At 55.3% G+C, this 57,513-nt stretch carries 54 protein-coding genes (1 of these 54 only partly in view); 28 read left to right on the forward strand and 26 right to left on the reverse strand.

Features of this window, described 5'->3' with window-relative positions:
* Positions 1-81: 81 nt before the first annotated feature.
* The 4 genes from RBB63_RS15775 to gpmA form a co-directional block, all read right to left on the reverse strand.
* Positions 82-552: a hypothetical protein gene (locus tag RBB63_RS15775; RefSeq protein WP_309385931.1), complete on the reverse strand. Its 471-nt coding sequence runs from the start codon at positions 550-552 to the stop codon at positions 82-84.
* A gap of 63 nt (positions 553-615) precedes the next feature.
* Positions 616-2,031 (reverse strand): tetratricopeptide repeat protein, encoded by a 1,416-nt coding sequence (locus RBB63_RS15780; protein ID WP_309385932.1) that lies wholly within the window; start codon positions 2,029-2,031, stop codon positions 616-618.
* 74 nt (positions 2,032-2,105) lie between these two features.
* Positions 2,106-2,627: a hypothetical protein gene (locus RBB63_RS15785; protein WP_309385933.1), complete on the reverse strand. Its 522-nt coding sequence runs from the start codon at positions 2,625-2,627 to the stop codon at positions 2,106-2,108.
* Between the two features lie 97 nt (positions 2,628-2,724).
* Complete coding sequence (gene gpmA / locus RBB63_RS15790) at positions 2,725-3,471, reverse strand: 2,3-diphosphoglycerate-dependent phosphoglycerate mutase (RefSeq protein ID WP_309385934.1); 747 nt, start codon at positions 3,469-3,471, stop codon at positions 2,725-2,727.
* 868 nt (positions 3,472-4,339) lie between these two features.
* Here gpmA and RBB63_RS15795 point away from each other — a divergent pair.
* Positions 4,340-4,732, forward strand: coding sequence for a hypothetical protein (locus RBB63_RS15795; RefSeq protein WP_309385935.1), 393 nt, complete (start codon positions 4,340-4,342; stop codon positions 4,730-4,732).
* 483 nt (positions 4,733-5,215) lie between these two features.
* On the opposite strand, the gene RBB63_RS15800 is transcribed toward RBB63_RS15795, so the two are convergent.
* From RBB63_RS15800 to RBB63_RS15850, 11 genes are all read right to left on the reverse strand, one after another.
* Complete coding sequence (locus RBB63_RS15800) at positions 5,216-5,899, reverse strand: YceH family protein (protein ID WP_309385936.1); 684 nt, start codon at positions 5,897-5,899, stop codon at positions 5,216-5,218.
* 104 nt (positions 5,900-6,003) lie between these two features.
* On the reverse strand, positions 6,004-6,162 hold the full coding sequence (locus tag RBB63_RS15805) for a small basic protein (protein ID WP_309385937.1): 159 nt from the start codon (positions 6,160-6,162) through the stop codon (positions 6,004-6,006).
* A 94-nt stretch (positions 6,163-6,256) separates the two neighbouring features.
* A complete protein-coding gene (locus RBB63_RS15810; protein WP_309385938.1) occupies positions 6,257-7,774 on the reverse strand; it encodes a YhjD/YihY/BrkB family envelope integrity protein in 1,518 nt (505 codons plus the stop codon).
* Between the two features lie 15 nt (positions 7,775-7,789).
* Positions 7,790-8,551, reverse strand: a complete 762-nt coding sequence (locus tag RBB63_RS15815) for a hypothetical protein (RefSeq protein WP_309385939.1) — start codon at positions 8,549-8,551, stop codon at positions 7,790-7,792.
* Between the two features lie 135 nt (positions 8,552-8,686).
* Positions 8,687-9,517 (reverse strand): NAD(+)/NADH kinase, encoded by an 831-nt coding sequence (locus tag RBB63_RS15820; RefSeq protein ID WP_309385940.1) that lies wholly within the window; start codon positions 9,515-9,517, stop codon positions 8,687-8,689.
* A gap of 98 nt (positions 9,518-9,615) precedes the next feature.
* Entirely contained in the window at positions 9,616-10,845 is a 1,230-nt protein-coding gene (locus RBB63_RS15825; protein WP_309385941.1) for an argininosuccinate synthase, read from the reverse strand.
* A gap of 117 nt (positions 10,846-10,962) precedes the next feature.
* The gene (locus RBB63_RS15830; protein ID WP_309385942.1) at positions 10,963-11,805 is read right to left on the reverse strand and encodes an EcsC family protein; all 843 of its coding nucleotides are present in this window, start codon (positions 11,803-11,805) and stop codon (positions 10,963-10,965) included.
* Between the two features lie 56 nt (positions 11,806-11,861).
* On the reverse strand, positions 11,862-12,794 hold the full coding sequence (locus RBB63_RS15835) for an ArsR/SmtB family transcription factor (protein WP_309385943.1): 933 nt from the start codon (positions 12,792-12,794) through the stop codon (positions 11,862-11,864).
* A gap of 30 nt (positions 12,795-12,824) precedes the next feature.
* Positions 12,825-13,670, reverse strand: coding sequence for a hypothetical protein (locus RBB63_RS15840; protein WP_309385944.1), 846 nt, complete (start codon positions 13,668-13,670; stop codon positions 12,825-12,827).
* 2 nt (positions 13,671-13,672) lie between these two features.
* The gene (locus RBB63_RS15845) at positions 13,673-15,106 is read right to left on the reverse strand and encodes an MBOAT family O-acyltransferase (protein WP_309385945.1); all 1,434 of its coding nucleotides are present in this window, start codon (positions 15,104-15,106) and stop codon (positions 13,673-13,675) included.
* 86 nt (positions 15,107-15,192) lie between these two features.
* Positions 15,193-17,055, reverse strand: a complete 1,863-nt coding sequence (locus RBB63_RS15850) for a GreA/GreB family elongation factor (protein ID WP_309385946.1) — start codon at positions 17,053-17,055, stop codon at positions 15,193-15,195.
* 21 nt (positions 17,056-17,076) lie between these two features.
* Here RBB63_RS15850 and RBB63_RS15855 point away from each other — a divergent pair, with 21 nt between their 5' ends.
* The 3 genes from RBB63_RS15855 to lipA all read left to right on the forward strand — a co-directional run bounded on the left by RBB63_RS15855 (position 17,077) and on the right by lipA (position 20,841).
* Positions 17,077-18,540 (forward strand): RsmB/NOP family class I SAM-dependent RNA methyltransferase, encoded by a 1,464-nt coding sequence (locus RBB63_RS15855; RefSeq protein ID WP_309385947.1) that lies wholly within the window; start codon positions 17,077-17,079, stop codon positions 18,538-18,540.
* Positions 18,541-19,098: 558 nt separating this feature from the next.
* Positions 19,099-19,662: a chloramphenicol phosphotransferase CPT family protein gene (locus tag RBB63_RS15860; RefSeq protein ID WP_309385948.1), complete on the forward strand. Its 564-nt coding sequence runs from the start codon at positions 19,099-19,101 to the stop codon at positions 19,660-19,662.
* A 276-nt stretch (positions 19,663-19,938) separates the two neighbouring features.
* Positions 19,939-20,841 (forward strand): lipoyl synthase, encoded by a 903-nt coding sequence (gene lipA / locus RBB63_RS15865; protein WP_309385949.1) that lies wholly within the window; start codon positions 19,939-19,941, stop codon positions 20,839-20,841.
* Positions 20,842-21,068: 227 nt separating this feature from the next.
* Here the strand turns inward: lipA and RBB63_RS15870 are convergent, their stop codons facing one another.
* Positions 21,069-21,743 (reverse strand): hypothetical protein, encoded by a 675-nt coding sequence (locus tag RBB63_RS15870; RefSeq protein ID WP_309385950.1) that lies wholly within the window; start codon positions 21,741-21,743, stop codon positions 21,069-21,071.
* Between the two features lie 510 nt (positions 21,744-22,253).
* Here RBB63_RS15870 and rpsO point away from each other — a divergent pair.
* From rpsO to RBB63_RS15900, 6 genes are all read left to right on the forward strand, one after another.
* Entirely contained in the window at positions 22,254-22,526 is a 273-nt protein-coding gene (rpsO, locus tag RBB63_RS15875) for a 30S ribosomal protein S15 (protein WP_309385951.1), read from the forward strand.
* A 146-nt stretch (positions 22,527-22,672) separates the two neighbouring features.
* Positions 22,673-22,921 carry a hypothetical protein gene (locus RBB63_RS15880; protein WP_309385952.1) on the forward strand — a complete coding sequence of 83 codons (249 nt, stop codon included), beginning with the start codon at positions 22,673-22,675 and terminating at the stop codon, positions 22,919-22,921.
* A gap of 60 nt (positions 22,922-22,981) precedes the next feature.
* On the forward strand, positions 22,982-25,309 hold the full coding sequence (locus tag RBB63_RS15885) for a polyribonucleotide nucleotidyltransferase (RefSeq protein WP_309385953.1): 2,328 nt from the start codon (positions 22,982-22,984) through the stop codon (positions 25,307-25,309).
* A gap of 219 nt (positions 25,310-25,528) precedes the next feature.
* Entirely contained in the window at positions 25,529-26,125 is a 597-nt protein-coding gene (locus tag RBB63_RS15890; RefSeq protein WP_309385954.1) for a hypothetical protein, read from the forward strand.
* Positions 26,109-26,267, forward strand: a complete 159-nt coding sequence (locus RBB63_RS15895) for a hypothetical protein (protein ID WP_309385955.1) — start codon at positions 26,109-26,111, stop codon at positions 26,265-26,267. Before RBB63_RS15890 ends, RBB63_RS15895 begins: the two co-directional genes overlap by 17 nt.
* Before the next feature lie 19 nt (positions 26,268-26,286).
* The gene (locus RBB63_RS15900; RefSeq protein ID WP_309385956.1) at positions 26,287-27,585 is read left to right on the forward strand and encodes a hypothetical protein; all 1,299 of its coding nucleotides are present in this window, start codon (positions 26,287-26,289) and stop codon (positions 27,583-27,585) included.
* A gap of 4 nt (positions 27,586-27,589) precedes the next feature.
* Here RBB63_RS15900 and RBB63_RS15905 read toward each other — a convergent pair whose 3' ends face one another.
* A complete protein-coding gene (locus RBB63_RS15905) occupies positions 27,590-28,474 on the reverse strand; it encodes a ribokinase (RefSeq protein WP_309385957.1) in 885 nt (294 codons plus the stop codon).
* A 150-nt stretch (positions 28,475-28,624) separates the two neighbouring features.
* Here RBB63_RS15905 and RBB63_RS15910 point away from each other — a divergent pair, with 150 nt between their 5' ends.
* Positions 28,625-30,508, forward strand: a complete 1,884-nt coding sequence (locus RBB63_RS15910; RefSeq protein WP_309385958.1) for an FAD-dependent oxidoreductase — start codon at positions 28,625-28,627, stop codon at positions 30,506-30,508.
* Between the two features lie 29 nt (positions 30,509-30,537).
* On the opposite strand, the gene RBB63_RS15915 is transcribed toward RBB63_RS15910, so the two are convergent.
* Together RBB63_RS15915 and RBB63_RS15920 are read right to left on the reverse strand one after the other, a co-directional pair.
* On the reverse strand, positions 30,538-31,449 hold the full coding sequence (locus RBB63_RS15915; protein WP_309385959.1) for a hypothetical protein: 912 nt from the start codon (positions 31,447-31,449) through the stop codon (positions 30,538-30,540).
* A gap of 260 nt (positions 31,450-31,709) precedes the next feature.
* Positions 31,710-33,320 (reverse strand): putative Na+/H+ antiporter, encoded by a 1,611-nt coding sequence (locus tag RBB63_RS15920; RefSeq protein WP_309385960.1) that lies wholly within the window; start codon positions 33,318-33,320, stop codon positions 31,710-31,712.
* A 260-nt stretch (positions 33,321-33,580) separates the two neighbouring features.
* Between RBB63_RS15920 and RBB63_RS15925 the strand changes: the two genes are divergently transcribed.
* The 4 genes from RBB63_RS15925 to RBB63_RS15940 are packed head-to-tail and all read left to right on the forward strand — an operon-like array spanning position 33,581 to position 37,648.
* Entirely contained in the window at positions 33,581-34,099 is a 519-nt protein-coding gene (locus RBB63_RS15925; RefSeq protein WP_309385961.1) for a PulJ/GspJ family protein, read from the forward strand.
* An 11-nt stretch (positions 34,100-34,110) separates the two neighbouring features.
* Complete coding sequence (locus RBB63_RS15930) at positions 34,111-34,797, forward strand: prepilin-type N-terminal cleavage/methylation domain-containing protein (protein WP_309385962.1); 687 nt, start codon at positions 34,111-34,113, stop codon at positions 34,795-34,797.
* Between the two features lie 4 nt (positions 34,798-34,801).
* On the forward strand, positions 34,802-37,036 hold the full coding sequence (locus RBB63_RS15935) for a hypothetical protein (RefSeq protein WP_309385963.1): 2,235 nt from the start codon (positions 34,802-34,804) through the stop codon (positions 37,034-37,036).
* Positions 37,037-37,648 (forward strand): hypothetical protein, encoded by a 612-nt coding sequence (locus RBB63_RS15940; RefSeq protein WP_309385964.1) that lies wholly within the window; start codon positions 37,037-37,039, stop codon positions 37,646-37,648. It abuts the gene before it with no gap.
* A gap of 5 nt (positions 37,649-37,653) precedes the next feature.
* On the opposite strand, the gene RBB63_RS15945 is transcribed toward RBB63_RS15940, so the two are convergent.
* Positions 37,654-39,123, reverse strand: a complete 1,470-nt coding sequence (locus tag RBB63_RS15945; RefSeq protein ID WP_309385965.1) for a phytoene desaturase family protein — start codon at positions 39,121-39,123, stop codon at positions 37,654-37,656.
* 3 nt (positions 39,124-39,126) lie between these two features.
* Positions 39,127-39,987 carry a YicC/YloC family endoribonuclease gene (locus tag RBB63_RS15950; protein WP_309385966.1) on the reverse strand — a complete coding sequence of 287 codons (861 nt, stop codon included), beginning with the start codon at positions 39,985-39,987 and terminating at the stop codon, positions 39,127-39,129.
* 90 nt (positions 39,988-40,077) lie between these two features.
* Here RBB63_RS15950 and RBB63_RS15955 point away from each other — a divergent pair, with 90 nt between their 5' ends.
* Positions 40,078-40,422 carry a hypothetical protein gene (locus tag RBB63_RS15955; RefSeq protein ID WP_309385967.1) on the forward strand — a complete coding sequence of 115 codons (345 nt, stop codon included), beginning with the start codon at positions 40,078-40,080 and terminating at the stop codon, positions 40,420-40,422.
* A gap of 80 nt (positions 40,423-40,502) precedes the next feature.
* Positions 40,503-40,901, forward strand: coding sequence for a tellurite resistance TerB family protein (locus RBB63_RS15960; RefSeq protein ID WP_309385968.1), 399 nt, complete (start codon positions 40,503-40,505; stop codon positions 40,899-40,901).
* Here RBB63_RS15960 and RBB63_RS15965 read toward each other — a convergent pair.
* Positions 40,898-41,548 carry a phosphopantothenoylcysteine decarboxylase domain-containing protein gene (locus RBB63_RS15965; RefSeq protein WP_309385969.1) on the reverse strand — a complete coding sequence of 217 codons (651 nt, stop codon included), beginning with the start codon at positions 41,546-41,548 and terminating at the stop codon, positions 40,898-40,900. The two genes, RBB63_RS15960 and RBB63_RS15965, sit on opposite strands and share 4 nt — an antisense overlap.
* Positions 41,549-41,633: 85 nt before the next feature.
* Here RBB63_RS15965 and RBB63_RS15970 point away from each other — a divergent pair, with 85 nt between their 5' ends.
* Entirely contained in the window at positions 41,634-42,362 is a 729-nt protein-coding gene (locus tag RBB63_RS15970; RefSeq protein WP_309385970.1) for a VC0807 family protein, read from the forward strand.
* A 566-nt stretch (positions 42,363-42,928) separates the two neighbouring features.
* Here RBB63_RS15970 and RBB63_RS15975 read toward each other — a convergent pair.
* Positions 42,929-43,567, reverse strand: a complete 639-nt coding sequence (locus RBB63_RS15975) for a DUF1801 domain-containing protein (protein ID WP_309385971.1) — start codon at positions 43,565-43,567, stop codon at positions 42,929-42,931.
* Between the two features lie 107 nt (positions 43,568-43,674).
* On the reverse strand, positions 43,675-45,336 hold the full coding sequence (lysS, locus tag RBB63_RS15980) for a lysine--tRNA ligase (protein ID WP_309385972.1): 1,662 nt from the start codon (positions 45,334-45,336) through the stop codon (positions 43,675-43,677).
* 401 nt (positions 45,337-45,737) lie between these two features.
* Between lysS and RBB63_RS15985 the strand changes: the two genes are divergently transcribed.
* The 5 genes from RBB63_RS15985 (at position 45,738) to RBB63_RS16005 (ending at position 50,691) form a co-directional block, all read left to right on the forward strand.
* Positions 45,738-46,664 carry a hypothetical protein gene (locus tag RBB63_RS15985; protein ID WP_309385973.1) on the forward strand — a complete coding sequence of 309 codons (927 nt, stop codon included), beginning with the start codon at positions 45,738-45,740 and terminating at the stop codon, positions 46,662-46,664.
* 3 nt (positions 46,665-46,667) lie between these two features.
* Complete coding sequence (locus RBB63_RS15990; RefSeq protein ID WP_309385974.1) at positions 46,668-47,594, forward strand: PEP-CTERM sorting domain-containing protein; 927 nt, start codon at positions 46,668-46,670, stop codon at positions 47,592-47,594.
* A 322-nt stretch (positions 47,595-47,916) separates the two neighbouring features.
* Positions 47,917-48,843, forward strand: coding sequence for a PEP-CTERM sorting domain-containing protein (locus RBB63_RS15995; RefSeq protein WP_309385975.1), 927 nt, complete (start codon positions 47,917-47,919; stop codon positions 48,841-48,843).
* A 64-nt stretch (positions 48,844-48,907) separates the two neighbouring features.
* Positions 48,908-49,798, forward strand: coding sequence for a PEP-CTERM sorting domain-containing protein (locus RBB63_RS16000; RefSeq protein ID WP_309385976.1), 891 nt, complete (start codon positions 48,908-48,910; stop codon positions 49,796-49,798).
* Positions 49,795-50,691, forward strand: a complete 897-nt coding sequence (locus RBB63_RS16005; protein ID WP_309385977.1) for a hypothetical protein — start codon at positions 49,795-49,797, stop codon at positions 50,689-50,691. Before RBB63_RS16000 ends, RBB63_RS16005 begins: the two co-directional genes overlap by 4 nt.
* Here the strand turns inward: RBB63_RS16005 and RBB63_RS16010 are convergent.
* Positions 50,688-52,229, reverse strand: a complete 1,542-nt coding sequence (locus tag RBB63_RS16010; RefSeq protein WP_309385978.1) for a class I adenylate-forming enzyme family protein — start codon at positions 52,227-52,229, stop codon at positions 50,688-50,690. The genes RBB63_RS16005 and RBB63_RS16010 overlap by 4 nt on opposite strands.
* Before the next feature lie 184 nt (positions 52,230-52,413).
* Between RBB63_RS16010 and RBB63_RS16015 the strand changes: the two genes are divergently transcribed.
* The gene (locus tag RBB63_RS16015; protein WP_309385979.1) at positions 52,414-53,325 is read left to right on the forward strand and encodes a PEP-CTERM sorting domain-containing protein; all 912 of its coding nucleotides are present in this window, start codon (positions 52,414-52,416) and stop codon (positions 53,323-53,325) included.
* 9 nt (positions 53,326-53,334) lie between these two features.
* Here RBB63_RS16015 and RBB63_RS16020 read toward each other — a convergent pair whose 3' ends face one another.
* Complete coding sequence (locus RBB63_RS16020; protein WP_309385980.1) at positions 53,335-54,720, reverse strand: DNA recombination protein RmuC; 1,386 nt, start codon at positions 54,718-54,720, stop codon at positions 53,335-53,337.
* Positions 54,721-54,784: 64 nt separating this feature from the next.
* On the opposite strand from RBB63_RS16020, the gene RBB63_RS16025 reads away from it, so the two are divergent.
* The 4 genes from RBB63_RS16025 to RBB63_RS16040 all read left to right on the forward strand — a co-directional run.
* Entirely contained in the window at positions 54,785-55,759 is a 975-nt protein-coding gene (locus RBB63_RS16025) for a sugar ABC transporter substrate-binding protein (RefSeq protein ID WP_309385981.1), read from the forward strand.
* A 207-nt stretch (positions 55,760-55,966) separates the two neighbouring features.
* Complete coding sequence (locus tag RBB63_RS16030; RefSeq protein ID WP_309385982.1) at positions 55,967-56,707, forward strand: MotA/TolQ/ExbB proton channel family protein; 741 nt, start codon at positions 55,967-55,969, stop codon at positions 56,705-56,707.
* Positions 56,708-57,256, forward strand: a complete 549-nt coding sequence (locus RBB63_RS16035) for an ExbD/TolR family protein (RefSeq protein ID WP_309385983.1) — start codon at positions 56,708-56,710, stop codon at positions 57,254-57,256. It begins immediately after the preceding gene.
* Positions 57,256-57,513 carry the 5' portion of an ExbD/TolR family protein gene (locus RBB63_RS16040; protein ID WP_309385984.1) on the forward strand. 165 nt of this gene lie beyond the right edge of the window, so the window shows 258 of its 423 coding nt (coding positions 1-258); it begins with the start codon at positions 57,256-57,258; its stop codon lies off the right edge, out of view. The genes RBB63_RS16035 and RBB63_RS16040 overlap by 1 nt, the downstream gene beginning before the upstream one ends.

Raw genomic sequence — 57,513 nt, forward strand, 5'->3', positions numbered from 1 at the left:
TGCGACCTTTCATTTTGACCGTTCAGGCCCCGGATGGCTTTTTCCCATCAGCTTCGTTATCTTTCGGTCGAAAGGCTCTCCCTAGTCGATGATCTCATTGAGGAAGCCGCCGGTCATGGTCCCGTATTTTAATTCCAAGTAATTTTCAATGCGAGTAACCGCATCCTGACCATAAATGGCTTTCACGTCGGCAAACATCTCCGAACGCAACTTTTGGCACTCGGCGTCCACGGTGGGGGGGAAAGTGCGACCTTCAAATCGATCCCCCGCCAAGTCTTGCACGCGCGTGGCGATCGGGCGCAACTCATTCGTGATTTGGACGAGCTTCTGATCGTTCGGATAAAATGCAGCCAGGTAGCCCAGAGTCTCAACGACGGGCACGCGGTAATGGATATTCAGCGTGACGCGTTCAGGAGCAGTCCAACGGTTTTCAGCAGTCTCAATACGGTCCAAGCGGCGACGTTCGAGGAAGCCCCCGGAAGGCGGAGCAAAGAGTTGACTGGAAACAACGGTGAAAAGTCCTGCGAGGACCAAGCGGCTAGCATTTGTCATGGCGTCACTACACGCAGCCCCATGTGCCGCGTCAAGCCAGATGCCACAAGTTTCAACCGGAGCCTAGGCGTTCTTTTGCGTGTAGAAGGCGTTGATCTTCTCTGCGACGTCGCGGTAACCGATATCGTTGGAGTAAATGATCTTGTACTCCGCGATGGCCTTATCCAGATCACCATTCTCCTCATGCGCGCGCGCCAGCGAGTAAATGACTTCCTTCTTGGTGTCGTCCATCAGCGCGAGTTCCTTCTTGGCTTCTTCGAACTGAACGATGGCCATGTCGTAAATGCCCTTAGCGGCCATTGAACGGCCCAGCATCATAATCGCCTTCACACGCACCTTCGGGTTGCGAGTCGCCTTCTGGAATTCGCCCATGGCCTTGTCGTAATCCCCATCTTGGTAAAGCAGATTACCAAGCTCGAAGCGAGCGGCGTAATCGTTCGGATACTTTTCCACGATGCGCAAAGCGTTATCGAGCTTGAACTTGTGCTCCTGAGCCTTGAGGTCTTCCAGCTTGGACTGAACTTCGGCGTTCCCGGGCTCGGCTTCCAACTGCTCTTCCAGCGCTTCGATTTCGCTGCGCTTGATCGAAAGATTCATGTCGATCTCCATGCGCTCAAGCGTCGGGTCACTGGAGCCAGCAGGCGTTTTCCGGGCTTTGACCACATACTCCAGCGCCTTGCCGAACTGGCCGATCGTGCGATAAGCATTGATGATTTCGCGATAGAGCGTGAGGTTGTCCGGCTCGGCTTCCAATAACTTGATGTTCTTGGCAACGAGCTTTTCCACGGTCTCTTCGTCGTTGACGACACGTGCTTGCTGCTCGAGTTCGATGGCCTTCTCTTCGTCGGCCAGCTTGTCGCGGAAACCGCCCTCTTCTTCCCACTTGCCTCGCTCCATGGACTCGGCGACTGATGCGCGGCGAACCATCTCCTGGGCGTCTTCGTTGGCGGGATTTTGCTGTAAAATTCGGTCACCAAGCATGATGGCTTCCTTCGGCCGCTTGGCGAGGATCAACGCGTTGGCGAGCATGATCTGGTGCTCCTCGGTCTTGTCGACTTCAACCAGCTTCTCAAAGGCAAACACCGCTGTCTCGAAGAGGCCAACGTTTTCCGCCGCCTGACCAAGCAGGCGATGCCCCACGGGTAGCCCAGGGTTGTCGGTGATCGATTTTTCCGCCTGCGCCATCACGGACAGCGGATCGGACTCCAAATTCTTCTTGGCCTTCTGGGCAAAAGGAGCGCTGGTGACCTTGCCGAGGAATTTACTCATGCCACTCGTCTTACCTCCCTTGGCCCGCTCCTGGGCTTGGCGGAGGAGCTTGCGCACATCCAAACAGCCGGGGTGCCGCTCAAGGATGTTCATGCAAACCGTGACCACAATCGACGGATTTTTGGTCAAGTTCTTGCGAGCGCCTTCGATCTGCTTACGCAGGCGTGGATCAAGTTGATTGATCGATTCTTCGGTAAGGGTGTCGGTCATATGAAATAGGTAGAAAGTTCTAACGTATGCTTATCACATAGGGCGTCAACTTTCAAACTCCGCCTACGCCCTAATTATTTTGTTACACTGCCACTATCAGGAGTTTCCGGTATTTCTTCGGTAGGTTCCTCCGGAATAATGTCGAGCTGATTGGGGGATTTTCCCACGCTCATGCCCATATTGGAAATGACTTGCACCGCGCGATCATCCCAAAATTCGACCATGTGCAAATCCTTCGCATGCGTGCATTCGACGTAGTCCAGACCATTGGCGTCGAGCCAGGCGCGAACTTGGGCGGCGCCCTCCTCATTGTAAGCGCGAGGGGTTAACACTTTGACCTTGATGCGTTTATACTTCACCCAGTCTTTGACGCGAGCCTTCATGTCCGGGATAACCGGGCCGATCTCGCCCGCCAAACCCGCTTCCGAACGCTCGGCCAGAACGCCATCAAGCCCCACTCCCAGCCAGGACTGCGTGTCGCGCTCATCCCGCGAGTAAACGCGCTCGTCTTCCTCATCCTCCTCACCCTGAACCTCTTTTTCCGGAGTTTCGGGCTTGGGATCGCGCTTAAATAGCTGGGCGAGCTTGGAAATCATACAATCAAGGTATCAGTTCGATGCCGGGCGTCAACCCGTGGAAAACAAAGCGACGGACGCCATTGGACGCCCGTCGCCGATTAAAAATTGAAAACCTTTACTTGGCCTTGCCTTGGTTGGCGACGGCTTCCATCGCGGCTTTGACAGCTTCGGGGTCGCCCAGGTAGTAGAACTTCTGGGTTTCGAAGTTTTCATCGAGCTCGAAGACCAGCGGCATGCCCGTGGGAATGTTGACACCGATGATGTCATCGTCGGACACCTTGGCAAGGTGCTTGTAAAGGGCGCGGAGGCTGTTGCCGTGCGCGGCGATGACCACGCTCTTGCCGGCGGCGACCTGTGGCTTGATCTCGACTTCCCAATAAGGCAGGAAGCGCTCAACGGTGTCCTTCAGGCATTCGGTGCCGGGTTTGTCGTCCTTCGGCAGGCCGTCGTACTGCGGCTCGTTGATCGGGTGGCGCTCGTCGGACTCTTCCAGGGGGGGGGGCGGAATGTCGTAGCTGCGACGCCAGATCTTGACCTGGTCTTCGCCGTGCTTGGCGGCGGTCTCAGCCTTGTCGAGCCCCTGCAGGGCGCCGTAGTGACGCTCGTTCAGGCGCCAGTGCTTGATCACGGGAATGTAATTGAGGCCCATTTCCTCCAGGGCGAGGCTGAGCGTGCGGATCGCGCGGGTGAGCACCGACGTGTAGGCCACGTCGAACTTGAAGCCCTCCTTCTTGAGGACTTCGCCAGCGGCGCGCGCCTGCTTTTCGCCTTCAGCCGTCAGGTTGACGTCCGTCCAGCCCGTGAAGCGGTTTTCCAGATTCCATTGGCTCTCGCCATGGCGCAGCAAAACAATCTTATACATGTCTTGGTCTTGTGTTGTGGTGAATTAGGAACGGCCACATTGGCGGGGAACCGCCGAAGGTTAAAGAGTAAAGTTCGGGCAAGCTGAACAGCCCGCCACCAGTAGCATTAATAATGTGCGCAATCACCCAATATTCAGCACCTCTGCGCTTGCCCCGCCAGCGCAATTCTGCCACAATTACGCTAGTGAAAAGTCGAGCATCCAGAGGCAAATAAGGCAGCCTCAGTATCGCCGACTGTGCGACCAAGCGTCGCCGACTGTAACTCGAAGTGTCGCCGACACTTATCCGGAGCATCGCCGACGCTTCGGCCAAAGCCTACTAAGGGTTTACTCACAACCACGTGCTTGTTTGCATCTAAGCCCTGAGCAGGGTTGCGGCAGAACCACGGGGTGGGGTTTGGCCAAAACACAGCTGTGCTAGACTCAAACTCTCAGCAAGCCTCTCATCGCCACGTCATGATATCTAGCAATCAATCATCCTTAAAATTTGAATGATATCTAATTAGAAATTCTCCGGGCAAAAAGGCTACCTCTCCTTAGCTTAAAACATCATACAGTATCATCTTAAAATCAACTAATAGCTTGTTCGGTCAGTATTCCCTTCCTTAGCAATTCTTCGTACCCTTGCGTCTTCGCGTGAGATTATTACGCATGAGTGGTTCACGCGAAGGCGCGAAGACGCAAAGCCACTCCAACACAAAAAAAGTATTCCCATCACACTGCAGAATTGCCATCCACCTGAAACCCACCTAATAAGATTCCCACTCCACGACCATGCAACCGCAACCAGCAACCGAACCTGTCGAGATAGCTGCCCCCTCATTCCACGCCTTTCAGCGCTCCATGACGGCCAGCTACTCTTAGCGTTGTGCAAAACGAGATGAGACAATCAACAACAGCTTCCTCATGGTGTGTCATTGCGCAAATTCGCGAAGAGACTCCTTTCGGCGAGGAAGGGAAAGAAACAAAGATCGGTTCCAAGCACTTCAAACCCAACGCCAAGGTCTACATCGTAGACTGGCATCCGGGGATGTGTAAAACCGTCACCGTGGTCGGACATCACAGAAGATCCAACAAACTAATTACTATCGATATTCACGTGAAGTATTTGACCGACTTAGAATCAAAGGTCGCTTACAAACCATACGTATTAGAAAGAATTGCAGAAAGAAAGATGATGGGCACTGAAGTCATGTACGAAGAGCAAGCAGAGGATATAAGAAATACTGTCGAGACTTGGATACATGAAGAAACGGACTAAGCACAACCAAAGTGCTTTGGGCAATTCGCTACACTCGCTCCGCGACTTCCTCTCACTCCTGAGCTCATCATTCACCCACCAAGGCCATTGAACAGCTGCAACAGTGAATGCTCCTGATGCATTTCGCTTCCACAAGGCCTTGATCGTGGCGTAACGTGCCTGAGTCATGACTCAGGAATCCCTTATCAATCCCGGCATGAAGCGCTGGGATTTTTTGAAACTTGGCCCCGCTGCGGTGTCGGCTTCCATTAGCCTCAGCGCGCCGGCGTCGAGGCGGATGGCAAAGGTGGAGCCCGGTGGGGCTTAGTTTTGCCTCTCAGTTTAGCTGCAAGATGGAACAAGCCAGCCAGGGACAGCAGGCTCCACCTCTGAGTCAACGATGAGATCGACGGAGGCAACTCAGGGCCTGTCTGGAGACTGCCGCCCTACCTTGCGGCGCTACTGAAACTGCGGATCAAGATCGTCGCTGAGCGGAACGGTTGGCTATTCGAATTGTTGGCGGAAGGCGGCGAATTGGGATTCGAGCTCGGCAATGCGGGCCGTGAGGGCTTCGACTTCGGCGCGGAGGAGTTCTGTTTCCTCTGAAACTGCGGGAGCGGACTCAGGAGCGCTACCTGGCGATTGAAAACCTGCGCTGGCTGGCGCCGGCTCCAGAGCGGCAGATTCCGAGATCGGCGCCAGGGTGTGCGCGTAGCGGGATTCCTTGCGGCCCGACTCGCGAGGCAGCATGCGGGCCAAAGGGCCGTCTTCAAATTCAACCAGGCGGTCCAGCGTGTTCTCAACCTGCTCCAGCGAACCAAACCCATACATACGGTCACTGCGAGTGCGGAGCTCACCGACCGTTTGCGGGCCGCGCAAAAGGAGCAGTGCGAGGATGGTCATTTCATCCGGCCGAAGGTTGAGGCGCTCGGTGACGTCGTGGCGGTATTTCGTGACACGCGCGCCGCTCTGGCGCACGTAGTAAACCAGCCCCCGGTCGCGGAGGGCTTCCAGCGCCAGGGTCACCTCATCTTCATCGTAATCAACGACAGGATCGCGGCTAGTCTTCTGATTGCAGGCCAGGCGCAGGGCGTTGAGTGAAAGCGGGTATTGCTCGGGCGTGGTGCGCTCTTTTTCGATGAGGCAGCCAAGCACGCGAATTTCTTCAGGACTAAAATCGGGTTCCATACTGCTCATTCGAATGCAATCGCAGGCAGCCTGACAAGCCACAACAGAACGAGGCCCTTGCAATGTCTGCAAAGGGCCTCGTAGAGGGGGAGGATAGGAAATCCTTAGTCGACCGACTTGGTCTTGCGCAGACCAGTCACGCGATCACCTTCTTCCCACTCGCCGCGGGACTTCAGGATGTCGACACGTTCAAAACGCTTGAGAACGCTGCGCTTCTTGAGCGCAGCTGCGGCGCCTTTCTTAAAACTTGGATGCTGAGACATGATTCTCTAAAGTTGGAATTTGAAAAAACGGCTGATATTTGCGTTTACAGCCCTGCTGGCAAGGAAAAAATCGGCATATTTATCCGTAGATAATTCAGGAAACCTGCCGTTTTGGCGTGGGCTCCGGATCGTGATCCCGAATAAAATCTTTGAGCGAGGCGCGGCCCGGGTGATTCTCGGGCAAGTCGAGCAACAGTTCGCGATAGCGCTGGACGATTGGGTCGGCGTCAATCAGCAAGCGCAGCGCCTCGTTGTTCCCCTTGAGTTCGAGCCGGTCCTTGAAGGCTGACAGCGTTATGGAATCCACCGGACGCGCCGGCTGATAGCGCAGGGTGTCATCGCCGCTTTCCGGCTCAACGATGGTCAGCAGACCAATCTCAGTCAGGGTGCTGATCGTGTGATTCAGCGTGTTAATCGGCACGCGGAGGCGCTCGCTGAGTTCATCCACCGAGAGTGGACGCTCGCAGTTTTCAAAACGCCGGGCAATGATCGTAAACGCCGCGATCGCAAGCAGCTCCTGGGTGCGTTTGCTGTTGTTCTCCCAGGCGCGCTGATGCGTGAGTCGGTTGGCGTTCTGAATGGCGTAAGTTATCTGCCCTCCCAAGAGCAGGAACATCCAAAAAACGAAGAGACCAAAAAGCAGCACTGGCAGGATGCCCACGGCCCCAAAAAGGCTCTTTTGCCGGACCACAAAGCCAATGTAGAAGAACCCGACTGACTGATTTAAATACAGCAAACTCGCCACCGCCAGGGAGCCCAGCATCGACGGCCCCCAATTCACCGTGGCGTTCGGCATGAAGCGGATGAAGCACGCCAGCAGCAACACCGTGATGATGAAGATGAACAGCGGCGTCATCGCCAAAAAGGAGTCGTGGAACAGATTGCCGAAAGGCACGTTTTCGAACGCCGAGGCGATCTTGCTGTAAACGCCGAAGCTAATGACCGCCACGCCCACGACCGCCCCCAGCGAGATGATTGCCCAGTAGAAGACGAATTGCTGAATCAGGGTCCTGCCCTGCTTCACGCCCCAGATCGTGTTGAAGGTTTTCTCAATCGTCGAAAGCAATTGAATGCTAATGAAAATCAGCACGAGCGAACCGACGATACCCACTGTGCTGGAGCGGGAGTTCTCCACCAGCAAATCGATTACCCCCTCCAAGTCCTGCTCGGTTTCCTGTTCTTGAAGCGTTTCACTCTCGGCGACTTCCCCGGGCTTGGCGTCGTCATCGGGCACCACCTGCTGGGAGTCCTCAACCTGCTTGGCCGACGGCACCACGAAGTAAACGGCCTCCGTCAAAGAGTCTGCAATGCGATCCCGCCCCCCCTCTGGCATGACGAAACCGGAAACCATGATTGCAATCGCGATCAACGGGCCGAGCGCAATCAGCGTATAATAGCTCAGGGCCGCAGCTTGGCTGGGAATGCGGTTGTTGAGGATGCCGTCCCAAGTCAGGGCGAACACTCGCAAAAAAGCAAAGAACTTGGCGCGGTTGGAACGGTCGTCAAGGTGCCCGGTGTGCCAGATTTCATCACGCACAAGGCCAGGCAACGCGTTGACTTCATCCTGTGCGCGACGCCACCAAGGTTGCGACTTGGACTTTTCATTGTCCATAATTGGTGCGTTAAGCTACCCCAAAACCGTCATTACCGCAACTGCGCCCATGCCCATAATGCCAAGCACCGCGCAGGCAATCATCACGTAAAGATTGAGGGTGATGGTCGATAACCACGCGCAGAATGATCCGACCACGACCGCAATCATCATGGTTGAGTCTCCCCAGGACCAAAAGATATAGCCGAAGTAGCCCAGCCCCAGCATCATGCGGAATCGAATAAGCGGAAAGGCGTCCGTAACGGATAAAATGCAACACAGCGTCAGAAACAGGTCGGCAATGCCCACCAACAACATCGGATGCTCCAACAGCAGCGAGTATTCGCCCTCATCCTGAATCGCGGTGATGATGCTTACGTTGGGCCAGATGTCGGTGATCGCGGCCAAAAGCATGATCACCGCCAATACGGGCAAACAGATCGCAGCGGCGCGCTCTGCTTCACGATATTTCTTCTTCAGGTGGCGGGTTTCGTCGGTATTGCCTTCGGCGGCGGCGAGCATTTCGTCCACCTTCATTGCCGGCAGCAGCTCGTCGTCGTAATTGAGCGAGGATTCGTCGACTTCCTTTGGGCGGAGCCCGAGAGGCTTGGCAGTGGGGTTAACGGCTTCGCGAATTTCCGGGCATTCCATCAGGGGCAGCCAATCCTCGCGATCTTCGTCGTAATAGAGCGTTTCTTCGCTCGCCTTTCCGGCGTCGATCAGGTCCGCGATCCGGCCTGGATCATACGGCCCTTTCGCTTCGTCCGAGCCAGGTTCCTGAATGTAATATTCACCCATGTTTGCGGGAGGATTTTTGAGAAATTGTGTTTTTGGGCAAGCTTAAAGGAAGTTGAAGGCAAGAGTTTTTGCGAAGTAAAGAGTCCGTAAATCCTTGGCAGATAATGCCTTTTTAATGCCGAATAACCTCACTCCCTAAGGCTGCTCCCCCATGTCACCACCCCAGCGCAGTTTTTGGCGCAGGATGCTGAAGTAAGAATAACCAATGGGCAGCAGCAGAGGCAGTTCGCGGCGGGAGATGTAGATTTTCAGCGGAAAACATTCATTGCCGTCGAAGCGCTGGGCGCCATCAAGCGTCACTTGCGTCCGGGCGCTTTCCAAGACCTCGACGTGCAGCACGCTATCGCGGGTGAGCACCAGGCTGCGATTACTCAGGCTGTGGGGGCAAATCGGCGTCATCACAAGCACCTCGGCGCCCGGCATGATGATCGGCCCGCCAGCTGAGAGGTTATACGCCGTAGAACCAGTCGGTGTGCTGAAAATAAGACCGTCGCTGTAGTATTCCGTGACCAGTGTGTCCTCACACCACACCTGCAGACCAATTAGGCGGCTGCCTTCGGCGCTCTTGATCACGGCATCGTTCAAGGCCAACGAATGCTGGCCATCCGCCGTGACACAATGCAGGACCGAGCGCTTCTGGATGTCAAATTGGCCCTGCAACACGGCCTGGAAATGCTCGCGAATGGTGTCCGGCGAGTAAGTCGCCAGGAAGCCGAGTTTCCCCTGGTTGACCCCAAACACCGGCACGCCGGAGCGCATAGACTCTGGCGCCGCCGATAAAATGGTGCCATCGCCGCCCAACACGCAGCAGGCGTCCGCCCCATCGAGGTAGCCCTCGCTGATCGGGTAATCGCTGCTGCGCACGGACTCCACGCCATGCTCGCGGCACACACCCTCCAGGAAATCAGCCAACTCGCCCGCGAGCGGCTTCTCTCCATTGACGATGAATGCGATGCGCTTGAGCATGGGATGAAATTATGAATGCAGAATTATGATTGATGAAAGGGCAAACCTTTGCGGGTGCTTTGTTTCATACGTCATAATTCATACTTCATAACGATCAACTAGTCGCGCAAGCGACTCAGCTGCTTGACGGCGCGGGCGCGCAAGCGCAAACCTTGTAGGCGGATGAAACCGCTGGCGTCGTCTGGATTGTAGTCGCTGGCAACGCCTTCCATCGAGGCCACGTGCTCGTCGTAAAGGGAGATGTCGCTCTTGCGGCCGACGGTCGTGATGCTGCCCTTGTAAAGCTTGAGGCGCGCCACGCCGGACACGTGCTTTTGGCTGTCGTCGAAGAAGGCTTGGAGGGCTTCACGCTCAGGCGCATACCAGAAGCCATTGTAAACGAGCTCAGCATACTTCGGCACGAGGCTGTCGCGCAGGTGCATCAGCTCGCGGTCCATGGTGATGGTTTCCACCTGGCGGTGGCCATGCATGAGGATCGTGCCGCCCGGGGTTTCATAAACGCCGCGGCTCTTCATGCCGACGAAACGGTTTTCCACGATGTCGACACGGCCAACGCCATGCTTGCCCGCGAGCTTATTGAGCTTCTTGAGGACAGCAGCGGGGTTCAACGCCTCGCCATTAACAGCCACGCAGTCGCCGCGCTCGAAGGTCAGCTCGACATATTCGGGCTCGTCCGGTGCGTCTTCGGGATCAACGGTCAGCTTATACATCGACTTGTTGTCGGCCACGGTTGGGTCGAACCAAGTGTCTTCCAAAATGCCCGCTTCGTAGGAAATATGCAGGAGGTTGCGGTCCATCGAATAAGGCTTCGACGCGCTGGCCTCGACATTGACGCCGTTTTCGCGGCACCAGTTGATCATCTCGGTGCGGCCCGGGAAGGCCTTGCGGAAAACATCCATGCGCCACGGAGAAATGATCTTCAGCTCGGGCGCCAGGGCGGCAAAAGTCAGCTCAAAGCGGACCTGGTCGTTACCCTTGCCAGTCGCGCCGTGAGCCACGGCGTCACAGCCTTCCTTCTGCGCAATTTCAATCTGCGCCTTGGCGATGAGCGGGCGCGCAATCGAGGTCCCGAGGTAATACTGGCTCTCGTAAATCGCGTTGGCGCGCATCATCGGGTAGATGAAGTCGCTGGCAAATTCTTCGACGAGGTCGAGCGTGTAGTGCTTGGAAGCGCCAGTCGCGATGGCCTTTTCTTCCAGGCCTTCCAGCTCCTCTTCCTGACCAACATCGGCCGCGTAGGTGACGATTTCCGCGTCGTAATGATTCTTGAGCCAGCGAACGAGCACCGACGTGTCCAGACCTCCTGAGTATGCGAGAGCGATTTTCATAATATTGAAATCACGGACTTAAACGCGAGACGCCCTCGCCGCCAAGGATAAAGCGTTGGCGCTTCAAAAGGGATTGTGGGTCAGCAACGGCCAGACAACCCCAAATTCCAGTCGTGTTTATTCGGCTTCAGGCAAGGATTTGACGTCTTTCGCGCCTAGCTTGAGATACTCCGCCTGCACGAGCTCCTGGCTAAACTTGCGCTCCAAGCGCCGCATGATGAAGTGGCCCAGCGCCATTTCCTGATAATAACCCGTGAAGTAAGTATTCACGATTGCGCCGCCGACGGCGCCGATTGCGGGCACCATCACCGCAGCCGCCTTTTCCGTGACCGTGATGCTGAAGCGCTCCGCCACCTTCGCAATGAACCGAGTGAGCGACGGCGAAGCGGCATCGAGCACGCCATTTTGCGCCGCATATTGAGCCGCCTCGCTGACTCTCTGAGCAAGCAGACCGCGGATGGCGATGTAACTCGCATCGGAACCTTCCGATTTCGTCTTGTTGCCCAGCGCAAACACCTCAATGCACGCCAAACGCGCCTCGGCGCTGTTTAAATCTTCGCCCTGACTACGCGCCACATCCGCAATCGAGCGTAGCATTATCGTGGTCGATATCGGCAGCTCGACCGGCAGTGAAGCCCAACCAAACGCGCCCCCCACCCCGCCAGTCGTCGCGGTGGCCAGCTTGTGGATTAAATTTTTCGCGGTGGCGACACGGTCTTTTTCCAGAGTCTTCAGGGCGACTTCCAGCGCTGCGCGCAACGCCTTATCCGTCGCGCCGACAATGACGCCGTGCGCCTTCTCGGGCAGTAACTCGAGCCCTTTCTCAATGGGTGAACCGAGCAGGTTCACTAACTGATTCGCAAAGCTCGTTCGCTCAAGAATACGGTGCGCCATGCGCAGATCGGCAAGGTCCTGATCGCTCCAGACAGGCGTTTCAACAGTAGCAGGCGGCTTATCCATGTGGTCAAAAGGGACATTGGCGAAGCAGGCTTTGTTCCCGGCTGCTCCTGGCCGAGCTACACTGGCTTTTCGCCGCTGGCCATAACGGTTTCGAAATACGGGTCCTGCTCTTCGCGGGCGACGACGTTGACCTTGACCCCGATGAAACCCGCTTCCTTGAGCCATTGGTAAAGCGTGTTCTCCGAAAAGCCCAGCCAACGATCGGCATACAGCTCGTGCGCCTTTTCAAACTGGTGCTCCTTCAAGTCGAGGATCACCAACTTGCCACCGGGCTTGAGTATGCGGGCCGCTTCGGCAATTGCCCGCGACGGCTTTTCCGCATGATGCAGCGCCTGGCTAAGCAGGGCCAGCTCCACGCTGTTGTCATCCAGCGGCACGGTTTCGATGTCGCCAAGTTTGTAGTAAAGGTTGTCGATGCCGTTCTTGGCGGCCAGCTCCGTGCCGACCTCCACCATGCGTGGCGAGTTGTCGATGCAGTAAACCGCCTCCGCGCGCTGGGCGAGCAGTTGGGACAGCACGCCCTCCCCCGCGCCGAGGTCCGCAATCGAAATACGCGGCGTCAAATGCAGCAGAAAGTGGCCAATCGCCTCCCAGGAACGCCCCGGACAGTAATTACGACCGAGGCGACCGGCAACTTGATTAAAATACTCCTCGGACGCGCGGCGACGGCGGTCGAGCACGCGCTCAAGGTTCTTGGCGTCCTCGGCGAATTCCGGCTCTTCTTTGGCTGCTTCGTAAGAGGCGTCGATCAGGCGTTCAGTTGTCGCGCCGATATCTTCGCTGAGCGAGTAAAACGTCTTTTTGCCCTCCTTGCGGTCGGTGAGCAAGCCGCCCTGCCGCAGTAACGCGAGGTGCGACGAAATACGCGACTGCCCCATATCGAGCAGCTCCTGCAGCTCGGCCACCGACAGCTCCTCCCGTCGCAGCAGTTGAATCAACCGCAGACGCGTCGGATCAGCGAGAAGCTTAAGCGTGTCCCAAGAAGGCATGAGATGTAGCTAGCAATTAACGACTTGGGACTAAAGACCAAAAATATTTTCATCGATGGTATTTGCATCGTGCAGGTGTATCCCGTCTGGAAAAAGCGAATCGTCCATAAACACCGCTTGCTCTCGATATCTTTCAAACAGTGAACCGATGCCGTATTCCTGCGCGTGTTGCTCGATGTTCGCCCACACCTCCAAGTCGCGATTCGATGCTTTTTGGATGGCCGGCAAAATGACGAATTCACCGCCCTCTGCTTCCACCAATTCCTTCATTTTAATGAGGTAGTGCTGCGAAAACTCACTCACCCCCGCCACTGGCTGCAACGCATCTTCATCGAGGTATTTTAACCACGGCGGAGGCCGCCAATTGGAATGACGAATGATCGGCATTTGCGACAGCGACGCCACCCACGGCATGGCCAGACGCGTTTGAATAATGGGGTCACCCGCCAAGCCGGATTCGTCATTGTAGAAAGACTTGAGCACATAGTGGAAACTGAACAAGTGGTCCAGGTCCAGGCCCAGGCTTTGCGGGCAAACGACTAGCGCCACCGTTTTGCCATTGAGGTCATTGCTGGCGGCGATCTCTTTCAGCAAATAATACTGCCCGGCCATCGTCAACGGCATCACCGTCGCGTAGGAAGTGATGCGCCCACGGTAACGAGCGGTCGGATACATTTGCTCGGCTACGCTGTCACCCAGCACAAATACAGACGCCTGCGGGTCGCCCTTGGCTGCACGTTGAAAGCGTTCGTTGATCCAATAGGCTTCCACCTGCTGCCCCATGTAGCCCATTTTCAGCAAGGCCCACCCCACCCCATTCAGCGCCAAAAAGCTGAGGAAGAGAAAGATCAGGATGTCTCGCGCCAAACGTTTCATGGTCAGAATTGGAAATAAATAAACTCTGTCTCGCCGAAGTAACCACAGTAATAAATCACGCAGACCAGCACCAGATAAAGCACCCAACGCTGCCAACGACGCCACGCAGGAAAGCGCAGCGGGATCGTCGCATTGCGATCCGGCCACTCAACCGCCAGCAGCAGGATGATCCAGATAACGCCACGTCGATGCGATGCCGGCAGTGAAAACAGTGAGGCGTCGAAAAGACCTTCAAAATAGCGTAGCGCCTGGTCCAGATTTTCCGCCCGAAAGAAAATCCAAGCCAGCGTGACATAGACAAACGTCAGCAGCATCGCACCCGCCTCACGCCATGGAGGCAAACAACGACCTGCGGCGATATCGCCTGTGTATTGCCGGTTTTTGCCCAGCAAAAAGAGCGGCATGAAAGCAGCGGCGTGGACCGCCCCCCAGATGATAAACGTCCAGTCCGCGCCATGCCATAGCCCGCTCAACAGGAACACGATGAAGATGTTTCGCAGGCAAAACAGTTGATTGCCGCGGCTCCCTCCGAGTGGAATGTAGACGTAGTCGCGAAACCAGGTGGACAGCGAAATGTGCCACCGACGCCAGAATTCGCCAATGTTGCGCGAGAAATATGGCGTCATGAAGTTCACCATCAAATCGATGCCGAAGAGCCGCGCGACGCCCCGGGCCATCAACGAATAACCGGCGAAGTCTCCGTATATCTGAAACGAAAAATACAGGGCGCCCATGGCAAGCTCTGAGCCCGATTTACCATCGATGCCGTGGTATACCCGATTGACCTGCATCGCCAGGTTGTCCGCCAAGACCGCCTTTAAAAAAAGCCCCCAGAGGATCATCCGCAGGCCGTCGACCAGCCAGGGCGCAGAAACGCTGATTCGCTCGCGCTGAAACTGCGGCAGAATGTGGTCAGCCCGCTCAATCGGCCCTGCGACCAACTGAGGAAAGAATGCAATATAGGTAAACAGCGCCAGCGGGTCGCTCGTCGGCTCGTATTTGCGGTGGTAAACATCGATCGTATAGCTGAGCGTCTGGAATGTATAAAAGCTGATGCCCACCGGCAGGATGAGCCCCAGCGACCACGGACTCGCCACGATGCCAACCTGATTCAACGCCGCCACCAGGGAGCCAACAAAGAAATCGAAATACTTAAAGGCAAACAGCAGCCCGAGATTGAAAAGCAAACTCACATACAGCACAACGCGGCGCTTGGCCATGGCGGTAGCGGTGCTGAGTGTTCGACCGGCGGTGTAAGCCGCGAGGGAACTGGCGAGGATCAAAGCCAGGAATCGCCAGTCCCACCACCCGTAGAAAATATAGCTCGCCAGCAAAAGGCAGCCGTTGCGCAGGGTGCGACTACGGCGGCACAGCCCCCAGTAGACCAGGAGGACCGTTAGCAGAAACAGCGCAAATGTCAGCGTGTTAAAGAGCACTGCTGGCAAACTATCGGAGCGTCCCCAGCCAGCGACAAAAAAACCGCCAACGAATTGGCGGTTTTCGAAATTTCGGCGAACCTAGCTTACAACGTGCGACCGGACTCTACCCAGCGCTCGATGCCCTCGATGGTCCACTGGACGGAGTTGCCGTCGATTTCGGTGGTGACTGTCGTGCCCACGCCCTTACCCAGCAAGGCTTGGCCCAGCGGAGTCTTGTAGGACAGGATGTTCTGCTCCGGCATGGAGTCGAAGGCGCCCAGAATCGCGTACTCTTCGGACTGATCGTTGCTGTTGCTGAGCTTGACGATCGAGCCAACGCCAACGGCGTCGGTGCCTGCCTCGGTGAAGTCGGTGACGCGTGCGCGACCGAGATCGCGCTCGAGGTTGGCCTTGCGGGCCATGAGCGTATCCTGGTCCTGACGAGCCATCTTGTATTCCGAGTTTTCCTTCAAGTCGCCGTGTTCGCGGGCAACCGCGATGGCTTCCTTGTTCTCCGGAATCTTCTTCTCGATGAGGTCGCGGAGTTCGGCGTTGAGCGCTTCGAAGCTCTTCTTGGAAACGATGAGGTCTTCCACCTTCTCGGGCTGTGCGCCAGAGATGAGCGACTGGATGCTCGGGAACGACTTAATGAAGCGGGCCAGCAAGGACTTCTTGGTGAGGTCTTCGAAGCCCTGATTGAGCAGTAAGCCCTGCGCCAAGTCTCGCGCTTCTTCTTCGCTCGCGTCGGCCAGCATGTCGGTGATCAGCTCCTTGTCGTCGGAGAGAATGTCGCCCAGGGGAATGCGGCGGGTGCCGGTGTTCTGGAGCGCCTCAAGGTCGATCGCGTAAAGCACGTTGTTGAGGAAACGCGGGCCGATAAGGCCGTCCACCAACTTGCGGAACTTGCGGCTGTTGCGGTTCTTGATGATCCACAGCAGAACCGGTCCACGGAGATTTTGCTCGCGCAACCAACGCTTGAAATGATCGGCCACGAGCTGCTCGCAGTCACGTTCAACGAGGAACGAGATGCTCTCGCTGGTCATCTTGCCCTCGGAATTGCGCAAGATGTCGATGACGACGGTCTGCCAGTTGTCCGGGAAAGTGCGGGAAAGCAAGTCGAGGAAACGCTTTTGATAGCCGGTCGGAATTTCAGAAGCGAGCTCATTGAGGTCCTCGGTTTCCATGATGAGCGACTTCGAGGTCGGCTCGATGGTTTCCGGGTCGGCGTCGAGGTGGCGGGCCAAGTCATTACGAACCCACACGCCGTGTAAACGCTCAGCTTGACTCAGGCCGTGGGAGGCCTTCTTCACCGCTTCGGTCAGGTGCTCGAAAATGTTCGGCAGGTCGGCTTCGACCTCGTTGACGTTTTCAGAGATCTGGTAAAGCTTCTCGGCAAGGAGAATTTTCTTCTTGGGCTGCTTGAGCACGTAGAAGTCTTCCAGAATTTCCTGCTCGGGCTTGAGCGGCTCATCGCGCAACACGTATGGGTCAATCTTGCGGGACGGCGTCTGGATACGCGGGTCCTTCACGAGGACCTTCTTGGTCTGCGTCCACCACTTTTTGAACTTAGTGGGGCCGAGAAGACGGGACAGCAGCAGCTCAAGCTCTGTCGGGCCGGCTTCCTGATCGGGCAGGCGGGAAAGGATTTCAACAATCAGATCGCCCGGGCGCTTCTTGATCATCTCTTCGATGACGTCGGGCTCGGTGCGGCGGCGCACGAGGATGTTATCCGGTTCGAGGATTTCGAGCTTGTCGACGCAAAAGGCGGGGGCCATTTGGTGACCGTCCTTGCCGTCTTCAAAGTCGATGACGAGCTTAGCCTCGCCTTCGTCGTAGTCTTTTATCACGCCGAAGCCCCAGGAGCGGTGCATGCAATATGCACCGGGCTGCATAGCTTCCAGCTTGTCGCGAGAGCCAGCCAACTTAGGCTGCTTTTGTATGAGCAAATCGATTGCTTCTTGGTTCATGGGTTTTTTAAGTGATCTGAAATGAGGCACTCTTCAAACTCTCCTAACCGCTCAACTCACGCTGATCAGTCGAAAAAGAAACACGGCGCGTCCACGGATGGCTGGGCCTTGGCAGTCGCGCTGTGTGAAAAGTTTGCCTCGCGCCCCAACCAGAAGGCCGACGCGCTGTTGAATAATTTGTCTGACGCTATTTCGTCCGAGGAAAGGCGCCGTTGTCAACGCTTGTTTTACGGCGCCATGCGACATAATCGCTTGATAAATCACCTCTTGGACACCCTGATCGAGCGTCCGCCCCGCCCCCAACTCCACGCCATGCTCGCTGTAGCCCTTGCCGAATGGCTTGAAAACATCGCCGCAGGCGCCCACATCCCCCAGGTCAAGAAGTCCAAAAAAGACGACGACGGCCTACCCACAGCCATCTTTTTCCCCGGACTCGAAAACGACGACACCCTGCCGAAGATTGCCGACTTCACCGTCGAACGCGTGAAAAGGGCCCTCACGCCCGGCGAAGCCAAGTTCGCCAACGCCATTCTCCGCCGCTGTCGCGGCCTCATGGAAGAAGTCGCCAACAGCGGCTCACTCGGCCTGCGCTCTTCCCACCCGGACTGGCTCGTCCGCCGCTGGATCGCCGAGCACGGCTCCGAGTGGACCGAGAAGACGCTCCTTTATAATCAAATCGCCGCCGAGCCCGCGCTCCGCTGGCGCGCCAAGTCCCCTGCCCCCGCCGACTGGCTGCCAATGACGCTTGATGCACTCGTCGAATGCACCGAGAGCGATGCGCCGCTGTTTTCGCTGTCCGTGCCGCCACTCTTTTACCACTTGGGCGAAAACGCACGGTGGCCTGAGGCTCTGGAAAAGCTTAACTCCGGTCAGGCCTACGCGCAGGACCCCGCCACCTGGCTCGCGCCCGCGCTAGCCGACGTCCAACCTGGCGAAGCCGTCTTCGACCTCTGCGCCGCGCCCGGTGGCAAGGCGAGCTACCTGATCGAAGCCCTCGGCGATGACCCCGCGGGCGCCCTCGTGCTGCTCGACCAGCCCGGCAAGCGCATTGCCCAGCTCGACGAAAACCTCCGCAAGTGGTCCGGCGAAGGCATCGACGGCCCCGAGCTCCACCTCGTCGCGCTCGACCTCTTCGAAGCGCTGCCCGACGAATTTGGCGCCTACAACTGCGTGCTCCTCGACGCGCCCTGCTCGAACACGGGCGTCATCCGCCGCCGCCCCGACGTCAAAACCCGCCTGGCCCCGCGCGACCTCGCCCAATGCGCCGAGCTCCAGCTAAAGCTCCTGACCAAGGCCGCAGAATTCGTCGCCGATGGTGGCCGCCTGATCTACAGCACCTGCTCCCTCGAGCCCGAGGAAAACAGTGGCGTGGTCGAGGCCTTCCTCGAAGCCAACACCGAATGGAAAGTCACCGCCACAGCCCAATCCACCCCCGGCGACACCGCCTTCGACGGCGCCACGGTGTTCAGGCTGGAGCGAGAGTGAGATTCCATCCGACGTTTTTTTAACCACGAAGAGCACGAAGCTGAAATGGGCGAAGGGGCAGCGTTTTATTTAACCGCAGAGAACGCGGAGGACGCAGAGATCGTTGAGGGAAAAACAATCGTACAATGAAACCTAGAATCTACTCCGACTTCAATGGTCCATATCAACCAGACTTCATGCTCCTAAACTATCGTGGCACGAAGGAGGACATAAAGAAGTTGAATATCACTCTTACTGATGGAATGAAAATAACGGTGTATTCCGACTCCGACGAGAATCATGATATTGAAGCAGATGGCATTGTAAGATTCGGGGTTATTCCTGGAACAAGAAAAGAGCCTTGCTGGTATGCCGATACGCGTAGTTCAAAAATTCTCTATGTTAGTCGCCAATAGCAGCAGCAATTACAGTTAAAAACTCCTCCCTGCTCTCCGCGTCCTCCGCGTTCTCTGCGGTTAAAGAAAAACGCTGCCTCTAAGCCTTCGTGCTCTACATGTCCTTCGTGGTTAAATAAATTGCCCATCATGGATTACTACACTTACTGTATACCAACTAAGCATGCCCCATCCCCCGCCAGTCCTTTTCCTCAACGGCACGTCCAGCGTCGGCAAGACGACGATGGCCAAGGAGTTTCAGCGGCAGTGGGGTGAGCCCACGCTTTACGCTTCGATCGATAGCTTCATTTTCATGTTTCCGCAGCACGTGCTGGACAATGACGAAGTCCGCAAGCAAGTGCTCTGGCCGCTGATTGGCGCGTTCAACAAATCATTGCCCAACATCGTCGAATGCGGCTTCCCCGTCATCATCGATTACGTGATGGAAAGCCGCGTGTGGCTGGAGCAATGCCTCGATTCGCTCGCTGGCTTCGACGTGTATTTCGTCGGCGTGGAATGCCCGCTCGAAGAGTTGGAACGCAGGGAAAAAGAACGCGGCGACCGCCAAGTCGGCTTTGCCCGCTGGCAAAATGACCGCGTCCATCAATACGGCGCCTACGATCTGGTGATCGACACCGGCGCCCTCACCCCCGAAGCCTGCGCCACCAAGCTCTGCGAACTGCTGAAGTCTGGAACCAAGCCCACCGCATTTGACCGACTGAGGGACGAGGGCAAAAAAGAAAAGTGAGATTTGGAGACGACGCCCCCCTTACTGTCCCCCTTGATAATTGTGGCTCTAGTGATGATGCGCCATACGAGATTTTTAACCACGAAGGGCGCCAAACCAACTAAAACGCTTGCCCGTGCTCCAAGACCTATAGTTGTTCGGACGGCTCCTCTCTGAGTGCCCACACTCTACCAATTATTTTTCTGATTCGATCTTTCGCACGCCTCGCCATCATTGACCAATCCAAGAAAACGGTTGAAATCTTCGGCGATCATGTCGATTGTCTGACGATTCAAGATGTCCGAAATTACGCGCAAACCTGATTGGCTCCGCGCCAAGCTTCCCAACGGGCCTGGCTACATGGCCACCCGCAAAAACGTAGACGAGCACAAGCTGCACACCGTCTGCGAGAGCGCCAAGTGCCCGAATATGGGCGAATGCTGGAGCCGCGGCACTGCGACCGTCATGATCCTGGGCAACGTGTGCACCCGCGCCTGCACCTTCTGCAACATCGCCACTGGGCGCCCGCCTGAATATGACATTGGCGAACCTGCCCGTGTCGCGGACAGCATCAAAAAGATGAACCTCAAGCACGTGGTCATCACCTCTGTAGCTCGGGACGATCTCAAGGACGGCGGCGCCAGCGTTTGGGCGGCCACCGTGCGAGCCGTTCATTACAAGTGCCCGAACACCACCGTGGAAATTCTCCCGGCGGACTTCAAAGGCAAGGCCGAGCACCTGGATATCGTCCTCGACGCCAAGCCCGACATTTTCAACCACAACATGGAGACCGTGGAGCGCCTCCAACGCCCGATCCGCAAGACCGCGCGCTATGACCGCTCGCTCTGGGTGCTATCGCACGCCAAGAGCCGCGGCTTCGTGACCAAGAGCGGCATCATGCTCGGCATTGGCGAAAAGGAAGCAGAAATTGAGCAGTTGCTGCGCGACCTCCGCGCCATCGACTGCAACATTCTCACCATCGGCCAGTATCTCCAGCCCACGAAGAAGCACGAGCCGATGGATCGCTGGGTGACGCCGGAAGAATTTGCCCATTGGAAACAGTGGGCACTCGATCTCGGGTTCGACGTCGTCGAAAGCGGCCCGCTGGTCCGCTCCAGCTACCACGCCGACGAACAAGTGGACCTCTTTGGTCTGCTGGAAAAGCGTCAGGCCGAAAAAGCCACCGCGGCATCTGCCTAACCAGCCCAGCCTCCGGCTGGACCGATTGATTTGCCCATTGGGCAAATGACTGAGCAGTACGCTACGATCTAGCTCTATATGACGACCGGCCGAAAAAAGCGCCAGAACGCTGGGGCAATCCTCCAGTGAACAAGGCAAAGAAAAGGACGCTCGTCTCCTTCGAGCGTCCCTCCCATTGTTATAACCACTGCTTTTCGCGAGTTGCGAAAATTCAAATTGCCGGGCGGCTAGGCGATAGCTTCGAGCAATCCCTCGCGCTTATCGTCATTGGTTTGCACGTCGGCGGCCTGCGAAGCGCCAGTCATGTGGAGCATGAGTTTCATCGCGTTGACGACGTCCTGCCCGGTGAACCGTTGGAGTTCCATGGTCCGCGTGACGCGCTCGGCGATGGTGTAAGGCTTGGCCCAATTGCGCAGCCAGTATTCCTCCAGGTAATGCGCCGAAACCTTGCCCCGTTCGATCATTGCTTCAGATAAGTCCATGATCGGGTTTCCATCCAGGTTGATCGCATCAAACGGAATCCCGTGGTCCGGCGTATCCCGGGTTATCCAGCGACGGACCTCATAATAGTGCGTAAAGTGATTGCCCGCCAGATTGAGGCGGAAACGCTTGGCCCGGCGCACAACGTAGTGGATTTCCGGCGGCAGGGTTTCCAGTTGCAGGTTCGACAGGTCCACCTCCATGTTTTCGTAGCGGCTGGCGTCGGTGATGATTTCCTGCAGGCGGTGCTTCGCGACTAGGTAATCCCGCTGACGCTCTTTGTCCCATGAGGCAAAGGCGTCGATTTCTACGAGGTGGGTCTTGGCGGATGGGGTCTTGAGAATCTCAAGGATGAGCGACTTGGGAGCCTGTGCCAGGTAGAGCAGCTCGTCGACTGATAGGTAGCGTTTTTTTTGTTTCATGATACTGATGGGGGATAAATGTAAGATTTATGTATAGGTGATATTCCAGTTACTCTGATGGGATTCACCTTATCAAAAACCGAGAAAAACACGAAGTTTTATCATGCTGAAGAAACTGTAAAACTTTAGCAACGCAGAGGCCTACCCCCTATTTACACACTAAACAACTAGTAGTTACTGCCTCCAAACTATGGATATGAAAGTTGATGATGCGCCGGAAAACCAAATCACCGCCAAATGGCTCCATTGTGGCGGCGCACGTTGAATCCAATCCCAAGCAATCGACGCCTATTTCCAGCACCACGAATAAAAGCACAAAAAGCTTGAACTTCTGCGCAAAATGCTGATGTTCTTCCGGCTTGCGTTAGAAGCCAGGCTGCTTGCCGTAGTCTCGCTTCCTCGAGCCCAACCCTTCATTCGGGTTGTTAACGGCATTTCCGGCGCGTCGCGGGAAATGCGATTCCGAGCAATTTCGGAGTCCCGGCGTTCGTGAGAATCAACATACATATAATGGCTAGTTCCACCGCAATCGATAAAGACAAGATCATCGCTGAATACAAGACCCACGAGGGCGACACCGGTTCGCCTGAGGTGCAGGTTGCGCTGCTCACCGCACGCATTTCCCACCTCACCGAGCACCTCCGCTCGCATCGTAAGGACTTCCACACCCGCCGCGGTCTGATTCAGATGACCAACAAGCGCCGTAAGCTGCTCAACTACCTCCGCAAGAGTGATCTGGAGCGTTACAAGAACATCATTCAGCGCCTCGGCCTCCGCCGCTAAGCAGCGTGTCGCTGCACCCAGAGTTTGGGCATTGCCCAAAGTTTAGCATGGCTCACTGCCCCCTAAAGCAACCACAGTTCTTTTAAATCCGCAATAGCGGGCCCGGTTACGCCGCGCCCGCTTTTTTATTTAACCCCGAAACGCCAATGGAGATAATCGCCATGCTCCTAACCGCCCTATGGATTTTATTCTGGCTGGGCATGGTGGTGGCGCACATCTGGATGGCGCTCTACGTCCTGTTCGACGCCAAGGCCTACGATGTTCGAAATGGTTTATTTCTAGCCAGCCCCTTCCTCTGGGCCTTAATCGTCTTGCTCACGGGAATTGTTGGCTTAGCGCTTTACTGGCTGATCCATTACTCCACGCTGCGAAGATTTTCCGCAAAAACCCACTAAAACAAAGAAACATGTCCGCGACCGCGTCCGATCCGCCCGCCGACTCATACCAAAAGATAAATGAAACAAGAACATAGCGTATACATCGAATCGCTCGACATCACCATTGCGTCGGGCACCATCGCAAAACAGGCCAACGGAGCCGTTACGATCACCAAGGGCGAGACAACTCTCTTTGTCTCCGCCACAGCTGCACACTCCCTGCGCTCACCCGACCAGGATTTCTTCCCACTCACCGTGGACTACCGCGAGCGCTTTGCCGCCGCAGGCCGCTTCCCAGGTGGCTACTTCAAGCGCGAAGGCCGCCCCTCCGAGAAGGAAATCCTCACCTCGCGTCTTTGCGACCGCCCCCTGCGCCCGCTTTTCCCGAAGGGCTTCCTCTTCGAAGTGCAGGTCATCGGCATCCTGATGAGCACCGACTTGGTCAATGACCCGGATGTGCTCATGGTCAACGCTGCTTCCGCCGCCTGCTTGTGCTCGGACATCCCGTGGCACGGCCCGATCGGCTGCATCCGTCTTGGCGAAATCGACGGCGAATTCGTCGTCAATCCGACCCACGAAGAAATGTTCGAGTCCACCCTCGACCTCATCTACGTCGGCAACGAAAAGGAAATGATGATGATCGAAGGTTCTGCGGACCAGCTCCCGGAATCCCGCTTCATCGAAGCTCTGGAATTCGCGCAAAACGCCATCCAGCCGCTCATCGCCGCTCAGAAGGAACTCGCCGCCAAGGTCGGCAAGACCAAGAAGGACTTCGACCTCATCAAGGTGCAGGACGACGTGCTCGCTCTTTGCCGCGAAACCGTTGGCGAAAAGATGCAGGCCGCTGTTTTCCAGGACTCCAAGGTCGAACGCGGCAACGCCGTTTCCGCCCTGAAGGACGAAGCTGTCGCCGCCGTTAAGGCTGCTGGCCTCGTTGAGGAAGACATGGTTGGCCCGCAGATCAACATGGCTTTCGAAGTGCTCCAGGAAGAGCTCTACCGCGAGAACATCCTCGTGAACAAGAAGCGCGTTGACGGCCGCGGCCCGGACGACCTCCGCAACATCCATTGCGAAACCGACGTCCTCCCCCGCGTGCACGGCTCCTCGCTGTTCCAGCGTGGTGAGACCCAGGGCATCGTTTCCCTGACCCTCGGCACCAGCAAGGACTCCCAGGACCTCGACGCCCTCACCGGCGGCGTGAAGAGCAAGAGCTTCATCCTTCACTACAACTTCCCTCCGTTCTCCGTGGGCGAATGCGGCCGTTTCACTGGCCCAGGTCGCCGCGAAATCGGTCACGGCGCACTCGCCGAGCGTTCCTTGCTCGCCGTTCTGCCGGGTGAAGATGAATTCCCCTACTCGATCCGTCTGGTTTCCGACATCTTTGAGTCCAATGGCTCGACCTCGATGGCTTCCGTCTGCGGCGGCACCCTGTCCCTCATGGACGCCGGCGTGCCGATCAGCGCTCCGGTTGCTGGTATCTCCGTTGGCCTCGTGACCCGTGGCGCGGAAGAAGGCAACATCACCGAAAGCGTCATCCTGACCGACATCATCGGCGCGGAAGACCACTTCGGCGACATGGACTTCAAGATCTGCGGCACCAAGGAAGGCATCACCGGCTTCCAGCTCGACCTGAAGATCAAGGGCATCCCAATGGAGCTCGCCAAGCAGGCCATCTACCAGAACAAGATCGCCCGCGACAAGATCCTCGACATCATGACGGCTTCCATCGAAGCGCCGAGCACTGAGCTCAAGCCCTGTGCGCCGCGCATCGAGCAGGTCCAGATCGACCCGGAAAAGATCGGCGCCCTCATCGGCCCCGGCGGCAAAAACATCAAGCGCATCGTGGAAATCACCGGCGCTCAGATCGACATCAACGAAGACAACTCCGGCCGTGTGCTCATCTTCGCCACCGACGGCGACTCCATGCAGCGTGCGATCAATGAGATTGAACTCGTTACCGCCGAAATCGAACCCGGCAAGACCTACAAGGGCATCGTCCGCGCCATCAAGGAATTCGGCTGCTTCGTTGAATGTCTCCCCGGGAAGGAAGGCCTCGTCCACGTTTCCGAGCTCGCTGAGTTCCGCGTAGAGAAGGTTGAAGACGTCTGCAAGCTCGGTGATGAAATCCTCGTCAAGTGCGTGGGCATCGACGACAAGGGCCGCGTGCGCCTCTCCCGCCTCGCAGCACTCTGCGAAGCCCAGGGCAAGCCTTACGAGCCGAAGAACCAAGGCGGTGGTGATCGCGGTGGCCGTGGTGACCGCAAGGGCGGTCGCGGTGACCGTGGTGGTCGCGGCGGAGATCGTGGCGGTCGTGGCCGTGACGGTGGTCGTGATGGTGGACGTCGTCGTCGTGATGATGACGAAGGCGGCAGCGAAAAGCGCGAAGAAGCTTCCACCGAAGCCTAAGCGACTCCCACAAGCCAATCCTTTCAAACCGCGTCCCAATTGGGGCGCGGTTTTTTATTACCCCCATACTGAAATACGATTATCATTAAAGGAGATAAATCACCCGACTAGACATTATTTCAAACAAATACAAATTAAATACCCTAATACGGTTGACAAGACACTGCCATGACTTGAAAAAATCAGACACCACTCACTTCTATTCTTTCTGATTAAAAAATGACCAAAGCGTATCAACGTTTTGCCAGCACGTTTGCGTGTCGCATTCGCAAGTTTGACCTGATTCTGAATCGGCCTTTTGTCGTTACGTTTCTCAGTGGATTCGTGTTGTCGGTTCTGTCGTACAAGTTTCAAAGCGACCAATACCACATCGATATTCAGGTAGAGCAAAGGAAGCTCGAGTATGCGAAAATGCAGGACTTGCTCACTGAAACAGCGGATAAATTAGCGATCGCCATTCCGCTCGTTGCCGATTTTCAGAAGCGCTCATTTTACCTGAGGGAACACGCTGGCAAAGAGAACCCGCCCCCCTTTCCAGATAAGCGTAGTTACGAAGAAACCCGCGATTTCTACTACGACACTCGTATGAAGTACTTAGAATCGGGCACCTATGACTCCGTCCTCGCCGAGGTCAAAGCCATGTATGAGAGCCGGGGAGTCCTCGATCAGGTAAAGGTAATATCCGCACTTTTCGATGACATGATGGACCCGACCGACATGGATAAGCTGCGTCTGGACCATGAGCTTCTAAGGAAAGAATACGACAAGTTAATCTATCAAATGGGAGAAGAACTAAGAAATGAAAAAGACACCTAAACACACCAAGAACATCCTTCGCCTAATCGCAGCTATGTTGATCTGTGCTGGCGCATTTGCCGCCAGTGGCTGCAATAAATACGGCAAACCGCCTTCGGACCCTTACGCCAATAATCCGACTGGCGAGACTGAACTCCGCTAGCCCTCGACGCCACTCTACGATGTTAAGCACACTTCCACGTAAAACCGAACGCATCGCCTTTTGGAGCATGCTAGCGTCATTGGCGACCGCCACGTCCGCCAACGCCTTTTGGGATGACATAAATCCGTTCTCAGAAGATAAAGAATCGACCGAATCCGCAATCGCCGAAACCGGTTCCAAGGAGAAGCCAAACTACGATTCCGAGCTCAAGGAAGTCGCAAACATCGCCTCATATGGCAACGTTGACGATTTTCTGGACATTCCCCTGCCGCTTCTGGCTGGAACAGATTTTTATTTGGCAGATGGCCAAATACTGGAAGTGCATGAGCGCGTGTCCCAAACTACTTTGGAAGACGGCACCTTCGACTTGTATTTGAACTCCTATGGCGAGTATTTCCAGTTGCAAAGCACGAACTACCGCTGCTGGGCCGCCGTCTCGGCCATGATGATCAATTGCGACTCAGGGTCGTTGCTTTATTCGCAGGACGACCTGGTGAGCCAATTCGCTCCCGATGTCATTTCCGAAGAAGATGAAGCATTGGGATACCGCGAAATCCTCATGGCGCTCAATCCTGACCTCGCCGAATACATCCGCAACGAAAAGCTGCTTACGCGACGGGCGATCCTGATCAAATCGTCGATAGAAGGCTTCAGCATCGAGCATGGCATCGCCCTGTATCAGGAATTCGTCGGCGATTTCATGACGACCGACGAAATGCTCATTACGCTGCAAACCGGCAATGCGCTGGTAGCCGGCCTAACCTTCGATGGGGTCCCACATTCGGCGCAAACAGCCCAACCAGAGAATACTGAGGCAGTCGAAGCCATTGAAGTGACGCAAACCGAAAAGGCGCCGGACGTGGCGCCAGCATCGCCCGTCGCTTCATCAACTCCAGCGCCGGGAGATTCAGACTACGGTTATGGCCACGTCGTGCTCATTACTGGAGTTCGCTACGGCGAAGTCGATCAGGAGGTCTATGATGACTTTACCGAAGACGCCATGGAGGTCCTCGACATGGCTATGGACTTTTTCAAGGGCGAGAAGAATTACTCGCTCGATACCCGATACGCGATCCACACGGTTTATTATATCGACCCAAGCAAGCAGGAGACCGCACAGACGCCCATGAAAATGTCGGGCGAAGAATTTATTGAGCGGGTGGATTTTCTGACGAGCAAGGAACACTCCAAGCGCATGGTTGATCGCTTGGTCGAGCGTTCACAGAACATGAAAGCGGCTCAAGCCAATGCCACCGCGAGCACAAACACTGAGAAAGATAGTAATCCGCTGGGCAGCCTGATCAATTCTCTCTGGTAGAGAATCAAGAGGTCGATCCAAGAAACTCCGAGCGCAGAGGAATCGAGTTTGACGCTCCTGGGCGAGTCACCGCAATCCCGGCAGCCCGGCAACTCGTTTCTAATGCGTTTGAGATGGATTTTCCGGCGATCAGGTCCCCCAGAAAGTAACCGATAAACGTATCTCCCGCAGCGGTTGTGTCGACAACATCCACCGCCTCGGCTGCCTGCGTTAGCTCGCAATTCGCATCTAAATACCGCGCCCCTTCAGCGCCAAGAGTCAACAATATAGCCGCCTGCGGATAGCGCTTACACAGAACATCGCTGGCTGGCTCCTTGTCCACACCGGCCAAAGCCTCGGCCTCTGTTTCGTTGAGAATAAATAAGTCAACCAACTCCAGTGGATAGCCGTGGACGGCTTCAGACATCGGCGCGGCGTTGAAAGCGATACGCAAGCCCTTCTCCTTCGCAAGCTGCATGGCTTCGGCGACGCCACTCGTTTCATTTTGCGTTAGCAGCCAGTCCCCAGCGCCAAAGCTTGCCATTGCCTTCTGAATTTCATCGTGGGTGATCTCTTGGTTTGCGCCAGGATAAACGACGATGGCGTTTTCGCCTGAAGTGGCGACTTGGATCAACGCGTGCCCCGTCGCGTGGGTGTGAAGGCTCACAAAACCGACATCAACGCCTTCTTGCTTTAACCGCTCCACCAACCACGCGCCATCTTCACCTACTGCGCCCAGATGACTAACCTCAGCTCCAGCGCGCGCCAAAGCGATGGATTGGTTGAACCCCTTGCCACCGGCAAAGACCTCGTAGCCTTTGCTGATCTCGGATTCGCCTGGGCGAACGAAATGATCCACCGTGTAAACATGATCGATGTTGATCGAACCGAGATTCAGAACCCGAGGCATGGCAATAGAGTTATAGGCGAGCCGGTTTGATTGGCGATCACGAAGCCACCTGATCCCGAATAATTGCGCAATGCACTTAACGCGTTCAGCAAATTGATCCACGTTTTGATTTTACCCGAATTGCGTGGCGAGAGAGACTTCCCCAATCTCATGAATGATAAACTTCCCCTGGAAAAACACACGGTCGATGTCTGCGTAGTCGGCGGTGGTATGGCTGGCTTAATTGCTGCAGTTGCGGCGGCGCGGCGCGGCAGCTCTGTCATTCTCGTGCATGATCGCCCCGTTCTCGGCGGCAACGCGTCTTCGGAAGTCCGCATGTGGATCTGCGGCGCCCATGGACCAAACATGAAAGAGGCCGGCCTATTGGAGGAAATACAGCTCTGTAACCTCCACCGCAATCCACAGGGGTTGTATTCAGTGTGGGATTCCGTGCTGTTTGAGTTCGCTAAGCTGACGCCCGGCCTGACGACATTTCTGAACTGCACTTGCAATAACGGAGTTGTCGAAGACGGACGCCTGGCCTCCATTGACGCCTGGGAAATGACCACTCAAACTTGGCGGCGCATCAAAGCCAATTATTTCATCGATTGTTCCGGGGATTCCATCCTCGCCCCCCTCTCAGGCGCCGAAACCCGCACCGGGCGCGAGGCACGTGAGGAATTCAATGAGTCCATCGCACCGTTGCGCTGTGACTTGAAGACGATGGGCAACACCATCTTGCTCCAGCTTGAGGAAACGCCAGAACCGCAAACCTTCACTCCTCCCAATTGGGCGTATCGTTTTGATGATGACTCTAACCTCCCCGGACGTGTGGGAAGCGGCCTTGGTAACAATTTTTGGTGGCTAGAGCTCGGCGGACTAAACAACACCATCGACGACGCCGAAGTCATTCGCGACGAATTGGTGAAGACCGCCTGGGGAGTCTGGGATTACATGAAAAACCGCGGACCGCAGGCCGAGAAACTCACCAACTGGCGCCTTCGCTGGCTCGGGGCCCTACCTGGCAAACGCGAGAACCGACGCTATATTGGTGAGCATGTCCTGACTCAGCACGACCTGGAGTCTGAAGGGAAATTCGAGGACATCGTTGCCTATGGCGGCTGGAGTATGGACGACCACCACCCAGCTGGTCTTTACTATCCGGGAAAACCGACGATTTTCCACCCTGCCCCCAGCCCGTACGGCATCCCCCTGCGCTCTTTATATTCGCACAATGTGCCTAATTTACTCTGTGCCGGCCGCAATATTTCAGCCACTCATTGCGCGATGTCATCCACCCGCGTGATGGGCACCACCTCCATCATGGGCCAAGCTGCGGGCACAGCTGCCGCGCTCTGCGCAAAACATGCAATATTGCCACGTGACATCAAAGGTGAACGTTTGCGTGAGCTACAGCGACACCTGATGGAGGACGACTGCTGGCTCCCCGGCTTGGCTAAGCCTACGTTCTCAGTGATGAACGACGCCAACCTCAGCGCATCCAATGATGTTTCGGCTGATGTGTTGTCCAATGGGCACGAGCGTAAAATAGAAGCAACGGATCACGCCTGGGAAGGCCCAGCGGGTTCGTCGGTAACGATCAGTTGGGATCAGCCCAAACCAATTGACTGCCTGCGCCTAGTCTTCGACAGCGACCTGAACGACAGCAAGCGCATGCCCGTGCTCTATCCGCATAAACGCCAGCCATTTGCCATGCCTAAGCAACTGGTAAAGTCATTTGTCGTCGAAGCGAAAAACGCTGCAGGAGATTGGGAGCCTTTGCATTCTGAGTCCGAAAATAAACGCCGCCTGCTCGTATTGCCCGTCAAACAAACGATCAGCGCCCTACGCTTCACCGGGCATTCCGCCTGGGGAGACTCGCCCATACGTGTCTTCGGCTTCGAAGCCTCCACCTCGCCATTGCCGCTAACCTCCCGCCCAGTCGATGGCCTGAATTGGAACGATGTCGTCGCCTCTCTGGATCCAGATGATCTGAAGGAACCCGACAACGGCCTGGAAAACGCCACTCGAGGCCAATCACGCGTCGGCGCCTAAAGCCAGAATTCTTCTCGAAGCGACAGCCGCTAATTCACCGATGGCGATTTGAATGGCTTTGCGGTGACTGAATCGATCTGGATCGCAAATTCCTCAATGTGTATGCCCGTGTAGTTCTCGACCTGGCGGATAATGTAGTCGCGCAAGTCTGCACAGGTCTGAATTGCCTCCTGGCCAAAAGGCAACGAAACCTTCATTTGGATCCGGAACCCTTCTGGCGTTTCCTTGATTTTGATTTTGCGAGCGGTTAACTCCGGCGCCGACTCCAGCATGCAGTGCAGGATCATCTGCGTCAGCGCGGTTTCGGAAATCGTAATCGACCCCTTCGGGTTGAAGCGTGGACGGACAACGGTTTTGTCGTAAGACTTGTTCTGGGTCAGCTTGCACATGCCGCGCTCAAACCAAACCTTGAGCGAGCGAGCCCATAACTTGGGATATGCCTGCTGGACTTCAATCACTGGAATCGGGATGATGTGCTTGCCAGAATTGCGCTCCCGCTGGGCGGTTTCGATCTCCTCACGGGTGGCGATATCCTCGATTTTGAGAATTTCACAGGGCTCGGGAAGTCCCAGCGTCAGGCAGTTACGGCGGACCATTTTTTCACTCGTCCCCAAGAGTAAAATACCATCCAGCTTAGCCGTCCGTAGCGCCGTTCTCATCGCTTCCCGGTGCTCGGCATGGTGGAACATCGCGGTTTTAACCGCCGCCATATAAGTGGTTTCCCGTTTCGCGGAATGCCCGGCGACAATCTTCCCATGATGGATGAGCAAGCCATCATCAATGATGGCGCTGATCCGGCGCGAATCAGCAATGAGACGTGCGCGAAAGCTTTTGCCCGTCCCCGCCTTACCCACGAGCGCATAGACCCTCATGCCGCGCAATCGCCACTTCGTCTGATCGAAGGCGCGCTGGATCTGGGTCATGACGCTGGTTTTACGCATAAAGATCAGTTTGCTGCTATTTTTCGGGATGTCCACCTCACGATGTCGATATCAGTTTACTTGATCGGCGCCACCACAACTAGCAATAGAGATATTTTCAAAAGCCCACCATCCAAACGCAGCGCCTGCCCGGCATCCTTCATGTCTTCTCCAGTTTGGTGTCAGCATCCGACAAGTTGTGAGCGAAAGATCCCGAAAGCAGAGTTAAAAAAAGGCGGCCCAATGGTGGACCGCCTTTAGTCTGCTTACCGCAGAAAATATTAGTGAGGGATCACGATAAAGAACACGCACATGATCAGCGTCGGGATCAAAGCGCCAAGCAACAGTCCCATCGGATTGATGCCGCCATCAAAGTATTTGCTGAGGATGCTTTGACCTGCAGGATTCGGAGCGTTGGCAATGACCGTCAAACCACCGCCGGTTACAGCGCCAGCCAGCACCGCATATTGCAGCGCCTGGGCCTTGGCCAGCTCAACGCCTTCCTTCACGATCTCTGTGCCATGATGCACTTCGACTGGGCTAAACGCGGGCACCTGTGAGGCCAGGAAGGTAATCGCGGCATTGTCATTAAACGCCGTTAAAACCGTGGCCATGCAGAAGAGCGCGGTCTCGCCCATACTCGAGAGCACAGGCGCAATCCACCAGCCCTGCAATCCGCCATGAATCACCAAGCCGGCCAAGAAGAAGCCAACCAGCATTGGGCTCTTGATGTTGAAATTGTACTGGTGGTGCTCAGTCGCCTTGGTAAACCCGAGGAAGAACAGGAAGGCGCCCACGAAGAACGGCGGGTGATGCAGCGTGATAACCGTCCAAGCCAGAAAACCAAGGTGCACCAGGATAATCCACAACGGCACCGGCTCGTCACTGCTATCGGAATTCTTCTCAACTGTCGGCGCCTTGAGCGCAGCCAGTTCCTTGCGAAAGATCATGAAGTAAATCGTATTGGCCACGAGAATGCCCAAGATCGCGCGCCAACCAAAGTGCATGATCATGAACTGGATGTCGTAGTCCCACGGCACCGCAACCATTAGCACGGGAGGAGCCGCAAAGTGGGTCAGCGTGCCGCCGACTGAGACGTTCACGAAGAGTAGCCCAAGTGTGGCGTAGCAAAGCTTCTTGGAAGGCTTGAGCATGTAGAACTGCTGCCCTAGCAACATCGCGGCGATCGTCATGGCAGCTGGCTCCGTAATGAAAGAGCCCAGTAGAGGCGCAATGGTCAGGATCGACAACCACCAGGCGGTCGGAGTCGCCTTGCCAATATTGGCGACGACTCTCAGACAGGATTCGGCAAACTTGACCACGGGCCGGGTCGAGGCAATGGCCATGATGACCACCACGAAGATCGGCTCCACGTAGTTGCGCGAGTCGATGTAGGCCACAGCGTCATCCCAGCCATGCTTTGGCGCGAAGACAATGGCCAGGAACAACGGCACGACCCAAATGCCGAAAATCGCTTCAACCTCACCCAGGAAGTGAAACAAGGTCGCTTTGAAGGACACGGGCTCTTTTCCCGGTGGATAGTTGCGCCCCTCCTTCTTCAGTTTTTCATGATGCTCGTGCTCATAATGGTGAGCCATTTTATTGAACTTGGCGCACATGAACGTGTGACCGACTGCGAGCAGGAAGATGATCGTGGCGATCAAATTGAAAGGATTCTCCTTAATGCGATGCATGAGCACTTCGCCAAGAGACAGCTCCTTCTTCCCCTGCTCTTGCGCCATCTCCTCTTCCTGATCCATGTAGGTCGAAAGCGGCGTTGGAAAATTACTTGGTTCGCCACCGCCATGGCCGCCACCGGCAGCCAAGACCCCGTTGGCCCCAAACAGGCCCAACATTGCGAAGATGAAGATTGTAGCAAAGCGTCGCGTCATAGTCATTAGGATACTTTTGGGGCAGGAAAGCAGATTCCAGGTCAATGTCCAGTCTAGCCGAAAAAAACCGACTTTCTCGACTTTTACGGATTAGCACCCGGCAGAAATCAGGCAAAAATCGTCTGCAAAGAGCGAATTTCCCCAGAAATCGCAAATTTCTCGTATCGAAAATGGCAAAATCCAGTAAAAGGCAATCACTCAAGAATTGCCATTTGACCCTATTTCAATTAAGTCAGATAGTAACTATTGCTTCGAAATATATGCGAAACAAACTCTTACAACTGCGGGAGGCAAAGCGTTCGGGGCTTACCTTGACCGAAATTATGGTGGCCATGACGATTTTCGTCATTTTGGCTGGAGGCATCATTGCGGGCGTCTTCACCGTTCGCGCCGATGCCGAAAACAATCTTTACGAATCAGCGGCGCTCAATGTCGCCATCAGCTTTTTAGAACAGATCAAAAGCGTTGATTCCGAAACCCTGAAGAATCCACCGGTTAATGGTGAGGGCAAAGGCTATCACCGCTTTCTAATTGGCTTTGGCCAGTCAATGGACCTCCCGCTCGAAGAAGATACGGAAATAAACGTTCCAATTATCTCAACTGCCGAGGGAAACATTAAAAAAGAACTCCCGGTCACGATTAACCTAAGCGTTGAAGAAGCCACCGATTTTGAAGGATTTTGGTTCGAGGTGACATACAGTTGGGAGCATCCGACCACAGACCGCATCTACACCGGCGAAGTCCGTGGCTTCAGTTGTGAGAAAGTCTCCACCTACTAATTTTCCTAGTCATGCACATGCGACCTGCTAATCCTGCCAGCGCCAAGGCCAAGCGAGGCTTCACCTTGCCCGAGATACTCATTGCCTTGCTCCTGATCACCCTGCTGTCGGCAGGGCTAATCAGCTTCATGCTCGATGTGGCGCGGGGCATTTTCTGGGGCACGGAGAAAGCTGAAATTTCCGAAGACGTTCGCAGCTTCACGATGCGCCTGGCCGCAGAGGCCCGTTCCTCCAACGCCTACATCATCTATAAGAGTTTCGCCCAGGAAGATCGCAATGAAGGCTCTGACCGCCGAGATGACGGCCAAAGTGGCGACTGTCTCGTGCTTTTCACGACCGAACCATACCCGGACGCCGATTCGCCCGAACACTACACCAGCGCAATCATTTATTTCCGCAAAGGGAGCGATGAGTCCGATGGCGTGGGGCCAGTGTATCGCCTTAGTTGGCAAGCAAACCCCAGCCAGTATGTGAATGCCAGTGACGTGCCAATGGAAACCATGCTGGCGAACATCGCTGCGGACGACACCGGGGATTATCCAGTCGTAATCGAGCTCTCCCGCGGCGTCGCCAATGGCCGTTTATTTACGAACTACAAGAACGGAAAAGTCGCTGTGGTGAACGGCGAAATACTTCACGGCAATCAAGTCAAGGAAGTCACCAACACCTATAACCTTTCCATCTCGCCCAGAGGATAACATCATGAAATCTCAACGTCGTCACGGAAACAGCATCATGCTGGTGCTCATCATCGCCACCGCCCTTGGGGGAGTCGTGTTCTCCGCCCTGCGTCTGGTGCGCCATGAATCCACCCTCAACAAACGCGCCAGTATGTATCATGAGGCGCGTCTCGCCGCAGAGACCTTGCTTCAGGCCAGCTTTGCCGAATTGCAATACCGCTTCGATAATCGAGTGGCCTTTCCGCAAGATGAGCTTGCCCCCGAAAACAACCCGCTGGGGATTCCCACGGAATTCATTTCCCGCTACATTGGCAGCGAAACCGAACCAAACACCAATCTGGTCAAGCCGAACACTCTGGTTTACACTTCGATGGATGACTTCAACACGCAGCCAGTGGAAGTCATTGGCGGAGCAGTGCCCCCTGGTGATTGGCGTTTCATCGACCCTACGGTCCCGGGCAACGAAAATGACCCGCTGGCCGGAACAATGAGTTTTGTACGCGGCATTGAAATCCTGGCCAAGGCAACGGTTTCCCGCAAGGGCTGGTCAGACGAGACGACGGCGTATACCCGCCAACTGCTGGAAGTGCGCGACGCTCCCCTCTTTGCTCACGCAATCTTTTACAACCTCCCAATGGAAATCGCGCCTGGACCGACAATGAACATTTACGGCAACGTCCACGCCAATGGAGATATGTATTTGCAGTCCAATAGCGGCTTAACCTTCCACGAAAAAGTCACCTCGGCAGGTGAAGTCTTTCATGGCCGCCGGGGCGAGTCCGGCCAGGGCAACAGCGAAGGGGCCGTCAAAATCACTAACCGCGATGGCGACTTTATTTCCTTAAAGGAAGACAACACCTGGGAGCAGGAAGCCAAGGACTTGCATTCTGGAACTTGGCTCCAAAGCACGGATGAGAACTGGGCCACCGTCGCCAGCCAGTTGTTCGACGGCAATCTTCTCAACAAGTCACATGGCATCTCCAAGCAAAACCCCGTCGGCGTGATGCAATACGTGGAAGACACCGATAGCACTACCAGCGCCAAGGACTCCCTCAACTACGCCTATCAACTGATACAACCGACCCTCTCCAGCTCGGACCTCGTCATTCCAGACGCCACCAGCGACCCAACTGGCTACGAAGAGGCCATCGACCGCAATGAAGTCGAAAAACAGAAGTTCGCCTACAAGGCCGGCCTAACCGTTTCAGTCAATTCATCGGGCGGCGTCTCCATGCACTACTACGAGCGTGATGCGGAAGGCAACCTCAGCTACGACGCCAGCGGCAACCCCAAGAAAGTCACCATCGACCCCAAGAGCAGCTTCGTCGACGTGGAGCACTTCGCCAGCACCGGCAGTGGCAGCTCTGAAGAGGTCACCTCGGGCATGTACGACAAACGCCAGGGCGAAGACTTAAACATGGTCAATGTGGATGTCGGCGCACTCAAAACGTTGATCCATAACAACGATTCCGACGACTTTAATTCCGGTGGCGCACCGAGCGACTGGTGGAACGGCGTCGTCTACGTCGAGTTCCCCGAGCAGAGCTCGACCACGACCCGCACAGATAACGTCAACCCGGCAATCGAAGGCTGGGGCGTTAAAATAACCAACGCTCAGGAAATCCCCAACCCTGACTTCGGACAAAGTAAAGGCATCTACGGCACCAGCTTCGCCACCAACCAGGCGATGTACATTGACGGCCACTACAATGCCGATGGAGACCCGAATACCGGCTCCCCCACTGAGGCTGATAAAAACAGCGACTTTGCCAAGACTGACAGCGAAGCGCCATCCGCCCTCATCGCAGACGCCATCACCTTTCTCAGCACCAATTGGGACGACAGCAAGAGCGCACAGAGCATGAGCAATCGCGTCGCCTCCAGCTTCACCGAGGTTTCCGCCGCCATCCTCTCCGGCATCGTGCCTTCTGGCAAAACCGGCAGTAACAGCTACAGCGGCGGTGTTGAGAACTTCCCCCGATTCCTTGAAAACTGGGATGGCAAAACCCTTCGCATTCGCGGCTCCATCGTGGCCCTTTACGAAAGCGAAGTCGCCAACGAACGTTGGGGCAAGGGAGATGTTTACAGTGCGCCAAATCGCAATTGGGGCTTCCACGACAAGCTAGGCGAAGGTTTCTACCCTCCAGGCACCCCGAGCACGCGGACCTATCGCGGTCGTGATTATCGCGACCTGACCTCCGAGGAATACGAGAGCGCAGTGGCCGAAATCAAAACAACCCTTTCCACCAGCAGCTAGATGAAATTTGCGCTCTTGCTTGGGCTGACCGCGTCGCTGATCGCCCTGCCACGATTCTCCATTGCCGCCCAGGTTTATCCGCTTACGGCCAAGATGGTCACTGAAAAGCTCGAATCCATGGAGCTTCCTCGCATACGCCTGGAGGGTAAACGGGACATTCAGTTGGATTACTACGAAGCTTTCGCCATTGATAAGCCGAAAGACGAATCCTTCCTGATGACCCACCGTTACCTGCCCAATCTGGAATTCTCGCTAACGGTATTTTCCAGCTCCGAGATTCCGGGTGGCGTCACGGCCGACAGCATCACCCGTTACTTGAGAAAAAAGAGCGAAGACGCCGTGAGCCGCAAAGAGTATTTCGAGGTCATTGCCATGCCATCCAACGACTCAGAGCCAACCAAAATTCGGTTCCTTGGCGCTAAGCCCATCACGATTGAATACGCGATCAAGCGGGAAATCAACGGCGAGCCAACCCGGGTTATTGTGCAAGAAAACTGGGCGCAACTGGATGGCGAAACCTACCTGCTCTACCTCGAAGCGCCAGAGGACCGTTTCGACAGCTTTTTCAAGCAAAGTAAAAGCATCGCCAACAGCATGTTTTTCCTGAACTGAGCTGCTTACCGCGCGGCCAACTCTGCAGCCAGACGACCGCTCGTCAGCACTAACGGCATCCCTCCCCCCGGATGAGTCGAGCCTCCGGCGAAGAACACGCCAGGCGCTGGCGCGCGAATGCCCAGGCGTAAAAACGCCGAACGTCGGTCGTTACTCGCTGGTCCATAAATCGCACCGCGCCAGGCCCCATAAGCATCACGCAAATAAGCAGGCGGCAGGCTTTCACGCCAAAGCACTTTGTCCTCCGAATACCAGGGCAAACGTTCCGCCAGTTTCGCACGCACCCGCGCATCGTAATCAACCGGCCAATCCGGCGAACTTTGCGTATCTGGAGCATTGACCAGAACAAACCACGCCTCTTGGCCTGCGGGCGCTTGGCTGGGATCAATTTTACAAGGCGCGGCGATATAGATTGTCGGATCGCGCAAAGGTTGAGGCTCAGCAAACAGATCCGTGAATTCCTGCCGATAGTCTTCATTGAAGAAGATATTGTGGCAGGCCAGCTCCTCGCACTCGCCATTGATCGCCATCAGTTGGACGCTGCCGCTGCTGGAGGCCTCACGCCCCTCCCAGCGCCGCGCCCACTTGCCTGCCTCTGGATGCTCCCGAAACAAAGACCCAGCCAAAGCGGCGACTCCATCCGCGTTAACCACGATCCGCTGAGCTTTCAGGACTTCGCCATTTGCCAGCGCTGCGCCGCTCGCCCTCCCCTGGTCAAACTGCAGGGCATCGACTTGGGCTTCGGTTCGGATTTCTACGCCAAGCTCGGTGGCCAATTGGGCTAATGCCTCGACCAGCCGGTAAATGCCCCCCTGGATGTGCCAGGAACCGAACGCCATTTCGACATAGCTGATTACGTTAAAAGTCGCTGGCGTGCGCCAAGGGTCGGAGCCGTTGTAGGTCGCGTAACGGGAAAACAGCTGCCGCAACTCGGGGGCCTGGAAGTAATGCTCCACGGCTTGGCGCAATGTCCAGGGGCGCATCGCCGCCAAGCCAGCCAGCGCATGCTTTGGGCGGATTTTTAAGGCTATAGACGGCTCCAGCCGATTAAACAGAAACAACGGACCACTGACCTCCCACAGGTCCCGACAGTATTTCATGAAGCGGTCAAACCCCGCCACATCCTGCGGAAAATCCCGCGCCACTCCCTCACGAAAAGCCTCTAGGGAACCTGGCGCATCAAAGCGACGACCATTGGTAAAAAAATAACGACAAGCAGGCGTCACCCGGGTGAACTCCAGGTAATCCTCACGTCGGCGTCCGACCTTCGCAAACAGCTCATCGAGGACGAAGGGCATCGTCAGCAGCGAGGGCCCCGTATCAAATTGAAAGCCCTGCCACTGGCGCAAGTTGCACTTGCCGCCCAAGCGCTTGTTTTGCTCCAGCAGCGTAACCTGCTTCCCAGCGTGCGCCAGATGAATCGCGGCGCTCAAGCCGCCCAGACCGCCACCAATGACAAGGACCGGACTGGCCATTGGCTACTCGATGTTCTGGACTTGCTCGCGGATGCGCTCCAGCTCGTTCTTACACTCAATCACCAAGCGCGTGATCTCAAGGTTGTTGGCCTTACTGCCGATGGTGTTCACCTCGCGGTTGATTTCCTGGCACATAAAGTCGAGCTTGCGCCCGATCTGCTCTTCGCTGCCCAGCGCATCCTGAAACTGCATGAGGTGGCTGGCCAGACGCGTCAACTCCTCCTCGACATCGCAACGATCGGCGAAAATGGAAATTTCCTTGAGCACGCGTTCGTCATCCAACTCCAGCTCAAGCCCTGCCTTTTTCAGGCGCTCCATTAAAGTCTCGCGATAATACTCCACAGACTTCCCGGAAAGCCCAGCAATCTCGACCCGCCACGCTTCCATGCGTTCAAGGCGCTGGCGGATGTCGTCCGCCAAAGCCTGTCCTTCGGTCGCGCGCATCTGCGCGAGGGAATCCAACGCCTCGCCCAGCGTGCCGGCAATGATGTTCCAGGCGTCTTCCCAGTCGATGTCCGCTTGGTTATCTTGCGTATAAGCGGCTAGACGCAGCCAAAAGCTGGCGTCCGTGGTGAGGTTCTGTCCGGCGATTTTCTGCAGCTCCTTAAAGCGCTGCTGAATCACGCCTGCGTCCCACTCTGCTTCCGGGCCGCTCAGGGCGCGCAATTGCAGTTGCACGTGAAATTTACCCCGTTGAAAGCGCCCACGAACTTGCTCCGCAATGACGCGCTCCATGCCTTGCCACTCCCGCGGCAAAGAAGAAGTCAGCTCAAGGTTGCGTCGGTTGACCGAAGAAATTTCCAGAGACACCAGACGCCCCAGGCATTCTACCTGCGCGCGTCCATAACCAGTCATCGAATTCATGGGATGCACCCTAGAGTGTGCCGCCGCCAGCGCAAGGCGGAACCGCGCATTTTGCATTGCCTGCCGTCTGACTTGTGGTAGATGTGTAACATGCCAATCAACCAAGCCTTGCCTAAACTAGCCATTCTCGGGCTGGCGATTACCTGTGCTTCTCCCACCTTCGCCCTCTACAACAATGGATACTTAATCGCCTGCCCTTCCCAAGCAGAATTGGCCAACAGTTGGCTGGGCGATGTGCTTCCCGCATTGTCGCTCGAAGCCCCCAAAGCGCCCGCCAAAAGCGAACCGCAGCGCCAAGTAGGCATCGACGCCTACAGCGGCGAAATCAAATTTCCAAGCTTGAGTCCAACAACGGATTTCGAGGCGCAAGGCGCGGTATTTGACGTGCCGGAAACCGACTTTTCGCGCTACGGTAAGGCATTTGCCGAAGATTAATAGAGCATCATCGCTGAGCGATTTTCCAAGTTGCAGTGCAGCGAAAAAACCTTATGATCAGTAAGTAACTCCTGTTCCGTATGATTAAAAAAGAACTTTCTCTTGCGGTCGCTAAAGTCCTCATTGCCGCTGCCTGGGTTGACGGCGTTGTGCAGCCTGAAGAAGAACGTTTCCTGAGTGATTTCATCTTGCGCATGCCTGGCATCGACGAGAACACCTGGAGAGACCTGTCGCCCCTCCTGGAGCGCCCCATCTATGAAGCGGAGCGCATTCGCATGCTGCGCGATATGCGCCTCCTCATTGCAGACCAGAAAGATCGACGCTTCGCGATTCAGGCCATCAATCAGCTCTTTATTTCCGATGGCGAGATCGCCCCGGAGGAAGAAGAAGCCGTCCGCCAAATGGTCAGCATCATCAATGGCGATGAAACCGCAGTTTACCAGGAAATGCTGAAGATGATTCAGCGTCTCGCCAGCTAAGCCCTTATTTCCGCCAGCCTGGCAATGAGTTGCCGGGCGACTTCCACTTTGCTCGCTGGCCCCAATGTCCGGTGAGAACCGTCACGGCCAATCAGTTGGATTTCGTTATAATCCGACTCGAAGGCGCCGCCTGCCGCCACCGAATTGGCGCAGATGAAATCCAAGTTTTTCTCCTGTAGCTTCTTGCGCGCGTAGGCTTCGACGTTCTCCGTTTCAGCGGCGAAGCCGACTACCATTTGGCCAGGCTGCTTGCTTGCAGCGACGGTCTTTAAAATATCCGGCGTGGGCTCGAACTCGACGACGCGGGAAATATCCTGCTTCTTCACCTTCTGGGGGGAGGTCTGCCTGGGCCGCATGTCGCAAACCGCCGCCGTCTTAATGAGCACGTCACACTGGGGGAAACGGCGTTGCACGGCCGCCAGCATTTCCTCGCCCGTAACGACTTGCTCGCACTCCACACCCTCCGGCGCAGGCAAGGCCACCGGGCCGGAAACGAGCTCGACCGCCCAACCGATGTCACGCGCAGCTTCGGCAATCGCATAGCCCATCTTCCCGCTGGAGGGGTTCGTGATGAAGCGCACCGGATCGAGCCATTCCCGCGTGGGACCCGCCGTAATCAGGCAGCGTATCGGCTGTGAAGTACTCATCTGCCCTACGATTATCGACCCTGCGCGCAAGGCAACGTCTATTTGAGGGTTGACTAGGCCGCCCACGCAAGTGATCACCCTCCGCATGCCTACCGCACCACAGCGCGAAAATCTCTTCGCGAACCTGGGATTCAACCTGTTGCTCCCCGTTCTGATCCTCAATAAAGGCAGCAAGTGGCTGCCCACAGTGGACCCGGCGTTGATCATGCTGCTCGCGCTGCTCTTTCCCGTTGGGTATTTCGTTTACGATTACCAGAAGCGCAAGAAGCGGAACCTGATTTCCATCCTTGGCGCAGTCGGCGTGCTGCTGACTGGGGGGATCAGCCTGATGAAGCTCAACCCGATGGTTTTTGCGATCAAGGAAACGCTCATGCCGCTGCTGATCGGCATCGCCGTCGTCGTTTCGACCAAAACCAAGAATCCGCTCATCCACGCCCTGCTCTACAATCCTGAGCTGTTCGACACCGAAAAAATCGACCGCCAGCTCGACACGCCCGCCAAGCAGTCCGCCATGGACAAGCTTATGCTGCAAAGCACCTGGATCATCGCGGCGTCATTTCTGGTAAGCGCCTTCCTGAACTTTTTCCTGACCCGCATGATCGTGAAGACCGACCCGCGCATCGATCAGGCTGCTTACAACGCCGAAGTTGGCACCCAGTACTGGGTCAGCATCGTGGTAATCGGCGCCTGCACGTTGCCTATCAGCATTTACGCCATGTGGAAGCTCTTCAAGGGCATTGAGGGCCTAACAGGTCTCAAACTCGAAGAATGCATGCACGCGCCGGAAGCTGAAAAAGAGCAGAAAAACGGCTGAGGGGGGGTAAATCCGCCGCCCAATAGAACTGTCAGAGAACAAACACCCTGCCCGTTCGCCCAAGATAGGCGCAGGTAGGGCCGCCGTCCGGAGCAAATCCGAAACCAAGCGTCGCCGGGCACAATGGACCCGGCGTTCACGTCGCTCACGCAACTGCGCAGGCTGGCATAGACGGCGCCTGAGACTGGCGGTGCAAACCGATTAAGCTCTGCGGGCGTCCCTGACGAAGCAGCTGTCACCTGCCTCGTCAGCGAATATGCCCGGTCGACGAGCCCAGCGTCAGGCGCACATCGCAAGCGCGTTCGTAAACGACTCGACTACGGCCAAGGACGCTATGGCGGGCGTCCCACAACTGGAAAAAATGGCGTCATAGATACAGATAAGTGATTAAAAAACCACTATGACGCCTTGCATGTAGTTTCGCAAGAAACATATGCTCGCACGAGCATTTTATTAGTGAGTAGCTCTCACGATTAACCCGTCCTGATAATCAAGCACTTAGGAACCTGAAAACGGTAAAAATCGGCGTATCAGCTTAGGGAAATGTGCTTCCGCAAAGCGAAAAATCATCCGAGAAACTTGTGCGAGCCGTCACAGCCCGGCATTCGCTTGGAGTGGCCACAGGTGCAGTCGTTCATGCCGTAGCCGTCCATGATGCGCGGCATCATTTTCTCAATGCGATTCGTGCGCGTCGCGCTTTGTTTGGCCGAGGAAAAGTGCAAAACGTAGGCCCGCTGACGGCCCGGCGTGAGCTTCTCCCAAGCTGACTGAAAACTCGGATCGACATCAAACTCCGCCTGCAGCTCTTCCGGAATTTCAAAGCGGTTGCTCTCCTTAAAATCGACTTTGAGCCCCTGCTTTTCGTTGGCGATGGCCTCAGCGATGTAGGCCCGCAGCACGGACTCGATCTCGTCGATCTGCGCCACGCTGGTGAACTTGATCACCCGCGCGGACTGCGTATTCTCGCCCGGTTTGCCAAGGATACGCTCCTCATCCTTCAGCAACGCCCCTTTGAAAAAACTCAACGCACACGCGGCCTTCAAACTACCAAGAATGACCACGTTGCCGCCGTCAATGGAGTAGCACGGCTGCTTCCATTTGAACTCTTCAGAGAGCCCGCAATCCAACAAGATCGCACGCAACCGCGTAAGCTCCGCGCACCAGTCAGGAGATTCAGCAAGGTAGGCGTCAACGGCAGCGTTCATCTTTCTACCACTATTCAAAATTTCGCGCTCTTTGCGATCTTCCTGTTTAACAAAAAGCGCCCTGCTCCATCGGAGTCAGGACGCTAAAGTTTTCAGCGATTGGCCAACTACTCCGCGTTTACTTTGTTGCGCAAAGTTGGGAACAGAATGGTGTCGCGGATGTTCGATGCGGTCGTCAGCAGGATGACCAGGCGGTCGATGCCGATGCCCATGCCGCCGGCGGGAGGCATGCCGTGCTCGAGGGCCACGAGGAAGTCTTCGTCGAGGTCTTGCGTCTCTTCGCCGACTTGCGCTTCAAACATCTCACGCTGCACGAAGGGGTCGTTCTGCTCGCTGTAAGCCGGGGCGATTTCCTGGCCGTTGATGCAGAGTTCGAACACGTCCAATGAGCCGTCGCCTGACTCGTTGAGCTTGGCCAGCGGGCAAAGTTCCTTCGGGATGCGGGTGACGAATGTCGGCTGGATCAGCGTGGGCTCGATCAGCTTTTCAAAGACGTCGTTGGTCACTTCGAAATCAGCGGCTTCGGGGTCCACTTGGATGCCCAGCTTGGCGCAGGCGGCCAGCTTTTCCTCGCGACTGCGGCTGAACCAATCGGCGTCACCGGTCGCTTCGATGATGAGGTCGTTGTATTGCGCCTCACGCCACGGAGCAGCGAAGTCGATCACCTCGTCCTTGCCGTAAACCGGGATCTGATACGTGCCGAGCACCTTCTCGCAGAGGTGCATGATCAGGCCCTTCACGAGGTCCATCATGCCGCGGTAGTCGGTGTATGCCTGGTAAACCTCGAGCATCGTGAACTCGGGGTTGTGGCGGCGGGAAAGGCCCTCGTTGCGGAACACGCGGCTGAGCTCGAACACGCGGTCAACGCCGCCGACGAGCATGCGCTTGAGGTGCAACTCCAGTGCGATGCGCAGGTAGAAATCGCAGTCCAGCGCGTTCATGTGCGTGACGAACGGACGCGCGGCGGCGCCACCGGCCACGTTGTGCAGGCAGGGTGTTTCGACTTCGGCGAAATCCTTGTCCCACAGGTAGCGGCGGATTTCTTTTACGATTTCGCTGCGCTGACGGAAGCGTGTGCGGCTCTCCTCGTTGCTGATCAGGTCGAGGTAGCGCTGACGGTAAATCTGCTCGCTGTCGGTCATGCCGTGGAACTTCTCCGGCAGCGGACGCATCGACTTGGAGACGATCGCGTAGTCCTTGAAGTGGACCGTGATCTCGCCCGTCGAGGTGCGGAAAGTCTGGCCGCGAACACCGATGATGTCGCCGATGTCGACCATCTTCTTGAAGAAGTCGTTGTATTCGCCCTCGGGGAGGTCGTCGCGGGTCACGTAAAGCTGGATGACGCCGTCGCGGTCGAGGATCTTCATGAAGCTCGCTTTGCCCATCACGCGGAAGGTGATGACGCGGCCCGCCATCGAGACCTCGGGGCCCATGGGGACTTCCGGCTTCTCGGGGACTTCGGGCAGCTCAAACGGGTCCTGCTGGGTGATCTCGCCGGCCTGAATCTTGGCGCGGCGCTCCATCTTGGCGGCGTTGAGTTTCTCGGCAGCAGCCTCGTAAACCTCGAGCTCGGCTTTCACCGTCGGATTTGCGTCAAAGAAAGCGGCTTCTTCGGCTTCAAATTGCGCGAAGGCCTGCTTGCTGGTGTGCGTCTGTTCCCAGTTGGCGCGGAAGGGATCGCGGCCGGCTGCGCGCAGCTTGTCGAGCTTTTCGCGGCGCACGGCGAAAAGGTCATGGGAATTGTCTTGATCGGGCTGTTTCTGGCTCATGAGAAGCGGGAAACGCTGAACGCCGGAGCCTCGCTTGGCAAGGGGGAAATCGGCGGTGCATAGCTTCTAATGGTCGGGCCGGTGAAGCCGCACACCAAGTAAAATTCGTGTAATTTACCTCACTCCCCCGATTTCATTAATATACCATTAAGTTTCAGCCTGCTAAAATCTAGATATGAGAACATCTTCTTCTCTACTGCTAGCGCTCCTACGATTGAGTCACGTTTCTTCAGCGAAGTCCTCGGATGCCCTGATAGTTGATATTATCAACCTATATACACCGACTGCCGACGGTGATGATGAGTTTCTTGCCCCTCAACATCGACTTAACGGCCCAGAGCCTCGGCTCAAAATGGTCTAATACGTGCTAAAAATAACATAACCAATTGATTGAAATGCACATGAGAACTTATCTAGCGCCGTTCCTACTCTCGCTCCTTGGGCTGGGTTGCAGCCTTCAGGCGAAAAGCAATCAACATATCGAAGCCTACATTTTTGAGTACAATTCCAACTTATACATGACCATGTATGGCTCTCATCAGACAGAGCATGGGTCATCAAATGACTCATATAATTTCAAAAGGTCCAGTGAAACGGTAGATTACGCCACGCTGGAAACATCCATCACGCCCAACAAGGGATATATTTCCTTTCTGGATTCTTCCTATACCAGCGACGAATATACAGTCGATGACTGGTATTCATCGACCAGCGACGCACTGACGGATGATAACGATTCAGGTTCAGGTTATTACTTCGGCAGTGCCGACACCATCACTTTTGACTCGGGCACAACCTACTCGGCCTCTTCGGGCGGGTCCTACTTATTCCGCTATGCGCCTTTTCATGAAAATCATGAGGGCTGGATGGTCAACGTCTATACTGAGGAAGACTACAGCCAAGAAGACACCATGGCATTCTTTGCCATGGCTAGTGGCAAAACGCTCGATGACATCGGGCTGAGTGATTATTCCGACAATTACGATAGCGTATCTTTCACCAATACGAACGATGAAGAATATACCTTTGATGCCTATATTTTTGAATGGAAAACAAAGCTCGATGAATATTCCGGCGTACAGTATTACAAATTGACGGTCGCCCAAACGGATGTCCCTGAGCTCATCGCAGACGTCATTGCTTATTCGGGTGGTTTTACCGTGTCCGAATTGGAAGAAATGTACGAGCTTATTTATGACGGCAACACGTCCTCCGGCGGTGATGAGTTTCTGGTGGACCCCACCGTCCCCGAGCCGTCGACCTATGCATTGGGCTTGGGCCTCTTAACGCTGGGCACGGTGATTTACTGTCGTAACCAGCGGAACTAAGCCATGCATAAACGCTTCATGAGAACTTACACCACATCCCTACTGCTCGGCCTACTTGGACTGAGTTGCAGTCTTCAGGCGGAAAGCGACCACGCTATCAACGTCTACATTTTTGAGTACAACTCCAACTTGTACATGACGATGTATGGCTCACATCAGACAGACCCTGGGGAAGTTGAGAATTTTGAAAAGAAAACTAAAACGGTGGATTACTCCACGCTGGAAACTTCCATCACACCCAAAGACGGCATTGTTTCTTTTTTAGATTCTTCGTATACCAGCGATGAGTATACTATCGACGAATGGTCTTCTTCATGGAACGGGTGGCACACGCTGGTGGATGAAAGCGATTCTGGTGGTTATGACTTCGGCAAAGGCGACACCATCACCTTTGACTCCGGCACAACTTACTCGGCCTCTTCGGGCGAGTCCTATTTATTCCGCTTTGCGCATACGTATGATTCAGGACTTGGGCACGGCGCCAAAGTCTACATCGAGAAAGGCTACGATCAAAGCAACACCATGGCGTTCTTTTCCATGGCTAGCGGGAAAACTCTCGATGACATTGATCTAAGCAATCATTCAGATGAAAGCGTATCTTTCACCAGCACGAATGACGTTACATACGATTTCGATGCCTATTATTTCCAATGGAAAGTACATCAAGGCCCTACTGAAGGCAAACAATACTACAACTTCACCATTGCCGAAACCGATGACCCTGAGCTCATCGCAGACGTCATTGCTTATTCGGGTGGTTTTACCGTGTCCGAATTGGAAGAAATGTACGAGCTTATTTATGACGGCAACACGTCCTCCGGCGGTGATGAGTTTCTGGTGGACCCCACCGTCCCCGAGCCGTCGACCTACGCATTGATTCTCGGTTCGCTGACCTTGGGCGCGGTGTTTTGGCAACGCCGCAGAGGCTAACGCCTCAATAGTAGCTCCAGCACTGAATACGCTGAAAGCGGGGTATTGAGTCGCCGGACCAATTGTCCGAACCAACTCAACGCGTTCCCCACGCACCGTTTCTGGCTCATGAGAAGCCGGAAACACCTAGGCCAGGGCGCCACAGCAACAAGTGGACAACGCAAAGTCGTCGCCGCTGCCCCGGAGTAGAGTAATTTAAAGGCAGCACAACGGTGAAACTGTAGCTAGACCGTTTAAGGGCCGGGCCACACTGGGTAGTCAGACTTTCCTGAGTCGCCAGCGCATTAAGTCTGCTTTCATGTTCTCATGGTATAATGGCGGCATGAAGCAAAATCTAATCCTACTGTTAGCCTCCTCCTTCATGTGCGGTCACATTGCCTCAGCAAACCACCACATGTATGTCTACCTCCTAGAGTACAATAGCAATCTCTACATGACCATGTATGGAACCCAACTCACGAGCGGCTCCTATACCAAGGCAAGTGGGCATGAAACCGTGACCTCAAGCAACGGGCAAACGCGGTTCGATCCCACCAATGGGTTGTTCGCGTTTCTGGATTCGGATGACTACGATGAAGACAACTCGGCGTCGCACTATTATTCCTCTTACGACTTTTTCTACCCGACCACAGCCTATGACGAATCCGTTGACGGAACAAAGTCTGATTTCGCGTGGGGAACTGGCGATGTCATATACTTTGATGAAGACAGCACCTATTCCGCCGGTGCGTCGTCCCTCTTTCGTTACTACACGGTGCATGGCGAAAACGACGACGCCAGCGGCAGCGCCCTAGTTGAAGCAGGCTATGACGACTCGGACACCATGGCTTTTTTCTCCAAGGCTACTGGTTACACCATCGACGACATTGGCCTCACCGATGATCCGCTAACGTTTGATTACAGCGACTACGAAACGGACATCGAATTCACGAGTGCTGACGGTGATAAATGGGAGTTCTCCGGCTATCAGTTCGAGGTAAAAATCCACATCTCGGGCAAAACCAGCCAATATTACTACGTCAACATAGCCGAGATCACCAAATATGAATTACTAACAGACCTTGTTGAATACAGCGGTGAATTCTCGGACTCGCAATTAGACGAGATTATAGATCTTTACCTAACGACCTCCGGCGGCGATGACCTGATCGAACTCCCGGGCATTCCCGAGCCATCGACTTATGCTTTGGCCTTTGGCATCTTGGCGCTGGGCGCGACTGCAAGAGTCCGTCGACGAAAAAAGGAATAGTAAGTTAAAACACATCTCTGGAGAAAAAATGAAAAACCGTATATGCATACTCTCTCTACTGCTCATGAGTAACCTTTACTCGTTTACGAATTACACGACGACGTTCTATATATTTGAATATGATAGTAATTTGTATATGATAATGTCTGGTCAGCAGCAGACGGATGCTACATTTGACATTGCTACAACAGGTTTTTTCTATAATTTTGCAGTCGCCACTGAAACCAGCAATTATGATAATCTAGAGACCAAGATTGTCCCTAAAGATGGCATCGTTTCCTTTCTGGATTCAGATTACAGCGGTGATGACTACGATGTGAGTCGTTACGCAAGCACGGCTTTTAAAGGCGACGACGCCCCCCATGGCAGTAATGCCTTTGGCGATGGCGGAGAGATCGTTTTCGACTCAAATAAGACCTATTCTTCAAAATGGAACTACTACCGTTACTATGCTGATGAGAATATCTATATTAGCACCGAGACAAGCTATAAACAAGACGACGACATGGCTTTCTTCTCCATCGCCAGTGGCTACTCGCTCGATGACATCGGCATCACCAGCGGATACGATGACTACTATGGAGAGGAGACCATTGGAGATGGCGACTTGCAGGTAACTTTCCATCTTTATTACCTTTCGTGGAAAGTTGATGAAGCCGAATCTCAGGGAGAACAAAAGTTCGAATTTTATTTGGCCACTATCGGTGGCTACGACTCTCTCATCGAAACACTGGAGGCGGTAGACGCCTTCGACGATGACGAGTTCGACGATATCGAAACGCTGATTGCTGAAAGTCTTGATACCGGCAACTCAAACTCTGGCGACGACCTAATCGTAATCGAAGAGCCCAGTGTCCCTGAGCCCTCGACTTATGCTTTGCTTTTAAGTATTAGCACACTCACCGCTACCGCTCTGGCTCGTTCGCGTAAATCGCAATTAAACAAGTCTACATGATGAAGCATTACCACTTGCTCACTGCGCTCGCCATAATAAGCGGACCCATTTGCTCGGCCAACTCTCGTGCGATGTACGTCTATGTCATCGAGTATGATAGTAACCTATACATGATGATGGGCGGTTCGCAGATCACCAGTTCGTCTGGAGATTGGACTCGGTCAACCACATCAGTAGATTACGACACATTGGAAACCTCAATTAACCCCCAGACCGGCGAAATCTCTTTCATCAATTCTTCATATGCTGTCGAGGGCGCTACCTATGACTCTTATCATATGGAATCTTATACTGAGGTCAGTAACGACCCAGAGCAGATCAAAGATACCGATGTTAGTAACTTTGGCAGCGGCGATGAAATCTATTTTGATTCAGGCAGCACCTACTCAAACGACTATTACTGGTTCTACATAAATCCTAGTGATATTAATTACAACGGCAGAGTCTACATACCGACCGCTTATGATCAATCTGTCGACATGGCTTTTTTTGCCAAGGCCTCCGGCTATACCATCGATGATTTTGATGTAACCGGCTTCGACTCTGACTATGAAAAATTCTACAGTCAGCTGAGCATAACTTTGGGCGATATAGAATGGACATTCGATGGCTATGAATTTGGCTGGAAATGGTCATATCCTAACAACACAGCGCAACACTACTATACCTATCTGGCTAAGGTAACGAACCGAGACTTCTTAATTGACGTCCTGGATGACATCGGTGGATTTTCCGACGATGATCTGGATGGAATTTACGACCTGATCACCAGCTCATCCGATGAACTACTCGTACTCCCAGGCGTTCCCGAGCCTTCGACCTATGCGCTTGGCTTAGGCATCTTGTCGCTGGCCGCAACAGTGCTCGTGCAAATGCGCCGACGCCAGTGCTAAGCGCCCGCGACTGAATCCAAAGCCAACTGCTTCATTTTGGCGCGGTCGAGTTTGCCGCTGGAATTCGTCGGCATACGCTCAAGCAGAATGATGGATTCCGGCGCCTTGTAGGCTGCAATGTGGTGGCGCGCGTAGTCGATGAGTTCGGCCTCGGTCACGGATTGCCCAGGGCGTAATTCAACGATGCCACAAACCTTTTCGCCGTAGATCGCGTCTGGCAGGCCAACGACACAACTACTCATCACTGCCGGATGGTGGTCGAGCACTTCCTCAACTTCCTGCGGCGCGATGTTTGAGCCGTGATGGACGATGATCAATTTGCTCCGTCCCTCAAACCAATAGTAGCCGTCCGCGTCGCGGCGTGCGCGGTCGCCAGTGTTCAACCAGCCATTGCACTTCGTTTGCGCAGTCACTTGCGGGTTGTTCCAATACTCCACAAAGATGGCGGGCGATTTCACCCACAGGTCGCCGATTTCGCCATCCGGCGCCAATCCGCCATCTGGCAAGCGCAGTTCGATCTCCACGCCGGGCACAACCGGCCCCATGGAGCCAGGAACATTCGGGCGTTGAGCGGAATTGGCGGCAATCGGCACGCACTCAGTCATGCCATAGCCTTGCAGGGGCGAGAGGCCCGTCAGCGCCTCGATTTTTTCGTGCAGCTCTGGTGTCGCCTTATCGCCGCCCGTCATGATAACTTTAACGCAGCTCCAATCCAGCGTCTTGGCCTCAGGATGCTCCAACAGCAGCACCAAGTCTGTCGGCATCAGCACTAGGTCACTGCACTTCCATTTGCGTATCGTGTTCAGCAGTTCGCCGATTTCCCGTTTTTCGATCAACGCACAGGCGCAACCGGCATAGGCGTTGCGTATTAAGTGTAAGCAGATGCCGCCAATGTACAAAGCCGATAAGTAGACCGCCGTCGTGGGTAGATTGGACGTATCATAGAGCTCGACATTAAATCGAACCGCGTGGAATAAAGTGCGGTGGCTATGGATGACGCCCTTGGGCCGGGCGGTGGACCCACTGGTATGCAACATGATGGCGGGCGCATCCAGCTCGACCTCCGGCCAAGCTGGCGTTTCCACATCGGCAATAAACGCTTCGTAATCCACCCAATGGTCGATGCCGTCCTTGGCTCCATCGACAATAATCGTGTGGTCGTGCAGTTCCCCCTTACGACATAGGGGCTGGACTAACGGAAAATACTGCGAGCTGACAATCAATGCCGCCGCGCCGGAATTAACCAATACATAACCCGCCTCACGCTGCGTGTAGCGAGTGTTGATCGGCACTGCGATGACACCTAGTCGGAAGCACGCAAAGTAAGCGTAAACCAGCTCAGGCCGGTTGCACATCATAACGGCAACACGGTCACCGGGCCGAATGCCGGAGCGCCATAACGCGGCGGCCAACGCTTTTGCGCGGTCATTGACCTCACTAAACGTGATGATCTCATCGCGATAATACAGGTAGGGCGCACTGGGTTTGACATCAGCCCAGTGCTGAAGCAGAGAATGCAGGCAGCTTTCCACAAACATCAGCTTATGAACTGCGCTCCGCTGCACAATCGAAAACGCCAAAGTTGCCGCTAGATGAATTCATTTTAACCAAGATGTACGGCATCAGCCGAGCGCTACGATGCGGAATCAATCCGCCCCAACCAACCACGTGCTGCACACTCATTAAGCTGGCCTTCATTTAAGGTGTGTTATAATCTTAGGCATGAAAACGCTTCATCTGATTTCCGCGTTACTACTCCTCTGCTTCAAAACTTATGCCGACCACGAGACCGATTTCTATATTATAGAATACGATAGCAACCTATACATGACTGTGTATGGCCAACAGGAAACTGCACAGCACTATTTTGGTGCAATCAACATAGGTAATTTTGAAAAGAAAAGTGTGACCGTCGATGCCAGTTCGCTGGCGACTTACATCAATCCGAGTGCGGGCGAAGTCGCCTTTTTCGCCTCCAATGTGATCTCCGATGATGTAACGGCCGAACGGTACGCAACAACTGCCGCTGAAGGACTTGCGAGGGCTAACGGACAAGACACGAATAATTTCGGCACGGGTGGAACGATCAGCTTTGATTCGGGCTCCACTTACACCGGTTCGGCTTCACATTTTTACGCCTACCTTCCCTATCATGACTCATCCAATAGCACCGTCAGCGTCTATGTAGAAAGTGACTACAGTGAGTCAGACACCCTGGCCTTCTTCTCGAAGGCGACAGGTTACACCCTCGACGACGTCGGCATTACCAGTGGCTACGAAGACTACTACGAAGAACTAACGGTTGAATATGCGGATGACGCGTCAGTATCGTTCTCTGGCTACCATCTAAGATGGAGTGTCGATTCGGATACGCTGATTGGAGAAACACAAATCTATAACTTTTACCTGGCGAAAACCAGCAGTGGCAGCTTGGTCGAAGACATTGCCAGAGCCAGCGGAGAATTCTCCGACACTCAACTCAATGAAATCATCGAACTAATCTATTCCACTGACGACTCCTCCGGCGGTGACGATTTGATCGAGATTCCAAACGTGCCGGAACCATCAACTTATGCGCTGCTAGCGGCGACGCTCACGCTCGGCGCCACGCTACTCTATCGACGGCGCAAGTAACTGTGAGGTTCACTCTTCGACGTCGGACGCGGAGTCGAGTTGGATCTGGGCGTCTTCGAGCTCAGGTAATTCCTTGTCCGAACTGACATGGAGCTCCTTGAAGCGTCGGGCGGACACGAGCACGCGACGCTCAAACGACGACACTGCCTTATTGTAAGAGCCCGTTGCGCTGTCGAGCCCCTTGCGAATGCCGTCCAGATGCTTCGCCATGACGGTGATGCGGTCATAGAGGTCCTTACCCAGCTCACTGATTTTCTTGGCCTCCGCCGCAATGGCCTCCTGACGCCAGCCGTAGGCGACGGCCTTGAGCAGCGCAATGAGGGTGGTCGGCGTGGCGAGGATGACGCGGTTATCAGAACCATACTCAATGAGACTGGGGTCCTGCTCCAGCGCAGCGGAGAAAAACGTTTCGCCCGGCAGGAAAAGCACGACGAATTCCGGCGTTTGCTCAAACTGGCTCCAGTAGCGCTTTTCGCCGAGTTTCTTCAGGTGGTCCCGCACCTGGCGCGCATGATCCTGCATGAGTATTTTCTGCGTCGCGGCGTCCTCAGCCTCCAACGCATTGAGGTAGGCTTCGAGCGGAGCCTTGGCGTCGACAATGACTTGGCGCTCATTAGGAAGGCGGATCACCATGTCTGGGCGTAGGCGGCCTTCTTCGGAGTTGACGTTTTCCTGCTCCTGAAAATCGCAATAGTTGATCATGCCGGCCATTTCGACCGTGCGACGCAACTGCATCTCCCCCCAGCGACCACGGACCTGCGGCGCGCGCAGCGCCTTGACCAGGTTCGCCGTCTCCTGCTGGAGGCTCTGCTGAGTCGTCTGCATATGCTTAAGCTGCTCCTGCAAGCCCTGGTAGGCGCCTTCGCGGGCCTTTTCCATGTCGGTGATGTTCTTCTGGACTTTGTCGAGGGACTCGCTGATCGGCTTGACCATCTGGTTGATGGCCTGCTGACGTTTCTCCAGCTCTCCCTTGGCCCCTTCCTGATAGCGCCCGAGCGTCTGAGTCGCGGCCTTGATAAAATCCTCGCTGTTGGCGCGCAGAGCGTCGGCGGACAACCCTTTAAATGTCTCCAGCAATTGAAGTTTGACCGTCTCGAAGTTTTTGAGCTGTGCGTCGATGGACTTGCGGTCCTGCTCGCGCAGCGTCTCGGATTCGCGCAGTTGCAGGGCGATGTCGCTCGCGGCCTGGGTGCGCTCGGCCAATGTCTTTTCAAGGGTGGCAGCACGATCGGTGAGCTGCTCGATCTGTTGTCTGGCCAGAGCAAGCTCCGTGGCGGCGCTGGCTTGGGCGGCCTCCCGGACAGCCTTGAGCTGGCGGCCCAGCACCACCCAACCGACGGCGGCGCCCGCCGCCAGACCGACTATAAAAATGACTATGCCCGTTATTGCATCCATGTGGGAACTTATGTCACTCTACCCCGTCCAACCTTTCCGTTGCTGGCAACGATAATCCAACTCAATGACTCGTCGACTCCCCATTTTCCTCCTCATTTTCTTCTCCATGCTCGCTGCGCTGAACGTGGACGCCGCACGACCTCGGGAAATTTGGGAGCGCTATACGGTGGCTTACATTGGGGAACGGCGCGATGACCCGATCAACGGCGCCGTCATCCATGGCGCCCGTCAGGCAGCCGATATTCTGGAGCACGAGTATAACTTGGAAATCACCATTCTCGACCTGACGCCAAAGACTCCGGCAGGCCAGGAACAAGCGCTTCTCGACGCTTACGTGAAGGGCGCCAAGGCCGTGATTCTTAATCCGGCGCAATCCGGCGATAGCCAAAAGGCGCTGGAGGTGCTTGAGCAGCAGCAGGTTCGGGTCATCACAATTGACCACGATACCCCCGAAGCATTGCGCTGGTTTCACATCGAGAGCGACTATGATTCGATGGCGGAAACAGCATTCAATGCGATGCTCGAGCGCATGCCCCGGCGCGGCGGCCAAGTCGCCATCCTGTCCGGCGATCTCGACAACCCGATCAACGCCAGTCGACTGGCCCTCATTCAGCGACTAGCCAATGAATCGCCCAAGGTTAGCATTCAGGGCGTCTACGCGTGCCAGGAAGATTTAAGTGACTCGCTCACCGTGCTAAGGACAACGGAAGCCGGTGACCGGGATGAAGAGATAACTGGCTGGATTTTGCTGGGGCCCTGGCCTCTGATGGGCGCCGCTCCCCTCCCCTGGACACCGGGCGAAACGCGTTGCGTCCTAATCGACGCGCTACCGCAAAACCTGGGCTATCTGGCGCGCGGACAAGTCGACGCGCTGGTCGCAGAAACGTATTTTGAATGGGGGCGCATCGCCATGGACGCGGCAATCGAGAACGTGCATAATCAAAAGCTGGACCACGTAAACGTCCAGACTGGCGGTCAGCTAATCACTTTGGAAAACCTGCCACAAATCGGGCAGGATTGGGCTGCCTGGCTGCAATAGACGAGTTCATCTCGACCAGCGGCAGGCTTAGCGACCGCACGAAGTGATCTACTAATGGGGGAATTTTTTGGCACAAATGCATTAAATTCGCACATCTTTGTGATAAGCAGAACAAGCAAGAACTAATTTATGCAATATAATGCACAAAAAGTTCAGCGTCGGTGATTGACTCGATTTGCAGTCTGCAACTAGGTTCCAATTTGTTACATGAAGCGATTATTCCCCCTAATACTCTCGTCGTTGCTTGCATGTCAGGCATTTGCACAAGACGCCGCGTCGACCGCGCCCGAAACTGACGCCACTGGCGCCATTGACTGGGTGGCGGAAGTGCTCAAAGGCGGCGCGACTTCGGTCGTGCTCCTCGTGGTTGGCTTTGTCGGCATTATCTTTTTCATTGAGCGGTTGCTGGTCGTGCGCTCCGGAAATTTCATTCCGGGCAAGCTTGAGCGCGACATTAAGAAATATGCGATTCAATCGGATTTTGAATCCATCGAGCGCGTGTGCCGGAAGTCCAACAGCGTCCTGGGCGATATTGGCAAATATGTGGCCACCCATACACACATCCCGTTCGAGATCCTGTCATTTGGCGTAACCGATATGATTGGCCGGACCGTTAGCCGACAGCACCAGCGCACTTACCCGCTCGCAGTAGTGGCGACGATCTCGCCACTATTGGGTCTGCTCGGCACCATTATCGGGATGATTGAGTCGTTCCAAAAAGTGGCGTTGATGGGCGACACCGGAGATGCCTCCGTGCTCGCAGACTCCATCGGCAAAGCGCTCATCACCACAGCGCTTGGCCTGATGATTGCCATTCCTGCACTGGCCAGCTATCACTTTTACAAGTCGCGCATCAATAGCTACGGCATTCGACTCGAAGAGATGGTCGACGTGCTGATGTCACCCTGGTTGCACCCGGAAACGCAAAGCGAAGAAGAAAGCAAGTAAATGGCCAAGTCGCCTACAGCGTTCACGCCCGTCGCGAATGGACAAGTCTCGCGGGTGGCGACGATTCGTCGCATGCGCCGACGCCGCCGGGGGGATTCCGACATCGAAGTGGACCTTTCCCCGCTGATCGACTGCGTGTTTCTGCTGCTGATTTTTTTCCTCGTCACGACGATGCTGAAAAAGCTCGAAAAGCAAATACCCGTCGTGCTGCCCGACTACACGGTCGCCCTCGCCCCGGTGGCCGAAAACGAGGTAATCATCTACGCCATTACGGAACGCGAGGGCATTCTTCGCGCCAATGAAGGCAAGCGCTCCATGAAGGGGCTCAGCTACCACGGCATTGACTCCTTTGAGGCGGATCTGGCCAGGGTCGCCAGCGATAAAGGAACTGAGGTGGAAATACGCCTCGACGCCGAGCGAGAAGTCCCCGTGCAAACCGTCATTGACACCCTCGATACGCTCGCGCTCCTCGGCTTTGAAAATGTTGGCGTGCGCCTGCGCCATCGCGAACGAGAACACTTTGAACTCCATAAGAAGAGCACCCACTAATGCCCCGCGATGTATATGAAGATGACCAGGATGTGGCGCTAAGCATGTCGCCGCTGATCGACTGTGTGTTCCTGCTGTTGATCTTCTTCCTGGTCACCACCATGCTCAAGAAGGATCTGCGCGATGTGGAGCATCTGAATCTCCCGATCTCACGTTCTTCGCTGGAAGTGCCGCCTGACGAATCAGTGCTGGCCATTGCCATCGACGCCGAAGGCGAAGTCTACCTGGAAGGCGAAGAGACGACGATTGGCCAGCTG

Source organism: Cerasicoccus frondis (genome assembly GCA_031296915.1).
GTDB classification, from domain to species: Bacteria; Verrucomicrobiota; Verrucomicrobiia; order Opitutales; family Cerasicoccaceae; genus Cerasicoccus; species Cerasicoccus frondis.

Excerpts from the sequence above, each read along its gene's own strand:
- RBB63_RS15775 (WP_309385931.1), bottom strand. The coding sequence starts at position 552 with ATGACAAATGCTAGCCGCTTGGTCCTCGCAGGACTTTTCACCGTTGTT.
- RBB63_RS15780 (WP_309385932.1), bottom strand. The coding sequence starts at position 2,031 with ATGACCGACACCCTTACCGAAGAATCGATCAATCAACTTGATCCACGC.
- RBB63_RS15785 (WP_309385933.1), bottom strand. The coding sequence starts at position 2,627 with ATGATTTCCAAGCTCGCCCAGCTATTTAAGCGCGATCCCAAGCCCGAA.
- gpmA (WP_309385934.1), bottom strand. The coding sequence starts at position 3,471 with ATGTATAAGATTGTTTTGCTGCGCCATGGCGAGAGCCAATGGAATCTG.
- RBB63_RS15800 (WP_309385936.1), bottom strand. The coding sequence starts at position 5,899 with ATGGAACCCGATTTTAGTCCTGAAGAAATTCGCGTGCTTGGCTGCCTC.
- RBB63_RS15805 (WP_309385937.1), bottom strand. The coding sequence starts at position 6,162 with ATGTCTCAGCATCCAAGTTTTAAGAAAGGCGCCGCAGCTGCGCTCAAG.
- RBB63_RS15810 (WP_309385938.1), bottom strand. The coding sequence starts at position 7,774 with ATGGACAATGAAAAGTCCAAGTCGCAACCTTGGTGGCGTCGCGCACAG.
- RBB63_RS15815 (WP_309385939.1), bottom strand. The coding sequence starts at position 8,551 with ATGGGTGAATATTACATTCAGGAACCTGGCTCGGACGAAGCGAAAGGG.
- RBB63_RS15820 (WP_309385940.1), bottom strand. The coding sequence starts at position 9,517 with ATGCTCAAGCGCATCGCATTCATCGTCAATGGAGAGAAGCCGCTCGCG.
- RBB63_RS15825 (WP_309385941.1), bottom strand. The coding sequence starts at position 10,845 with ATGAAAATCGCTCTCGCATACTCAGGAGGTCTGGACACGTCGGTGCTC.
- RBB63_RS15830 (WP_309385942.1), bottom strand. The coding sequence starts at position 11,805 with ATGGATAAGCCGCCTGCTACTGTTGAAACGCCTGTCTGGAGCGATCAG.
- RBB63_RS15835 (WP_309385943.1), bottom strand. The coding sequence starts at position 12,794 with ATGCCTTCTTGGGACACGCTTAAGCTTCTCGCTGATCCGACGCGTCTG.
- RBB63_RS15840 (WP_309385944.1), bottom strand. The coding sequence starts at position 13,670 with ATGAAACGTTTGGCGCGAGACATCCTGATCTTTCTCTTCCTCAGCTTT.
- RBB63_RS15850 (WP_309385946.1), bottom strand. The coding sequence starts at position 17,055 with ATGAACCAAGAAGCAATCGATTTGCTCATACAAAAGCAGCCTAAGTTG.
- RBB63_RS15855 (WP_309385947.1), top strand. The coding sequence starts at position 17,077 with ATGAGGCACTCTTCAAACTCTCCTAACCGCTCAACTCACGCTGATCAG.
- RBB63_RS15860 (WP_309385948.1), top strand. The coding sequence starts at position 19,099 with ATGCCCCATCCCCCGCCAGTCCTTTTCCTCAACGGCACGTCCAGCGTC.
- lipA (WP_309385949.1), top strand. The coding sequence starts at position 19,939 with ATGTCCGAAATTACGCGCAAACCTGATTGGCTCCGCGCCAAGCTTCCC.
- RBB63_RS15870 (WP_309385950.1), bottom strand. The coding sequence starts at position 21,743 with ATGAAACAAAAAAAACGCTACCTATCAGTCGACGAGCTGCTCTACCTG.
- rpsO (WP_309385951.1), top strand. The coding sequence starts at position 22,254 with ATGGCTAGTTCCACCGCAATCGATAAAGACAAGATCATCGCTGAATAC.
- RBB63_RS15880 (WP_309385952.1), top strand. The coding sequence starts at position 22,673 with ATGGAGATAATCGCCATGCTCCTAACCGCCCTATGGATTTTATTCTGG.
- RBB63_RS15885 (WP_309385953.1), top strand. The coding sequence starts at position 22,982 with ATGAAACAAGAACATAGCGTATACATCGAATCGCTCGACATCACCATT.
- RBB63_RS15890 (WP_309385954.1), top strand. The coding sequence starts at position 25,529 with ATGACCAAAGCGTATCAACGTTTTGCCAGCACGTTTGCGTGTCGCATT.
- RBB63_RS15895 (WP_309385955.1), top strand. The coding sequence starts at position 26,109 with ATGAAAAAGACACCTAAACACACCAAGAACATCCTTCGCCTAATCGCA.
- RBB63_RS15900 (WP_309385956.1), top strand. The coding sequence starts at position 26,287 with ATGTTAAGCACACTTCCACGTAAAACCGAACGCATCGCCTTTTGGAGC.
- RBB63_RS15905 (WP_309385957.1), bottom strand. The coding sequence starts at position 28,474 with ATGCCTCGGGTTCTGAATCTCGGTTCGATCAACATCGATCATGTTTAC.
- RBB63_RS15910 (WP_309385958.1), top strand. The coding sequence starts at position 28,625 with ATGAATGATAAACTTCCCCTGGAAAAACACACGGTCGATGTCTGCGTA.
- RBB63_RS15915 (WP_309385959.1), bottom strand. The coding sequence starts at position 31,449 with ATGCGTAAAACCAGCGTCATGACCCAGATCCAGCGCGCCTTCGATCAG.
- RBB63_RS15920 (WP_309385960.1), bottom strand. The coding sequence starts at position 33,320 with ATGACGCGACGCTTTGCTACAATCTTCATCTTCGCAATGTTGGGCCTG.
- RBB63_RS15925 (WP_309385961.1), top strand. The coding sequence starts at position 33,581 with ATGCGAAACAAACTCTTACAACTGCGGGAGGCAAAGCGTTCGGGGCTT.
- RBB63_RS15930 (WP_309385962.1), top strand. The coding sequence starts at position 34,111 with ATGCACATGCGACCTGCTAATCCTGCCAGCGCCAAGGCCAAGCGAGGC.
- RBB63_RS15935 (WP_309385963.1), top strand. The coding sequence starts at position 34,802 with ATGAAATCTCAACGTCGTCACGGAAACAGCATCATGCTGGTGCTCATC.
- RBB63_RS15940 (WP_309385964.1), top strand. The coding sequence starts at position 37,037 with ATGAAATTTGCGCTCTTGCTTGGGCTGACCGCGTCGCTGATCGCCCTG.
- RBB63_RS15945 (WP_309385965.1), bottom strand. The coding sequence starts at position 39,123 with ATGGCCAGTCCGGTCCTTGTCATTGGTGGCGGTCTGGGCGGCTTGAGC.
- RBB63_RS15950 (WP_309385966.1), bottom strand. The coding sequence starts at position 39,987 with ATGAATTCGATGACTGGTTATGGACGCGCGCAGGTAGAATGCCTGGGG.
- RBB63_RS15955 (WP_309385967.1), top strand. The coding sequence starts at position 40,078 with ATGCCAATCAACCAAGCCTTGCCTAAACTAGCCATTCTCGGGCTGGCG.
- RBB63_RS15960 (WP_309385968.1), top strand. The coding sequence starts at position 40,503 with ATGATTAAAAAAGAACTTTCTCTTGCGGTCGCTAAAGTCCTCATTGCC.
- RBB63_RS15965 (WP_309385969.1), bottom strand. The coding sequence starts at position 41,548 with ATGAGTACTTCACAGCCGATACGCTGCCTGATTACGGCGGGTCCCACG.
- RBB63_RS15970 (WP_309385970.1), top strand. The coding sequence starts at position 41,634 with ATGCCTACCGCACCACAGCGCGAAAATCTCTTCGCGAACCTGGGATTC.
- RBB63_RS15975 (WP_309385971.1), bottom strand. The coding sequence starts at position 43,567 with ATGAACGCTGCCGTTGACGCCTACCTTGCTGAATCTCCTGACTGGTGC.
- lysS (WP_309385972.1), bottom strand. The coding sequence starts at position 45,336 with ATGAGCCAGAAACAGCCCGATCAAGACAATTCCCATGACCTTTTCGCC.
- RBB63_RS15985 (WP_309385973.1), top strand. The coding sequence starts at position 45,738 with ATGAGAACTTATCTAGCGCCGTTCCTACTCTCGCTCCTTGGGCTGGGT.
- RBB63_RS15990 (WP_309385974.1), top strand. The coding sequence starts at position 46,668 with ATGCATAAACGCTTCATGAGAACTTACACCACATCCCTACTGCTCGGC.
- RBB63_RS15995 (WP_309385975.1), top strand. The coding sequence starts at position 47,917 with ATGAAGCAAAATCTAATCCTACTGTTAGCCTCCTCCTTCATGTGCGGT.
- RBB63_RS16000 (WP_309385976.1), top strand. The coding sequence starts at position 48,908 with ATGAGTAACCTTTACTCGTTTACGAATTACACGACGACGTTCTATATA.
- RBB63_RS16005 (WP_309385977.1), top strand. The coding sequence starts at position 49,795 with ATGATGAAGCATTACCACTTGCTCACTGCGCTCGCCATAATAAGCGGA.
- RBB63_RS16010 (WP_309385978.1), bottom strand. The coding sequence starts at position 52,229 with ATGTTTGTGGAAAGCTGCCTGCATTCTCTGCTTCAGCACTGGGCTGAT.
- RBB63_RS16015 (WP_309385979.1), top strand. The coding sequence starts at position 52,414 with ATGAAAACGCTTCATCTGATTTCCGCGTTACTACTCCTCTGCTTCAAA.
- RBB63_RS16020 (WP_309385980.1), bottom strand. The coding sequence starts at position 54,720 with ATGGATGCAATAACGGGCATAGTCATTTTTATAGTCGGTCTGGCGGCG.
- RBB63_RS16025 (WP_309385981.1), top strand. The coding sequence starts at position 54,785 with ATGACTCGTCGACTCCCCATTTTCCTCCTCATTTTCTTCTCCATGCTC.
- RBB63_RS16030 (WP_309385982.1), top strand. The coding sequence starts at position 55,967 with ATGAAGCGATTATTCCCCCTAATACTCTCGTCGTTGCTTGCATGTCAG.
- RBB63_RS16035 (WP_309385983.1), top strand. The coding sequence starts at position 56,708 with ATGGCCAAGTCGCCTACAGCGTTCACGCCCGTCGCGAATGGACAAGTC.